39 protein-coding genes (1 of these 39 cut by a window edge) are annotated in these 42378 nt (G+C 73.4%); 24 read left to right on the plus strand and 15 right to left on the minus strand.

Annotated features, from left to right (window positions below; genetic code table 11):
• Window positions 1-543, minus strand: partial view of a prolyl oligopeptidase family serine peptidase gene (locus tag ACFYPH_RS23040; protein ID WP_387184436.1) — the 5' portion only. It extends 1602 nt beyond the left edge of the window; 543 of the gene's 2145 nt are visible here — the first part of the coding sequence; it begins with the start codon at window positions 541-543; its stop codon lies off the left edge, out of view.
• An 87-nt stretch (window positions 544-630) separates the two neighbouring features.
• Between ACFYPH_RS23040 and mshB the strand changes: the two genes are divergently transcribed.
• From mshB to ACFYPH_RS23055, 3 genes are all read left to right on the plus strand, one after another.
• Entirely contained in the window at window positions 631-1557 is a 927-nt protein-coding gene (gene mshB, locus ACFYPH_RS23045; protein WP_387184438.1) for an N-acetyl-1-D-myo-inositol-2-amino-2-deoxy-alpha-D-glucopyranoside deacetylase, read from the plus strand.
• A gap of 17 nt (window positions 1558-1574) precedes the next feature.
• Window positions 1575-2012, plus strand: a complete 438-nt coding sequence (locus ACFYPH_RS23050) for a hypothetical protein (protein ID WP_354857025.1) — start codon at window positions 1575-1577, stop codon at window positions 2010-2012.
• Between the two features lie 79 nt (window positions 2013-2091).
• Entirely contained in the window at window positions 2092-2556 is a 465-nt protein-coding gene (locus ACFYPH_RS23055; protein ID WP_355138150.1) for a hypothetical protein, read from the plus strand.
• Window positions 2557-2584: 28 nt separating this feature from the next.
• Here the strand turns inward: ACFYPH_RS23055 and ACFYPH_RS23060 are convergent, their stop codons facing one another.
• Window positions 2585-3562, minus strand: a complete 978-nt coding sequence (locus ACFYPH_RS23060; protein WP_387184442.1) for a GNAT family N-acetyltransferase — start codon at window positions 3560-3562, stop codon at window positions 2585-2587.
• 79 nt (window positions 3563-3641) lie between these two features.
• On the opposite strand from ACFYPH_RS23060, the gene fdxA reads away from it, so the two are divergent.
• From fdxA to ACFYPH_RS23085, 5 genes are read left to right on the plus strand one after another with little or no spacing between them, the layout of a single operon-like run.
• On the plus strand, window positions 3642-3968 hold the full coding sequence (fdxA, locus tag ACFYPH_RS23065) for a ferredoxin (protein WP_007464872.1): 327 nt from the start codon (window positions 3642-3644) through the stop codon (window positions 3966-3968).
• Window positions 3965-5071 (plus strand): succinyldiaminopimelate transaminase, encoded by a 1107-nt coding sequence (gene dapC, locus ACFYPH_RS23070; RefSeq protein WP_355063796.1) that lies wholly within the window; start codon window positions 3965-3967, stop codon window positions 5069-5071. Before fdxA ends, dapC begins: the two co-directional genes overlap by 4 nt.
• A 16-nt stretch (window positions 5072-5087) precedes the next feature.
• Window positions 5088-6116, plus strand: coding sequence for a prephenate dehydrogenase (locus ACFYPH_RS23075; protein WP_387184447.1), 1029 nt, complete (start codon window positions 5088-5090; stop codon window positions 6114-6116).
• A gap of 10 nt (window positions 6117-6126) precedes the next feature.
• Window positions 6127-6777 (plus strand): SIMPL domain-containing protein, encoded by a 651-nt coding sequence (locus ACFYPH_RS23080; RefSeq protein ID WP_387184450.1) that lies wholly within the window; start codon window positions 6127-6129, stop codon window positions 6775-6777.
• Window positions 6777-7424, plus strand: a complete 648-nt coding sequence (locus tag ACFYPH_RS23085; protein ID WP_387184454.1) for a nucleoside/nucleotide kinase family protein — start codon at window positions 6777-6779, stop codon at window positions 7422-7424. Before ACFYPH_RS23080 ends, ACFYPH_RS23085 begins: the two co-directional genes overlap by 1 nt.
• Window positions 7425-7539: 115 nt before the next feature.
• Here ACFYPH_RS23085 and ACFYPH_RS23090 read toward each other — a convergent pair whose 3' ends face one another.
• Window positions 7540-8127 (minus strand): sugar O-acetyltransferase, encoded by a 588-nt coding sequence (locus ACFYPH_RS23090; protein WP_363937161.1) that lies wholly within the window; start codon window positions 8125-8127, stop codon window positions 7540-7542.
• A 69-nt stretch (window positions 8128-8196) separates the two neighbouring features.
• On the opposite strand from ACFYPH_RS23090, the gene ACFYPH_RS23095 reads away from it, so the two are divergent.
• Window positions 8197-11574: a S8 family serine peptidase gene (locus ACFYPH_RS23095; protein ID WP_387184457.1), complete on the plus strand. Its 3378-nt coding sequence runs from the start codon at window positions 8197-8199 to the stop codon at window positions 11572-11574.
• Between the two features lie 51 nt (window positions 11575-11625).
• Here the strand turns inward: ACFYPH_RS23095 and dapD are convergent, their stop codons facing one another.
• On the minus strand, window positions 11626-12585 hold the full coding sequence (dapD, locus tag ACFYPH_RS23100) for a 2,3,4,5-tetrahydropyridine-2,6-dicarboxylate N-succinyltransferase (RefSeq protein ID WP_354861508.1): 960 nt from the start codon (window positions 12583-12585) through the stop codon (window positions 11626-11628).
• Window positions 12586-12663: 78 nt separating this feature from the next.
• Here dapD and dapE point away from each other — a divergent pair, with 78 nt between their 5' ends.
• Window positions 12664-13737, plus strand: coding sequence for a succinyl-diaminopimelate desuccinylase (dapE, locus tag ACFYPH_RS23105; protein ID WP_387184460.1), 1074 nt, complete (start codon window positions 12664-12666; stop codon window positions 13735-13737).
• A 62-nt stretch (window positions 13738-13799) separates the two neighbouring features.
• On the opposite strand, the gene ACFYPH_RS23110 is transcribed toward dapE, so the two are convergent.
• On the minus strand, window positions 13800-13970 hold the full coding sequence (locus ACFYPH_RS23110) for a hypothetical protein (RefSeq protein WP_387184463.1): 171 nt from the start codon (window positions 13968-13970) through the stop codon (window positions 13800-13802).
• Window positions 13971-14124: 154 nt separating this feature from the next.
• Between ACFYPH_RS23110 and ACFYPH_RS23115 the strand changes: the two genes are divergently transcribed.
• The 7 genes from ACFYPH_RS23115 (at window position 14125) to ACFYPH_RS23145 (ending at window position 25177) form a co-directional block, all read left to right on the plus strand.
• Window positions 14125-14988 carry a TIGR00730 family Rossman fold protein gene (locus ACFYPH_RS23115; RefSeq protein WP_354861504.1) on the plus strand — a complete coding sequence of 288 codons (864 nt, stop codon included), beginning with the start codon at window positions 14125-14127 and terminating at the stop codon, window positions 14986-14988.
• Window positions 14988-15533 carry a TIGR00730 family Rossman fold protein gene (locus ACFYPH_RS23120; RefSeq protein ID WP_387184466.1) on the plus strand — a complete coding sequence of 182 codons (546 nt, stop codon included), beginning with the start codon at window positions 14988-14990 and terminating at the stop codon, window positions 15531-15533. Before ACFYPH_RS23115 ends, ACFYPH_RS23120 begins: the two co-directional genes overlap by 1 nt.
• Window positions 15534-15657: 124 nt before the next feature.
• Window positions 15658-19305, plus strand: coding sequence for an ATP-dependent helicase (locus ACFYPH_RS23125; RefSeq protein ID WP_387184469.1), 3648 nt, complete (start codon window positions 15658-15660; stop codon window positions 19303-19305).
• A complete protein-coding gene (locus ACFYPH_RS23130) occupies window positions 19302-22757 on the plus strand; it encodes an ATP-dependent helicase (protein ID WP_387184471.1) in 3456 nt (1151 codons plus the stop codon). Before ACFYPH_RS23125 ends, ACFYPH_RS23130 begins: the two co-directional genes overlap by 4 nt.
• Window positions 22758-22984: 227 nt before the next feature.
• The gene (locus tag ACFYPH_RS23135) at window positions 22985-23188 is read left to right on the plus strand and encodes a cold-shock protein (protein ID WP_101369720.1); all 204 of its coding nucleotides are present in this window, start codon (window positions 22985-22987) and stop codon (window positions 23186-23188) included.
• 222 nt (window positions 23189-23410) lie between these two features.
• Window positions 23411-24724 (plus strand): DEAD/DEAH box helicase, encoded by a 1314-nt coding sequence (locus ACFYPH_RS23140; RefSeq protein WP_354861519.1) that lies wholly within the window; start codon window positions 23411-23413, stop codon window positions 24722-24724.
• A 252-nt stretch (window positions 24725-24976) separates the two neighbouring features.
• The gene (locus ACFYPH_RS23145) at window positions 24977-25177 is read left to right on the plus strand and encodes a hypothetical protein (protein ID WP_354861521.1); all 201 of its coding nucleotides are present in this window, start codon (window positions 24977-24979) and stop codon (window positions 25175-25177) included.
• A gap of 106 nt (window positions 25178-25283) precedes the next feature.
• Here the strand turns inward: ACFYPH_RS23145 and ACFYPH_RS23150 are convergent, their stop codons facing one another.
• The 4 genes from ACFYPH_RS23150 to ACFYPH_RS23165 are packed head-to-tail and all read right to left on the minus strand — an operon-like array spanning window position 25284 to window position 28458.
• Window positions 25284-25742, minus strand: a complete 459-nt coding sequence (locus ACFYPH_RS23150; RefSeq protein WP_354861522.1) for an Rrf2 family transcriptional regulator — start codon at window positions 25740-25742, stop codon at window positions 25284-25286.
• Window position 25743: 1 nt separating this feature from the next.
• Entirely contained in the window at window positions 25744-26628 is an 885-nt protein-coding gene (locus tag ACFYPH_RS23155) for an ABC transporter permease (RefSeq protein WP_355138124.1), read from the minus strand.
• Window positions 26618-27397, minus strand: coding sequence for an ABC transporter ATP-binding protein (locus tag ACFYPH_RS23160; RefSeq protein WP_387184477.1), 780 nt, complete (start codon window positions 27395-27397; stop codon window positions 26618-26620). The genes ACFYPH_RS23155 and ACFYPH_RS23160 overlap by 11 nt, the downstream gene beginning before the upstream one ends.
• Complete coding sequence (locus tag ACFYPH_RS23165; protein ID WP_363939479.1) at window positions 27394-28458, minus strand: ABC transporter substrate-binding protein; 1065 nt, start codon at window positions 28456-28458, stop codon at window positions 27394-27396. The genes ACFYPH_RS23160 and ACFYPH_RS23165 overlap by 4 nt, the downstream gene beginning before the upstream one ends.
• Before the next feature lie 308 nt (window positions 28459-28766).
• On the opposite strand from ACFYPH_RS23165, the gene ACFYPH_RS23170 reads away from it, so the two are divergent.
• Genes ACFYPH_RS23170 through nudC form a run of 3 tightly spaced genes read left to right on the plus strand, consistent with a single transcriptional unit; the run spans window position 28767 to window position 32429 of the window.
• Window positions 28767-30077 carry a pitrilysin family protein gene (locus ACFYPH_RS23170; protein WP_354861529.1) on the plus strand — a complete coding sequence of 437 codons (1311 nt, stop codon included), beginning with the start codon at window positions 28767-28769 and terminating at the stop codon, window positions 30075-30077.
• Window positions 30074-31417: a M16 family metallopeptidase gene (locus ACFYPH_RS23175; RefSeq protein ID WP_387184481.1), complete on the plus strand. Its 1344-nt coding sequence runs from the start codon at window positions 30074-30076 to the stop codon at window positions 31415-31417. The genes ACFYPH_RS23170 and ACFYPH_RS23175 overlap by 4 nt, the downstream gene beginning before the upstream one ends.
• A 52-nt stretch (window positions 31418-31469) precedes the next feature.
• The gene (nudC, locus tag ACFYPH_RS23180; protein ID WP_355063705.1) at window positions 31470-32429 is read left to right on the plus strand and encodes an NAD(+) diphosphatase; all 960 of its coding nucleotides are present in this window, start codon (window positions 31470-31472) and stop codon (window positions 32427-32429) included.
• 124 nt (window positions 32430-32553) lie between these two features.
• Here nudC and ACFYPH_RS23185 read toward each other — a convergent pair whose 3' ends face one another.
• From ACFYPH_RS23185 to ACFYPH_RS23195, 3 genes are all read right to left on the minus strand, one after another.
• A complete protein-coding gene (locus tag ACFYPH_RS23185) occupies window positions 32554-32829 on the minus strand; it encodes a hypothetical protein (RefSeq protein ID WP_354861533.1) in 276 nt (91 codons plus the stop codon).
• Between the two features lie 214 nt (window positions 32830-33043).
• Entirely contained in the window at window positions 33044-33283 is a 240-nt protein-coding gene (locus tag ACFYPH_RS23190; RefSeq protein ID WP_354861535.1) for a DUF397 domain-containing protein, read from the minus strand.
• Between the two features lie 74 nt (window positions 33284-33357).
• Window positions 33358-34338, minus strand: a complete 981-nt coding sequence (locus ACFYPH_RS23195; RefSeq protein ID WP_354861536.1) for a helix-turn-helix transcriptional regulator — start codon at window positions 34336-34338, stop codon at window positions 33358-33360.
• Window positions 34339-34553: 215 nt separating this feature from the next.
• Between ACFYPH_RS23195 and ACFYPH_RS23200 the strand changes: the two genes are divergently transcribed.
• A complete protein-coding gene (locus ACFYPH_RS23200; protein WP_355063703.1) occupies window positions 34554-35852 on the plus strand; it encodes an MFS transporter in 1299 nt (432 codons plus the stop codon).
• A 94-nt stretch (window positions 35853-35946) separates the two neighbouring features.
• Here the strand turns inward: ACFYPH_RS23200 and ACFYPH_RS23205 are convergent, their stop codons facing one another.
• Complete coding sequence (locus tag ACFYPH_RS23205) at window positions 35947-36189, minus strand: mycoredoxin (protein WP_355063701.1); 243 nt, start codon at window positions 36187-36189, stop codon at window positions 35947-35949.
• Window positions 36190-36282: 93 nt separating this feature from the next.
• Between ACFYPH_RS23205 and ACFYPH_RS23210 the strand changes: the two genes are divergently transcribed.
• The 3 genes from ACFYPH_RS23210 (at window position 36283) to ACFYPH_RS23220 (ending at window position 39317) form a co-directional block, all read left to right on the plus strand.
• Window positions 36283-38448: an ATP-dependent DNA helicase UvrD2 gene (locus tag ACFYPH_RS23210; RefSeq protein WP_355063699.1), complete on the plus strand. Its 2166-nt coding sequence runs from the start codon at window positions 36283-36285 to the stop codon at window positions 38446-38448.
• Window positions 38449-38570: 122 nt separating this feature from the next.
• Complete coding sequence (locus ACFYPH_RS23215) at window positions 38571-38822, plus strand: hypothetical protein (protein WP_354861542.1); 252 nt, start codon at window positions 38571-38573, stop codon at window positions 38820-38822.
• A gap of 129 nt (window positions 38823-38951) precedes the next feature.
• Window positions 38952-39317: a WhiB family transcriptional regulator gene (locus tag ACFYPH_RS23220; RefSeq protein ID WP_354861543.1), complete on the plus strand. Its 366-nt coding sequence runs from the start codon at window positions 38952-38954 to the stop codon at window positions 39315-39317.
• Window positions 39318-39610: 293 nt separating this feature from the next.
• On the opposite strand, the gene ACFYPH_RS23225 is transcribed toward ACFYPH_RS23220, so the two are convergent.
• Both ACFYPH_RS23225 and ACFYPH_RS23230 read right to left on the minus strand, forming a co-directional pair.
• The gene (locus ACFYPH_RS23225) at window positions 39611-40957 is read right to left on the minus strand and encodes an AarF/ABC1/UbiB kinase family protein (protein ID WP_354861544.1); all 1347 of its coding nucleotides are present in this window, start codon (window positions 40955-40957) and stop codon (window positions 39611-39613) included.
• Window positions 40954-42066 (minus strand): hypothetical protein, encoded by a 1113-nt coding sequence (locus ACFYPH_RS23230; RefSeq protein WP_354861546.1) that lies wholly within the window; start codon window positions 42064-42066, stop codon window positions 40954-40956. The genes ACFYPH_RS23225 and ACFYPH_RS23230 overlap by 4 nt, the downstream gene beginning before the upstream one ends.
• Window positions 42067-42378: the final 312 nt, after the last annotated feature.

Consider the following 42378-nt stretch of genomic DNA (forward strand, 5'->3'; position numbering starts at 1 on the left):
CAGACCCCAGCTCACCCCGGCGTCCTCGCCAGCCAGCAGGGTGTCCGTGCCATCCGCCTCGATGACGCGCAGCTCACCCCGGCGCACTCCACCGGCGGCGTCGGTCACGTACGCCAGGCGTTCCCCGGTCGGATCCGGTCGAGGATCCAGCACCGGACCGACGGCGGCCACCTCCACCACGTCACCGTGCACCAGATCGGCCCGGAACAGCCGACCGGCCAGCGCGAACACCGCCACCCGGCCGGCGGCGTCCAGCGCGTACGAGCCGATGCCGGCGGCAGTGAGGCGCAGCCGTTCACGCAGCGCCCGCTCGCCCGGGGAGAGCGCCCGCACGTCACCCTCGGTGCCCAGCAGGGTCGCCGGATCGGCCACCAGGCGTTCCTCGCCGGTCGCCACGTCCAGCAGCCAGAGCGCGTCCGCCGGATCTTCCGGGCCCGCTGAGCGCAGGAAGATCACCCGGGAGCCGTCTTCGGCCACGGAGACAGCGCGCGGCGCGCCGTGGCTGAACCGGCGGGTACGGGCGGCCAGCTCCGGAAAGTCCACAGGCCAAATCGTAGAGCCGCGCCGGGCGTGATGTGGCCGACCTGGGCGGACGCGTCGACGACCCCCGAGGGAGGACCGCCGGTTAGAGTGACCGTCGTGACGACGTTGCCCGACCGCCGCCTGCTGCTGGTCCACGCGCACCCCGACGACGAGTCGATCGGCACCGGCTCGACCATGGCCCACTACGCCGCCGCCGGCGCACACGTCACGCTGGTGACCTGCACCCTCGGCGAGGAGGGCGAGATCCACGTACCGGCGCTCGCGCAGCTCGCCGCCGCCGAGGCCGACCAGCTCGGCGGGTACCGGATCGCCGAGCTGGCCGCCGCCTGCGCCGCGCTCGGCGTCAGCGACCACCGTTTCCTCGGCGGCGCCGGCCGCTACCGCGACTCGGGAATGATGGGCCTCGCGACGAACGACCACCCCCGCGCCTTCTGGCAGGCCGACCTCGACGAGGCCGCCGGGCACCTGGTGGAGATCATGCGGGAGGTACGCCCCCAGGTGCTGATCACGTACGACCCGAACGGCTTCTACGGCCACCCCGACCACATCCAGGCGCACCGGGTGGCGATGCGCGCCGTCGAGGTGGCCGCGGCCGAGGGCTGCGCCCCGGCGAAGGTCTACTGGACGGCCATGCCGCTCAGTGTGCTGGAGGCCGGCATGGCGCACTTCGCCGAGTCCTCGGACAATCCGTTCGCTGGCATCCAGGATCTGGCCGAGCTGCCCTTCGGCACCCCGGACGACCAGATCGCCGCCCGGATCGACGGCACCGACCAGCACGCGGCCAAGGAGGCGGCGATGCGGGCGCACGCCACCCAGATCCCGGCCACCTCCTGGCTCTACTCGATCGCCGGCAACTTCGGGGGCGAGTTCATGGGCGTGGAGTTCTTCACCCTCGCGGTCGGTGCGAAGGGGCCGGGCGTCGGCCCGTACGGCTGGGAGGACGACCTCTTCGCCGGGCTGCCCGGAGAGGCCCCCGCGGACCGGTCCCCGGTCGCGGCGGCCGGTCTCCGGTGACGCTCCCCGCCGCGCCGATGTCGGTCGTGAACGACCAGGACACCCCGCCCGAGGCGGGGCCACCGCCGCGACTGCTGGACCTGGGTCTGCGGCTGACCGGCGCGGTCGTCGTGATGGTGGCGGGGGTCGTGACCGGTGTGCTGGAGCTGCTGCTCGCCACCCTCCGGGTCGGCGGGCAGCTCATCGGGGTCTCGGCGCTGCTCGCCGTCGGCGCCAACATCGTGCTGAGCTGGTTCGCGCACGAGGTGGTCGGCCGTCGCTGGGCGGTGGCGCTGCCGGCGGTGCCGTGGTTCGCCCTGATGGCGGTGGCCGCCATCCGCACCACCGAGGGCGACCTGCTGCTGGCCGGCGACAACTGGGTCGGCCTGGCGATGATCGTGGCCGGCGCGATGACGTTCGCCGTGATGGGTTTCCGGCAGATCCTCGCCCCGCCGCCCACTCTCGGCCGCTGGTGACGCCACACAGGTACGAGTGGTAGATATTCCTGCCAGGGATGCGGCCCCGCAAACGGGGCGTACGGCAGGAGGTCGTGCGATGGACAGACGGTGGCGGGCCATCGGGGTGCTCGCGGGAGGACTGTTCGCGGTCAACGTGGTCGCCCGGCTGATCACCCGGTTCGCTTTCGACGGTGACGACGCGGCGGCCGACCGGGTGTCGCTGGCGATGTTCGTGGTGATCGGGTTGACGCTGGCCGTGGTCGCCTTCCGCTGGGGACGCGTGCGGCCGCTGGCCGTGTGGGCGGGCGACGTGGCGGTCGTGGTGCTGGTGGCCATGGCCCTGACCGTGCTGGTCGGGCCACTGCTGGTGGGCCACAACCCGTTCGCCGGCGGCGCGGGCACGTTCTTCGCCCAGATCTGGCTCTACCTGCTCGCCACCGGCCTCGGGACCATGATCGGTTACCTGGTGGCGACCGCCCTCGGTCTCGACCACCGCTCGCGGCAGCTCAAGCGGTACGCCGAGGTCAAGGCGGCCAAGCCCCGCCGCGTGGTCCGCCGCTGAACGGACCGCGCCGCGGGCCTGGCGCGGGTCAGTGCGGGGCCACCCGGGTCAGGTAGGTGTGGTGGGTGGTGAAGCCGAGCGTCCGGTAGAGCGCCACCGCCGCGGCGTTGTGCTGCTCCACCTGGAGGAACGCGTGTGTCGCGCCGGCCGCGGCGCCCCACGCGACCAGCGTGTCGATCACGCGCCGGGCCAGCCCCTGCCGACGTGACGCCGGCAGGACCTCGATGAGGCTGAGCCCCAACCAACGCCCCGCACCGGTCACCGCGCCCCGCCCGATCGCCATCAGCGTGCCGTCGACGTACGCGTGGACGAAGCGGACCTGGTCCACGGCGGTGAGCACGTGGCGTGCGGCCTCCGGCAGGCCGCCCTTGCGACCGGCGGCGACGGCCAGCCACTCGTCGCTCGGCGCGGTCGTCACCTCGATGACCGCGCCCCGCGGCCCGCCGGCCTCGGCGGCCGGGACGCCGTGGGCGGGCGTCGCCAGGGGCAGCGGCGCGGTCTGTACGAGTGTCGGTGGGCGGCTGTCCCAGCCGCGCTCGTCGAGCTCGGCGCCGACCGGCGCGGCGAGCGGCAACGGCGTGTTGATCATCGCGGGCTGGCCCTGGTCGGCGTACCAGCGCTCGACCGCGTCCACCGCGGCCGCCAGCGGTCGGTCCGGATCGCCGATCGGCAGTGCCGAGTTGGCCCGGCCGGTCCACCCCTCGGCCGAGCGCAGCAGCCAGTCGCCGAGCCGGCCGCGCGTCGGCGCCGGCCAGGCCTCGTCGGCGGCCCGTTCGAGCGCCACCACCGCCGCGGCGGTCGGCCGGCGGGTCGGCGGCACCCGCTTGGCCCGGTGCACCTGTGCCACCGGTACCCGCAGCGGGCCCTGCGCCGTGGCGAGGGTGAGATGAGTCTCGCTCAACTCCACCAGCTCGCCGAGGGCATCGGAAAACAGCGGGCGGCCTTCGCGAATCCCCACAATCCGGCGGACCACGATCCGGTGTCCCACATCCTGCTGTCGGAGCACGATCGACCCCCTCCCCGGCGAGATACTAGGCTCTTACCGTCGCGGGAGATCGCGGCGCGTCTTGCGGAGGAGAAGACCGGTGACCTACATCATCGCCGAGCCGTGCGTGGATGTGCTCGACAAGGCATGCATCGAGGAATGCCCGGTCGACTGCATTTACGAGGGCAACCGGATGCTCTACATCCACCCCGACGAGTGCGTCGACTGTGGTGCCTGTGAGCCTGTCTGCCCGGTGGAGGCGATCTTCTACGAGGACGACGTCCCGGAGCAGTGGAAGGACTACACCGGCGCGAACTACGAGTTCTTCGAGGACCTGGGCTCGCCCGGGGGCGCCTCGAAGATCGGCAAGGTGGAGAAGGACGCCACCTTCGTCGCCGCGCAGCCGCCGCGCGGCGAGGGCCACTGAACCGGCCCGCGCCGGTCTCGGCACGGCTGCCCGAGTTCACCTGGGACACCCTGGACGCCGCGGCCACGCTGGCCGCGGCGCATCCGGAGGGCCTGATCAACCTCTCCATGGGCACGCCGGTCGACCCGGTTCCGGCGGTGATCCGTCAGGCGTTGGCGGACGCGTCCGACGCCCCGGGTTACCCGCTGACCGCCGGCACCCCGGCCCTGCGCGACGCGATCGCGGCGTGGGTCGCCCGGGCCTGTGGAGCTGGCGTCGACGGTCTCGGCGTCCTGCCGACCATCGGCTCCAAGGAGCTGGTCGCCTGGCTGCCCACCCTGCTCGGCATCGGCCCCGGCGACGTGGTGGTCGTGCCGTCGATCGCGTACCCGACCTACGAGGACGGGGCCCGGCTGGCCGGCGCCACCGTGGTCCGCGCCGACTCGCTCACCGCGGTCGGGCCGACCTCGCGCGTCCGGCTGGTGTGGGTCAACTCGCCCGGTAACCCGACCGGGCGGGTGCTGCCCGCGGCGCACCTGCGCAAGGTCGTCGACTGGGCCCGGGAACGCGGCGCGGTGGTCGCCAGCGACGAGTGCTACCTGCCGCTGGGCTGGTCGGCCGAGCCGGTCTCGGTGCTGTCCCCGCAGGTCTGCGGCGGCGACTACACCGGAGTGCTCGCCGTACACTCGCTCTCCAAGCGGTCCAACCTCGCCGGCTACCGGGCCGGGTTCGTGGCCGGCGATCCGGCTCTCGTCGCCGAGCTGTTGAAGGTCCGCAAGCACGCCGGCATGATCGTGCCCGCGCCGGTGCAGGCCGCGATGGTGGCCGCCCTTCAGGACGAGCGGCACGCCGCCGAGCAGCGGGAGCGCTACCGCGCCCGGCGCGAGGTGCTGACCGCCGCGTTCACCGGCGCCGGCTTCACGGTCGAGCACTCGGAGGCGGGCCTCTACCTCTGGCTCACCCGCGACGAGGACTGCTGGCAGACGGTCGACTGGCTGGCCCGGCGCGGCATCCTGGTCGCGGCCGGTGTCTTCTACGGCCCCTCCGCGCAGCGGTACGTCCGGGTGGCGCTGACCGAGTCCGACGAGCACGTCGCAGCGGTCGCCGGCCGGCTGCGGGCCTGACCCCGGGCGGCCGGCGATGACCGACGGCGGCACCGGACGGTACGCCAACGTCCGGGCGGCAGTGCTCGGCACCGGCCTGATCGGTGGTTCGCTGCTGCTGCGCCTCGCCGACGCCGGCCTCGACGTGACCGGCTGGGATCCCGACCCGGTGACGCGGGAACAGGCCCGCTCGCGCGGTGTGTCGGCGCCGGCCACGATCGAGCAGGCCGTCGTCGGCCGGGACGTGGTCTTCCTCTGCGGTCCGCTGCCCACCCTGCCCCGGACTCTGGCCCAGGTGGCCGACCTGACCGCGCCGGGTTGTGTGCTGACCGACGTCGGCAGCACCAAGGTCGAGGTGGCTGCGGCCGCCGACCGGCTGGGGCTCACCGACCGTTTCGTACCCGGGCACCCGATGGCGGGCGCGGAGTCCGCCGGCCTGACGGCGGCCTCCCCGACGCTGCTCACCGGTGCCGCCTGGGTGCTCTGCCCGGCGACGGGTGTCGCGACTGTCGCCTTCCGCTGGCTGACCGGGCTGCTGGTGGAGCTGTTCGGTGCCCGCGTGGTGCCGATGTCCGCGCCGGCGCACGACTCGGTGGCCGCGCTCGCGTCGCACGTGCCGCACCTGTTGGCTGGCGCGTTGGCCGGGGCGGTGCAGCGGTCGCCACTGCGCGACGCCGTGCTGGCGCTGGCCGCGGGCAGCTTCTCCGACGGCACCCGGGTCGCCGGCACACCTGCCGAGCGGACGGCGAACATGCTGCTCGGCAACCGCGAACGGGTCCTGCACGAGCTGGCCGAGGTCCGGGTGCTGCTGGACGAGTTGGCCGGCGCGCTGCGTGCTGGCGACGCGTCCGCGCTCGCCGCCGGGTACGCGCAGGCCGGCGCGGCGCGGTCGGCGTTGCGGGGCCGCCGGTTCGCGCCGGCGGACCGCGAGTTCCCCGCCGACGGCGACCATGCCGTCGAGGTGGCCTGGCTGCGCGGGCTGGGCGACGCCGGTGGCCACCTGACGGGATGCCGGATCGGCCCGGACGTCGTCTCCTACCCGGCGTGGCTGCCGGTGGCTGACTAGGCTGGCAGGCATGGCGACGGACGGCCCGGTTGTGCAGGTGCGCGGCGAGGCGACCCGGGAGGTGCCGCCCGAGTTGGCGCGGTTCGCGGTCACCGTGACGGCCCGCGGTCGGGATCGGGAGGCGACGCTGACGCAGCTCGCCGAGCGGGCCGCCGCCGTCCGGGTGCTGCTGGACGGCGCCGAGCCGGCGGTGGCCCGGCGGGAGGCCGGCGACCTGTGGGTCCGGCCGCAGACCAAGCGCTCGGGTGAGCGCGTCGTGGGCTGGCTCGGCAGCGTCACCACGACGGTCACCGTCACCGACTTCACCGCTCTGGGCGAGCTGATGCTCCGGCTGGCCGACCAGGACCAGGTCGAGGTGGCCGGCCCCTGGTGGGAGCTGCGCCCGGACAGCCCCGCGCACCGCGAGGCGCGGCACGCCGCGATCAGCGACGCACTGCTGCGCGCCCGGGAGTACGCCGAGGCCCTCGGCGCCCGCGTCACCGCGCTGATCGAGCTGGCCGACGCCGGTCCGGGGGACCGGCCGATGTTCGCCCGCGCTGCCTTCGACGTCGGGGGCGGCGCTGGCGGCGGGGCGCCCGAGCTGGAGCTGGACCCGCGGCCGCAGACCGTGCAGGCGGCGGTGCAGGCCCGGTTCACGATCAGCGATCCGGTGCTGGGCTGATGCCGCAGGCCCGGGTGCTGGCCGTCGAGGAGCTGGTGGCGCGGGCGCGGTCACTGGCCGACGCCGGCCCGCGGCAACTGCTCGGCATCACCGGGGCGCCCGGCGCCGGCAAGTCCACCCTGGCCGAGCGGATCGTCGCTGAGGTCGGGCCGAGTGCCCGGCTGGTGCCGATGGACGGCTTCCACCTGGCCCAGTCGCAGCTGGTCCGGTTGGGCCGCGCCGACCGCAAGGGCGCGATCGACACCTTCGACGCCAACGGGTACGTCTCACTGCTGCGCCGGTTGCGCCGGCTGGAGCCGACCTCGGTCTACGCGCCGGAGTTCCGCCGTGAGATCGAGGAGCCGGTGGCCGGGGCGATCGAGGTGCCGCCGTCGGTCCGCCTGGTGGTCACCGAGGGCAACTACCTGCTGGTGCCGGACTTCCCGTGGCAGGAGGTCCGGACGCTGCTGCACGAGGTGTGGTTCCTCGACCTGGACGTCGAGCTGCGCCAGCGCCGGTTGACCACTCGACACGAGGCGTACGGGCGGTCACCGGAGCAGGCACGGGCCTGGGCGTTGGGCAGCGACGAGGCCAATGCGGCGCGCGTCACCCCCACGGCCGACCGGGCCGACCTGGTGATCCGCCTGCCCGACCCGCCGGTGGCCTGAGCGATTCCGTCAGCCCAGATCCGGGTCGCCTCGCGAGGGGACGTACGTACTTCGGAATGCGGTTGAACCGGGTGGCGATGCCGCCGTCGAGGCGGATCGTGCCTACGCTGTTCTCCTAGTCGAGTTCGCGGACCGGTCGGGCCGGATTGCCGACCGCGACCACGTTGGCGGGTAGGTCGCGGGTCACCACCGCTCCGGCGCCGACGACTGTGTTCGCGCCGATCGTCACTCCCGCGAGCACGATCGCGCCGCCGCCGAGCCACACATTGTCGCCGATGGTGATCGGTTTGGCGGCCTCCCACTTGTCGCGGCGCGGGCAGGGTTCCACCGGGTGGGTCGGCGTGAGGAGCTGCACGTTCGGTCCGACCTGGACGTCCGCGCCGATGGTGATCGCCGCGACGTCGAGGAAGACCGCGTTGTAGTTGACGAAGCTGCGGGGCCCGATCCGGATCTGCCAGCCGTAGTCGCAGTAGAACGGTGGACGGATCCAGGTGCCGTCGCCCAGCTCGCCGAGCAGGTCGCGCAGCACCGCGAGCCGCGCCGCCGGATCCGCCGCGAGGCTGGTGTTGAAGCGTTCCATCAACCGGGCGGCCCGGTCCAGGTCGGCGATGAGCTCGGGATCGTCGGCGAGGTAGGGCTCACCCGCGAGCATCTTGTCCTTCATGGAGGTCACCCGGTCGATGATGCCCCGCTGACCTGCCATCAGTTGGCAGGTCCGTTATATTTTGGCCCTCTTTTATGCATACTCGGTATGTAATACTGGCGATGGTCAATGCGTCTCTTCTGGTTACCACGCTCCACCAAGGAGGATCCGTTGCATCGACGCAGCAGAACGATCGCCGCCATCGCCGCCGCAGCCCTCGTGCTGGGCACTCCGGTGATCGCCGCGGCCCAACCACCCGCCAGCACCACCACGGCCACCAGCGCCACCACCAGCGCCACCATCGGCGCCGCCCCGCGCGCCGCGTCCACGACCACCGTCACCCTGCTCACCGGAGACCGGGTCAGCGTCACCGACTCCGGGTCCGCCTCCGTGCGCCCCGGTCCGGGGCGTACGCACAAGCGGTTCATCACCACCCGCGACCGTGGCCACCTCACGGTGCTGCCGCAGGACGCCCTGCCCCTGGTTCGTGCCGGCCGGGTCGACAGGCGGTTGTTCGACGTGACCGGGCTGATCGCCGCCGGCTACGACGACGCGCGCCGGAACGACCTGCCGGTGCTGGTCGCCGCCGACGCGGGCGCCCGGAAACGCGTCGCGGCGCCCGCCGGCCTGACCGTCACGGCGGAGTTGCCGGCCATCGGCGGGTTCGCCGCGACCGCCGACAAGCAGCAGGCCACCACGGTCTGGGCGGCGCTCACCGGCGCCGGTGCCCGGGTCGGCACGGCGGGGGGTGCCGACCGGATCTGGCTCGACGGTCGTCGGCAGGTCACCCTCGACCACAGCGTGCCGCAGATCGGTGCCCCGGCCGCCTACGCGGCCGGCTTCACCGGCCGGGGTGTCCGCGTGGCGGTGCTGGACACCGGGATCGACGCCAGCCACCCCGACCTGAGCGGTCGGATCGCCGAGGCACGGAACTTCACCGAGGCCGCCGACACCGACGACACGGTCGGCCACGGCACGCACGTCGCCTCGATCATCGCGGGCAGTGGCGCCGCCTCCGGTGGCAAGTACCACGGTGTCGCCCCGGACGCTACGCTGCTCAACGGCAAGGTCTGCGAGGAGCAGGGCTGCATGGACTCGGCGATCCTGGCCGGGATGCAGTGGGCGGCCGTCGACCAGCACGCCGACGTGATCAACATGAGCCTGGGCGGCACCGACACACCCGACGTCGACCCGTTGGAGGCGGCGGTCGAGTCGCTGACCGCGCAGACCGGCGCGCTCTTCGTCCTCTCCGCCGGCAACGACGGCACGGACGGCTCGGTCGGCTCGCCGGGCAGCGCCGAAGCGGCGCTCACCGTCGGCGCGGTGGACCGCGACGACGCGCTGGCCGACTTCTCCAGCCGTGGCCCCCGGGTGGGCGACGGCGGACTGAAGCCGGACCTGACCGCCCCGGGGGTCGACATCGTCGCCGCCCGTGCCAAGGGCGCGCAGATCGGCGAGCCGGTGGGGGAGGGATATCTCGCGCTCTCCGGCACCTCGATGGCCGCGCCGCACGTCACCGGCGCGGTGGCGCTGCTCGCCCAGCAGCACACGGGTTGGGCGGCGGCCCAGCTCAAGGCGACCCTGATGGCCTCGGCGAAGCCGCACCCGGAGCAGACCGCCTTCCAGCAGGGCGCCGGCCGGGTCGACGTGGCCCGCGCGATCACCCAGCGGGTGACCAGCACCCCGGTCAGCGTCTCCTTCGGTCAGCCGGCCTGGCCGCACGACGACGACACCCCGGTCGCCCGGCAGGTCGACTGGCACAACGACGGCCCGGCCCCACTCACCCTTGACCTGACCCTGGAGGTGACCGGCCCGGACGGCCAACCGGCTCCGGCCGGCATGTTCTCCCTCGGGGCGGGTCAGGTCACCGTGCCCGCCGGAGGCACCGCGGGCACCACGGTCACCGTGGACACCCGGATCGGCACGGACGGCTACTGGACCGGCCGCATCGTGGCCCGCTCCGGCACCGCGGTGGCGGTCACCCCGGTCGCGGTGAACCGGGAGGTGGAGAGCTATCAGCTCACCGTCCGGCACCTCGACGACAGCGGCGCGCCCGCCGAGGGGTTCATCACCACGCTGATCCGGCTGGACACCCTCGACAGCCGCGACCTGTACGACCCGGACGGCAGCGTCGAGGTCCGCGTACCCAAGGGTCGCTACGCGGTGGCCAGCATCGTCTTCAGCGGGGACGTCGGCACGGCCCAACTGGTCCAGCCGGAGCTGGTGTTCGACGGTGACACCAGCGTCACCGTCGACGCCCGCAGGGCACGGCCGGTGCGGACGACCATCCCGGAGCGGACTGCCGTCCCGGATCTGGTGGACATCGGCGCGAACTTCATCACCGAGGACGGCGGCTCGTACGGCTTCGGTCTGCTCGGGTTGGACTTCACCGGGCTGGCCACCGGGCACCTCGGTCGGGTGGTCTCCGGCGCACGGTTCTTCGGCACGGTGAGCAGCCAGTGGCGCAAGCCGGAGGTGGCCAGCAGCCCCTACCTGTACGCGCTCAGCGAGAAGTTCCCCGGCCGCATGCCGGCCGGCTTCGACAAGACCTACCGCCCTCGGGACCTGGCCACGGTCACCCACGAGTTCCGGGGCGGCTATCCCGGCATGGTCTCCGAGCGGGTGGTCTTCCCGCGCCTCGAACCGGACCTGGGCGGCTGGGCGACGGTCCTGCCCACTGCGGTGCCCGGGCACCGCGTCGAGCACTACAACACCAACGGGCTGCGCTGGTCCTCCGAGCTGACGTTCGGCGTGCCCACGGAGGAGGGGTGGCTCGACACCAAGGCGGTGCTGGAGGCCGAACCGAAGGCGTACCGGGCGGGCCGGCACGTCAGGGAGACCTGGAACAGCGCGCCGTACGGGCCGTCCTTCCCCGCGCCGCGCTGGCCGGGCCAGGGCGTCACCCGCCTCGGTGACGAGATCCTGGTGAACCTCCCGCTGCACGGCGACGCCGACGGCCACGCCGGCCGGTCGATCACGGACGCCGGCCGAACCGCCCTGTACCGCAACGGCGTCCTGGTCGACGAGCTGACCGAGCCGGGGTACGGCCAGTTCACGGTGCCGCCCGGCGTCGCGGACTACCGGCTGGAGGTGTCGACGAAGCGCAGCTTCACCGACCTGAGCACCGAGGTCGGGGCGGCGTGGACGTTCCGGTCCGGGCACGTGCCCGGCGACGACTACCGGCCACTGCCGGTGTCGGCGATCCGGTTCACGCCTGCGCTGGACCGGAACAACGCCGCCGCGGCCGGCCGGAGCCTGGTCATCCCGGTGCAGGTGCAGCCACAGCCCGGTGCCCCCGGATCGCGCGTGACCGGGCTGCGGGTGGACGTCTCCTACGACGGCGGTCGGACCTGGCGACCCGCCCGGGTCCGGCACGGCGGCCACGGCTGGACGGCCACCGTCCGGCATCCGGCGGCACCCGGCCACGTGTCCCTGCGGGCCACCGCTCGGGACGCCGCCGGCAACACGGTGACCGAACGGATCATCCAGGCGTACCGGTTGCGCTGAGGCGTACCCCCGTCGGGTCCGCGGTCGAGCGCCGCGGACCCGGCGGGGCCGTCAGTCGTTGGCGTGCAGGGCGGCGTTCAGTTCGATGCCCCGGCCGGTGCGCGGGCGGGCCTCCAGCGCGCCCGTCACCGAGTTGCGCCAGAACAGCAGGCCGTCGACGCCGGACAGCTCCCGGGCCTTGACCACGCGGCCGTCCGGGAGGGTGATCTTCGACGCGGCGGTGATGTAGCAGCCGGCCTCGACCACGCAGTCGTCGCCGAGCGAGATCCCGACGCCGGCGTTCGCGCCGACCAGGCTGCGCTCGCCGATGCTGACCTTCTCGGTGCCGCCACCGGAGAGGGTGCCCATGATCGAGGCGCCACCGCCGATGTCGGAGCCGTCGCCGACCAGCACGCCCTGCACGATCCGCCCCTCGACCATCGAGGTGCCCGCGGTGCCGGCGTTGAAGTTGACGAAGCCCTCGTGCATCACTGTGGTGCCGGCGGCAAGGTGGGCGCCGAGCCGGACCCGGTCCGCGTCGGCGATCCGCACACCGGAGGGCACCACGTAGTCGGTCATCCGGGGGAACTTGTCCACCCCGTACACCGACAGGTGGCGACCCGCCGCCCGCTCGATCACCCGCAGCTCGTCCACCCGCTCCGGCGGGCACGGTCCGGCGGACGTCCAGGCCACGTTGGCGAGCTTGCCGAAGATGCCGTCGAGGTTGATCTGGTTGGGCCGCACCAGGCGGTGGGAGAGCAGGTGCAACCGGAGGTACGCGTCGGAGGCGTTCTTGATCGGGTCGTCCAGCGAGCCGATCACGGTGACCACCTGGACGGTACGCAGACCGGGCAGCGACCGGTCGCCCAGCGCGCCCGGCGGCAGGTCCAGCACGTCCGACTCGCCCTCGCCGGCGACCAGCGGCAGCTCACCCAGGCCCAGCTTGCCGGTCGGATACCAGGTGTCGAGCACCTGCCCGTCGGCGGTGACGGTGGCCAGGCCGATGCCCCAGGCGGAATCTGCGGACGTCACTGTTGCACCTCTCGGTCGCGGCCAGGCCGGCCTCGGCTCGCTCCTCGCGCTGACAGACCTGAAGGTACCGTGCGATCCATGGAGAACCCGCTGACCCCCGAGGTCCTCGCCGATCCGGTGCAGCTGACCCGCGTACTGGTCGACATAGAGTCCGTGTCCCTCAACGAGAAGGCGATCGCCGACTTCGTCGAGGAGGTGCTGCGGGGCGTACCGCACCTGTCCACGCACCGACACGGCAACACCGTGATGGCCCGCACCGACCTCGGCCGGTCGCAGCGCGTCGTGCTCGCCGGTCACCTGGACACCGTGCCGCTGAACAACAACTTCCCGTCGACCATGCGCGGCGACCTGATGTACGGCTGCGGAACCTCCGACATGAAGTCCGGCGTCGCGTACGCCCTGCACCTGGCCGTGACGCTGCCCGACCCGCGCTACGACGTGACGTACCTCTTCTACGAGGCCGAGGAGATCGAGTCGCGCTACAACGGGCTGAACCTGGTCGCCCAGGCGTTCCCGGAGTGGCTGGAGGCGGACTTCGCGGTGCTGCTGGAGCCGACGTACGGCATCGTCGAGGCGGGCTGCCAGGGCACCATGCGGTCGGTGGTCACCACGACCGGCGTCCGCGCCCACTCGGCGCGCTCCTGGCACGGCGTGAACGCGATCCACGCTGCCGGTGAGGTGCTGCGCCGTCTCCAGACGTACAGGGCACGCCGGGTCACCATCGACGGCTGCGACTACCGCGAGGGCATGAACGCGGTACGGATCAACGGTGGCGTGGCCGGCAACGTGGTCCCGGACCACTGCGAGATCGAGGTCAACTACCGGTTCGCCCCGGACCGCACCCCCGCCGAGGCGGAGGCGCACCTGCGTGAGGTGTTCGCCGGCTTCGAGGTGCGGGTGACCGACACCGCTGCGGGTGCCGCCCCGGGGCTGGAGGCGGCCCCGGCGAAGGAGTTCCTGGCCGCGGTCGGCGCCGCGCCGATCGGCAAGCTGGGCTGGACGGACGTGGCCCGGTTCGCGGCCATGGGGATCCCCGCGCTGAACTTCGGCCCGGGCGACCCGAACCTCGCCCACCACCCCGACGAGCACGTCGAGATCAGCAAGATCCGTGACGGCGCGGCGACGCTGCACCGCTGGCTCGCCCCGGCCTGACCTGGTCGGGCCCGTTCCGGGCTGGCCGGTCGGCCCTGTTTCCGGCGATCAAGAGGTTCGCGTCAGCCTGGCCCGTTGTCGGCGGCGCGAACCTCTTGATCGGCTCCGGATCCGGTGGCGGCGGGCGACAGGGTGGGGTCGAGGTCACGGGCGCGGCGGCGCTCGGCCACCACGTCGTGGATCCGTCGCTGCATCAGTCGACGGATCCGGATCATCTCGCTGTTGCTGATCACGCTGTCTCCTCCCCCGAAGGCGCGCGCCCGGGCATACCCGGTATGTGAATAGTAAGACGTACGGGGAAGCCAAATAGTTGCCCATGATCGCGAACTATTTCTCGGCGTCCGCGCCCCGCACACCCGGCGTGTGCGGCTCCACTACGGTTGCTTCATGAGCCAGAACAACGGGCGGGAGGCCGGCCGCGGCCCGGGGCAGGAGCGGCACCGGGGCGCCGTCACGCTGCGCCGGGGGGCGATCCCGAGCAGCACCGCCGACCAGCGGCTGCTGGACTCGCGCGGGCGCGAAGACTGGAAGACCAGGGACGCCTGGCGGGCACTGCGCATCCTCTCCGAGTTCGTCGAGGGCTTCGACACCCTCGCCGACCTGCCGCCGGCGGTCAGCGTCTTCGGTTCGGCCCGCAGCGGCCCGGACACGGCCGAGTGCCGGCTGGCCGAGGAGATGGGCGGCGCGCTCGCGCGGGCCGGTTACGCGGTGATCACCGGGGGTGGCCCGGGAGTGATGGAGGCCGCCAACCGGGGCGCCACCGAGGCCGGCGGGCTCTCCGTCGGGCTCGGCATCGAGCTGCCGTTCGAGCAGGGCATCAACGACTGGGTCGACCTGGCCATCGACTTCCGCTACTTCTTCGCCCGCAAGACCATGTTCGTCAAGTACGCGCAGGCGTTCGTGGTGCTGCCCGGCGGGTTCGGCACCATGGACGAGCTGTTCGAGGCGCTCACCCTGGTGCAGACCGGCAAGGTCACCCGGTTCCCGGTCGTGCTGATGGGGGTCGCCTACTGGCAGGGGCTGCTCGACTGGCTGCGCGACACCATGGCCGCCAGCGGCAAGATCGGCCCGGTCGACCTGGATCTGATCTGCCTCACCGACGACGTCAACGCGGCCGTCCGCCACATCGTCGAGGCCGAGGCGGCGCTCTCCGTCGAGCAGGAGGCGGTCCGCGACGAGGCGGTGGCGCGTACCGGCGCCGACCAGCAGGCCGCCGCCGAGCAGGCCCCCGACCGGCCCCGGGAGGGCTGATGGCGGCGGTCTGCGTCTTCTGCGCCTCGTCCCGCACCCTCGACCAACGCTGGCTCGACCTCGCCACGGAGACCGGCGCGGAGCTGGCCCGGCGCGGGCACACGCTGGTCAGCGGCGGTGGTTGCGTCGGCATGATGGGCGCGGTGGTCGACGGCGCGCGGGCCGCCGGCGGGCGCACCGTGGGCGTCATCCCGCAGGCGCTCGTCGATCTGGAGGTCGCCGATTTGGCCTCGGACGAACTGCTGGTGACCGACTCGATGGCCAGCCGCAAGACCCTGATGATCGACAGGTCGGACGCGTTCCTCGCCCTGCCGGGCGGGCTGGGCACACTGGACGAGCTGTTCGAGGTCTGGACCACCGCCACCCTCGCCCTGCACACCAAGCCGATGGTGCTGATCGACGCCGACGGCTTCTACCGGCCCCTGCTCGACTGGCTCACCACCCTCACCGACCAACACTTCCTCAAACCCGCCGGGCGCAACCTGCTGACCGTGGTCGCCACGGTCCCCGAAGCCCTGAAAGCACTGGAGTCCCACCTACCCTGACTCCGGGTCCCACCCGGTCGGTCATGAGGGTGGCGGCAGGGCCGTCGGCGTGTCGTGCCGCCACCTCCATGACCGGCGCGGGTGGGGTGGGGTTGGTGTCGTAGGGGGGTGATGGGATTTGGGGATGCAGGCGTACCGGTTGGTGCGGCGGCCCGGGGGGCCGGCGCGGGGGGACGGGGACGCGTCGGACGGCGGCGTCGCCGTGCCGAGTGGCGACGGTGCGGTCGCCGGTGAGGTCGAGGCCGCCGGCACACCCGGGCCGGCGAGCCTCCGCTGGCGTGTCGATCCCGTCCAGCAGGAGGTCGTCGCGCACACCGACGGGCCGATGCTGGTGCTCGGCGGTCCCGGCACCGGCAAGACCAGCACCCTCGTCGAGGCGGTCGCCGCCCGGGTCGCCGAGGGGGTCGATCCCGAGCGGATCCTGGTGCTGACCTTCGGTCGCCGCGGCGCCACCACGCTGCGCCAGCGCATCGAGGCCCGGGTCGCACAGGACGGCTACCGCGTGCTGCGCGAGCCGCTGGTGCGCACTTTCCCGGCGTACGCCTTCGGGCTGCTGCGCCGGGCCGCCGCCGAACGTGGCGAGCCGTCGCCCCGGCTACTCACCGGCCCCGAGCAGGATCTGATCATCCGCGAGCTGCTGGACGTGGTGGGCGAGGAGCCCGAGGACGACCCGGTCGGCTGGCCCACCGACCTGCGCCCGGCACTGCGGACCCGGGCCTTCGCCGGTCAGTTGCGCGACCTGCTCATGCGCGCCGCCGAGCGCGGGGTGGGTCCGGTCGACCTGGCCCGGCTGGGCGAGAAGCTCGGCCGCGCCGACTGGCCGGCCGCCGCCCGCTTTTTGCGGGAGTACGTCGCGGTGCTCGCGCTGCGCGACGTCAGCAACCGGGGCTCGATCGCGTACGACCCGGCCGAGCTGGTCCGGGCCGCCACCGGTCTGCTGCGCGACGACGAGGAGCTGCTGGCCGCCGAGCGCCGCCGCCTCGCCCACGTGTACGTCGACGAACTGGCCGACACCGACCCCGCCCAGCTCGAACTGCTCTCGGTCATCGCCGGAGGGGGCAAGTCGCTCGTCGCGTTCGCCGACCCCGACTCCTCCACGTACGCCTTCCGTGGCGCGGACCCGGCCGGCGTGACCACGTTCGGGCACCGTTTCCGGACGGCCTCCGGCGCACCGGCCGCGCAGGTGCTGCTGAGCACGTCGTACCGGGCCGGCCCGGTCCTGCTCGCCGCAATGGCCCGGCTGGGCCGCCGGCTGCGCGGTCCGATGGCGCACCGCCGGCTGCGCCCACTGCCGGACGCCCCGGCCGGTGTGGTCGAGGTGCACACGTTCCGGTCGGCGACCAGCGAGGCCGCCTGGCTGGCCCACGCGCTGCGCGCCGCGCACCTGCTCGACGGCGTCCCGTGGTCGCGGATGGCGGTGCTGGTGCGATCGACGGCGTTGCAGTTGCCCACCCTGCAACGCGCTCTGCACGCCGCCGGCGTCCCGACCGTGGTGCACGGCGAGGACCTGCCCCTGCACCTGCAACCCGCGGTGGCGCCGCTGCTGCTCCTGCTGCGCTGCGCACTGGAACCGGACCGGCTGGACGAGGAGGCGGCCGTCGCGCTGCTGCACTCGCCGCTGGGCGGGGCGGACCCGCTGGCCGAACGGCGGCTGCGTCAGGGCCTGCGCGCCCTGGCGCTGGCCGGGGGCGACCGCCGTCCGTCCGGGGAGCTGATCGTCGAGGCGCTGCGCGATCCGACGGACCTGGCCGGCATCGACCGACGGTGGGCGGAACCGGCGCAGGCGGTGGCCGGGCTGCTCGCCACCGCCCGGGACGCCGCGGCCCAACCCGGCGCGACCGCCGAGACCGTGCTCTGGGAGGTCTGGGACGCCAGCGGGCTGGCCGAGCGCTGGGCCGGCGCGATCGCCCAGGGGCGGCCGGCGGCCGGCGAGGGCGACCTGGCCCGACGCCGGCGAGCCGAAGCTGCCGACCGGGACCTCGACGCCGTGCTGGTGCTCTTCGACGCGGCGGCCCGCTTCACCGACCGGCTGCCCGGCGCCCGCACCGAGGTCTTCCTCGACCACGTGCTCGCCCAGGACCTGCCGGCGGACACCATCGCGCCGACCGCCGACCGGGGCGCGGCGGTACGACTGCTCACCGCGCACGCCGCGAAGGGCCTGGAGTGGGACCTGGTCGCGATTGCCGGTGTGCAGGAGGGCATCTGGCCGGACCTGCGCCTGCGCGGCAGCCTGCTCGGCTCCGAACGGCTGGTCGACGTGCTGGCCGGCCGGTCCGTTGGCGGCGCCCGGGCGGCGACCGTGGTGGGCCAGACCTCGGCACTGCTGGACGAGGAGCGCCGGCTCTTCCACGTCGCCATCAGCCGTGCCCGCCACCGTCTGCTGGTCAGCGCCGTGGCGTCGGCGGCGGTCGGCGGCGACGACCACGAGGAGCAGCCCAGCCGCTTCCTGCACGAACTGGGCCCGAGCACCCCGCCGAGCACGCCCGGCCCGCCGCCCGTGCCGCCGAGCACGCCCGGCCCGCGCACCGGCCCCTCGAGCGGCGGCCCCGCCGCCGGTTCACCGGACGACACCCCCTCCGCCGAGGCCGTGACAGGTGGCGGCGCGACCGGCGGCGTGACCGCTGACGGCGGGACCGGTGGCGGGACCGGTGGCGGCGTGGTCGGCAACGGCGGACCGGCTCGGGTGGCAGCCCCGGCGGCCGGGAACGACGGCGCTGAGGGCGCGGACGACGACGAGCCGGACCAGCCCGGCGCGCTGCCGGTCACCCGGCCGCCCCGGGCGCTCACCCTGCCGGCGCTGGTCGCCGAACTGCGTACCGCCATCACCGACCCGGCCGCACCGGCGGCCCGGCGGCGCGCCGCGGCGGCCGAGCTGGCGCGGCTCGCCGCCGCGGGTGTGCCCGGCGCGCACCCGGACGACTGGTGGGGGCTGCGGGCGCTCTCCGACGACCGGCCGCTGGTCGACGAGGGGGCGCCGGTGCGGGTCACCCCGTCGGCGATGGAGAGCGCGCTGCGGTGCAGCCTGCGCTGGCTCCTGGAACGGCACGGCGGCAGCGGTCCGACCAGCACCGCGCAGGGGGTGGGCAATCTGGTGCACGCCGCCGCGATGCTCGCCGAGGACGCCAGCGCCGACCGGGGCGCCCTGCTCGACTACGTGGCCGCCCGGTTCGACGCGATCGAGTTGGCCGCCCGATGGATGGCCGGCCCCGAGCGGGAGCGCGCCGAGGCGATGGTCGACAAGCTGCTGCGCTGGCTCGCCACCAACCCGCGCCGGCTGCTCGCCATCGAACACGAGTTCGCGGTCCGCCTGGACGATCCGCAGCGACCGGTCGACCTGACCGGGCGGGTCGACCGGCTGGAGGTCGACGAGGCCGGCCGGCTGGTGGTGATCGACCTCAAGACCGGCAAGTCGACCGCGGTGACCGGCTCCGAACTGGCCGAGCACCCGCAGCTCGGCGCGTACCAGGCGGCGGTGGAGGCGGGCGCGTTCGCCGAGTTCGGCGACGAGTCCGGCGGCGCGGCGCTGGTGCAGCTCGGCACGTCCGCGAAGGATGCCCGGGAGCAGAATCAGCCGGCGGCGGGCGAGGGCCCGGCGGCCGGCTGGGCGACGGCGCTGGTCCGGCGGACCGCCGATACGATGGCAGCCGCCACGTTCGCCGCGGTGGCCAACTCGAAGTGCCGGGTCTGCCCGGTGCGCACCAGCTGCCCGGTCTCCGGGCAGGGGCGCCAGGTGGTCGAGCCGCCGACCGTCCGACGTCCGGAGAACCCATGACCCAGCCCACCCTGTTCGGCGCGGGCCCCGCGCCGACGCCCCGGCTGGCGGACTCCGGGCCCCGGTACACCCCGGTGGAGCTGGCCAAACTGCTGCGGCTGCCGGCGCCCACCCGGGAACAGGCCGCGATCATCGCCGCTCCGGTGGAGCCGCTGCTGGTGGTGGCGGGGGCCGGGTCCGGCAAGACCGAGACGATGGCCGCACGGGTGGTCTGGCTGGTGGCCAACTCGTACGTGCGCCCGGAGCAGATCCTCGGGCTGACCTTCACCCGTAAGGCGGCCGGTGAGCTGGCCCACCGGGTCCGCACCCGGCTCGACCAGTTGATCCGCCGCCTCGGCCGGCAGGGTCGCGACCCGCTGGACGACCCGCTCGCCGGTGAGCCCACCGTCTCCACCTACCACTCGTACGCCGGGCGGATCGTCACCGAGCACGGTCTGCGGGCCGGCTACGAGCCGTCCACCCGACTGCTCACCGAGGCGTCCCGGTGGCAGTTGGTCGACCTGCTGGTGCGCAACTACGACGGTGACATGTCCGAGGTGGACCGGATGCCGAGCACCATCACCGACGCGGTGCTGGCGCTCGCCGGCGAGCTGGACGAGCACCTGGTCGCACCGGACCAACTGGCCGCCTGGACCGGCCGGTTCTTCGCCGAGGTGCAGTCGCGGCCGGGCCGGGTGTACGCCGACGTACGCAAGGCGCTCGCCCTGCAACAGACCCGGCTGCGCCTGCTGCCGCTGGTGCGGGCGTACGCCCGGCGCAAGCTGGACTTCGAGGCGATGGACTTCGCCGACCAGCTCGCCCGGGCGGCGCGGGTGGCCCGGGATCACCCCGGGGTTGGCGAAATCGAGCGGGACCGTTTCCGGGTGGTGCTGCTCGACGAGTACCAGGACACGAGCCACGCGCAGGTGGTGCTGCTCAACGCGCTGTTCGGTGGCGGGCACCCGGTGACGGCAGTGGGTGACCCGTGCCAGTCCATCTACGGCTGGCGGGGCGCCAGCGCGGGCACCCTGGACCGGTTCCCCACCGAGTTCGCCCGCGCCGACGGTCAGCCGGCCCCGGCGCTCGGGCTCACCACCAGCTGGCGTAACCGCCCGGAGATCCTCCGGGTGGCGAACGCCCTGTCCACGCCGTTGCGCGCGGCCGGCGCCCGGGTGCCGGAGCTGCGCTCCGCGCTGACCGTCCGCGACCCGATTCCGCACCGCAGCCCCGGCGGGGCCGCCGGTGGCACGGTGCACTGCGCGCTGCTGCCCACGTACGCCGACGAGGCGGCGTGGATCGCCGACAGTGTGCTCGCCGCCTGGCGCGGCGCGGCCCGGATGCCCGGCGCGGCACCGGAGCACATCCCGGTGGCGCAGCGGCCGACGACCGCCGTGCTGGTCCGGGTCCGCAGCCAGATCCCGGCGATCGAGTCGGCGTTGCGTGAGCGCGGTCTGCCGGTGGAGGTGGTGGGCCTCGGCGGTCTGCTGGACACTCCCGAGGTCCGCGACGTGGTGTGCACCCTGCGCGTGCTGGCCGACCCGACCGACGGGGCCGCGCTGCTGCGGCTGCTCACCGGCGCCCGCTGGCGGATCGGGCCGCGTGACCTGGTGGCGCTGCACCGGCGGGCCCGGGCCATCGCCAACGCCCGACGCCAGGTGGCCGCCGACGACACCTCGGACATCACCCCCGACCTGCTGGACGAGGCGACCCTGGTGGAGGCGCTGGCCGACCTCGGCCCGGCGCAGGCGTACTCGGCGGAGGGGTTCGCGCGGCTGCGGGCGTACGGCATGGAGTTGGCGCTGTTGCGTTACCGCCTGGACCAGGCCCTGCCGGACCTGATCGCGGACATCGAGCGGACCATCGGCCTGGACGTGGAGGTCGCGGTGCGCGCCGGCCGCGACGGCGCCGGCGACGCCGGTCTGGCCCGGGGGCACCTGGACGCCCTCGGTGACGTGGCGGCCCGCTTCAGCGGAGAGACGCGCGGCGCGACGCTGTCCGGCTTCCTGTCCTACCTGGCCGCCGCCGAGGACGAGGAGCGCGGTCTCGCCCCGGGCGAGGTCGAGGTCGTGGAGGGCGCGGTGCAGGTGGTCACCGCGCACGCCGCGAAGGGTCTGGAGTGGGACGTGGTGGCGGTGGCCGGGCTGTGCCGTGGGTCGTGGCCCGGGCCGGTGCGCAACTCCGACCACTGGCTGGGCGGGCTCGGTGTGCTGCCGTTCCCGCTGCGCGGCGACGCCGACGGGTTGCCCGAGCTGGCGCTCGACGAGGCGGCCGACCAGCGGGCCGTGGCCCGGGCGGTGGCCGACTTCACCGACGCCTGGCGGGCCCACGACGAGCGGGAGGAGCGCCGCCTGACGTACGTGGCGGTCACTCGCCCGCGTCGGCTGCTGCTGTGCTCCGGGTACTGGTGGGGGGAGGGCACGAAGCGGCCGCGGGGTCCGTCGGTCTTCCTGCGCGAGGTGTACGACGCCTGCCTGGACGGCGGCCCGGGGCACCTGGTCGACGCGTGGGCGCCGGAGCCCACTCCGGACGCCACGAACCCGACGGCCGAGGTGGTGCTGCGCGCGGAGTGGCCGGCCGACCCGCTGGGTGGCCGCCGACCCGCGCTGGCCGAGGCGGCCGGGCTGGTGCGCCGCCTGATGACCGACGGCCCGGCGGCGGCGCTCCCCGGGCCGGTGCTCCCCGGGCCGGTGCTCCCCGGGCCGGTGCTCGCCGGGTCGGGAACGCCGATCGGGTCCGAAGCCGAGCCGGTCGAGCCGGTCGAGCCCGAGGTGGATCCGGAGGTGGCGCGCTGGCAGCGCGAGGCGGACCTGTTGTTGGCGGAGCGCGCCGAGCTGACCCGGCTCTCCGGTGCGGTCGAGGTGGCTCTGCCCGGGGCGCTGAGCGTCACCCAGCTGGTGGCGTTGCGGCGTGACCCGGCCGGGCTGGCCCGTACGCTGCGCCGTCCGGTGCCGACCGAGCCCAACCCGTACGCCCGTCGCGGCACCGCGTTCCATGCCTGGTTGGAGCAGCGCTTCGGCGCCGACCGCCTGCTCGACCTGGACGAGCTGCCCGGTGCGGCGGACGCGGACGCCGCGCCGGACGAGGCGCTGGTGGAGTTGCAGGAGCGGTTCCTGGCCAGCGAGTGGGCCGACCGGTCGCCGGTGGAGGTGGAGGTGCCGTTCGCCACGGTGATCGCCGGAGTGGTGGTGCGGGGCCGGATGGACGCGGTCTTCGCCCGGCCGGGTGGCCGGTTCGACGTGGTCGACTGGAAGACCGGGGCGCAGCCCACCGGGCCGGCCGCCGAGGTGGCCGCCGTGCAGCTGGCCGTGTACCGGCTGGCCTGGGCGGAGCTGGCCGGCGTGCCGGTCGACCGGGTGGGCGCGGCGTTCCACTACGTCCGGCACGGGGTGACCGTCCGGCCCGCCGACCTGCTCGATGTGACTGGCCTCACAGCCTTGATCGCCCAGTTGCCCGAAGATTCCGCCCAAGCTTGACCATGACGGGGGAAGCTGTGGTAGCTTATCCGGGTTGCAGTTTTGGTTACCAGAGACTCTGTGTGCGCCTGGCGGGAATTGTGGCCCCAGGCGCTCTTTGTTGTGTCCGGAGTTCTCCGGGCGGGGCGACCAGAAGCGACAGGCGATTCGCGCATCCCCGCGCGGAGCGCTCCTCTTCGGGCACACAACAAGTGTGTGTCCGACGTTCCGTCAAGGAGACGAAACACATGGCTATTGGCACCGTGAAGTGGTTCAACGCTGACAAGGGCTTCGGCTTCATCACCCCGGACGGCGGCGGCGCTGACGTCTTCGCCCACTTCTCGGCGATCCAGTCCTCCGGCTACCGGAGCCTGGACGAGAACCAGCGGGTCGAGTTCGAGGTGACCCAGGGCCAGAAGGGCCCGCAGGCGGAGAACATCCGCCCGATCTGATCTTCGGATCGGTCAGCATTACCTGTCGCGCCCTCCGGGTGTGACGGTGACGGGACCGGCCCGCCCCGCCCCGCCTGCGTCCGCAGGCGGCGGCCCGGCGGCGGGCCGGCCCGTACTCCAATCGGTTCGTGCTTGTGAGTCCTGGCTGCCTTGCGCCGCCGGTTGACAGCGCCGACTTCGGCGCCCTCCCTCGACACGTTCCGCGTCGAGGAAGGCTCCTGCGTGACCACTGTTATTCCGTCTTTCGCTCTTACCGGCTTGGCGCCGGCGCTGCTCACCGCGCTGACCGCGCAGGGCATCACCGAGCCGTTCCCGATCCAGACGGCGACGCTTCCGGACTCGCTCGCAGGTCGGGACGTGCTCGGCCGGGGTCGTACCGGCTCGGGTAAGACGCTCGCCTTCGGGCTTCCCCTGCTGTCTCGCACCGCCGGCCGCAAGGCCCGGCCGGGTCGCCCGCTGGCCCTGGTGCTGGTGCCGACCCGGGAGTTGGCGCAGCAGGTGACCACCGCGCTGGCGCCGTACGCCCGGGCCGTCGGCCTGCGCTGCGCCACAGTCGTCGGCGGGTTGTCGTTGCAGCGGCAGGCGGACGCGCTGCGTGCCGGCGCCGAGGTGGTCGTGGCGACCCCCGGCCGGCTGCACGACCTGATCAACCGCGGCGACGCCCGGCTCGACCAGGTCGAGATCACCGTGCTGGACGAGGCCGACCAGATGGCCGACATGGGCTTCCTGCCGCAGGTGACCAAGCTCCTGGAGCAGGTCGCCCCGCAGGGTCAGCGGATGCTCTTCTCCGCCACCCTGGACGGCGGCGTGGACCGGCTGGTCCGCCGCTTCCTCAGCAGCCCGGTGACCCACTCGGTCGACCCGGGCACTGCCACGGTCACCGCGATGACCCACCACGTGCTGCACGTCGACGCGGTCGACAAGCCCGACGCGTTGACCCGGATCGCCGCCCGTGACGGTCGCACCATCCTCTTCATGGGCACCAAGCACCGCGCCGACCGGCTCGCGCGCCAGTTGCTCTCCAAGGGTGTACGCGCCGCTGCGCTGCACGGTGGCAAGTCCCAGCCGCAGCGCACCCGCATCCTGGAGCAGTTCCGCAACGGCCAGGTGACCGCCCTGGTCGCCACGGACGTGGCGGCCCGGGGCATCCACGTCGACGGCCTCGACATGGTCGTCAACGTGGACCCGCCGGCCGAGGCGAAGGACTACCTGCACCGCGGTGGTCGGACGGCCCGCGCCGGCGAGTCCGGCAGCGTGGTCACCCTGGTCCTGCCCGAGCAGCGCCGGGACGTGTCCCGGCTGATGGCCACCGCCGGCATCCGGCCGGAGTCGGTCCAGGTGCGCCCGGGCGACGGTTCGTTGGCCCGGGTGACCGGTGCCCGTGAGCCGTCCGGTGTGCCGGTGACCATCGTCGCGCCGCCGGTGGCTGTCAGCCGGGGACGCGTAGCCGGTGGCTCGGCCACGGACGGCGGCGCCCGCCCGGCGCACCGCGCGTCGGGCCGGTCCCGTCGCCCGCGCCGCCCGCGTACCGTCTGATCCTCCACGCACGTCACCGACCCGTCCCGCTTCGGCTGGGCGGGTCGGTTTGTGTGCGGGGTGGTCCGGGTCGCGCCCCGGATCGGCCTCCTCGACCGTCGTGGCGGTCGATGACCCGCACCGCCCGGCCGCTGGCCCGAGTCGAATATCAGCCGCGGCTTGGTCGGCTGGCCGACTGTGTCCCGGCCCGGTGTGGTCGAAGCTGGCCATCGGGGGGAGCCGGGCGGGGGGCCCGGCGCGGGAGGGGTGACCATGGCGGGCGAAGCCGGCTCGGGGGCGCTGCGCGAACTGATCCTGGTGGCCGCGGTCGGGCTCGCCGGGTTGCTGCTCGCTATGGTCGCGGCCTTCGCGCCCTGGCATGCCACCCCGGCGGACAATGCTCCCGCCGGTCTGGTGGAGCTGCGCAGTCCCGGCGATCCGGGCCCCGGCCCGACGGTCGAGCACCGGGGTTGAGCAGCGACCGGCCGACCGGTGCCGGCGGAGGGGCAGGCCCGGTCAGGATCGGTACGAGGTGTGGTCGGGTCGGCGGGGCACCGACCCGACCACGCCGCCCCGGTGGTCAGGACGTCGTGGACGCCCGGTCGGTCGGGGTGCGGCTGAGCAGATCGGCGAGGCTGGTGCTGTCGACGACGGTGGCGATCGCCCCGTGCACCGCCAGCCAGACGTCGGTGAGCCCGGCAGCCACCCCGTGGTAGCCGGCGCGTTCGGCCGGCAGTCCGCGTACGGTGGTCAGCGAGCCGCCGACCGCGCGCAGCACATCCCCGACGGTGATCTCCTCAGGTGGCCGGGTCAGCGCGTATCCGCCCTCGGCGCCCCGATGGCTGTGCAGCAGACCGGCCCGGCGCAGGTCGAGCAGGATGCCCTGCAGGAAGCTGAGCGGGATCTCCTGCACCTCGGCCAGGCTGCCGGCCTTCACCAGCTCGCCCGCGCCACCACCGCCCGCGTCGCCGCCGCGTACGGCGGCGGTGACGGCGAGCATCGCCCGGAGCGCGTAGTCGCTGCGCGCGGAGACGTACACGTCACTGACCAGCCTGGTCCAGTACGCCCCAGCGACGGCGGATCGCCTTGTCGGCCGCGCCGAACGCCGCGTCCACGACCAGGCCCAGCACCAGGATGACGATCATCGTGGAGAGCAGCCACGGCGCGTCGGACAGCTCCCGCGAGTAGGTGAGCTGGGCGCCCAGCGAGGTCTGCGAGATGCCGACGACGATCAGCTCGCCGGCCATCAGACTCCGCCAGGAGAACGCCCAACCCTGCTTGAGGCCCGCGACGATCGCCGGCAGGGCGGCCGGCGCGATCACGTACCGGTAGAGGTTGAGCCCCCGCGCGCCCAGGTTGCGACCGGCGCGCAGCAGCAGCGGTGGCACGTAGTCCACACCGGAGATCACCCCGTTGGCGATGGACGGCGCGGCGCCGAGCACCACCACGAAGAAGATCGCCTTCTCGCTCAGCTCGAACAGCAGGATGGCCAGCGGGAACCAGGCGATCGACGGCATGGTCTGCAACGCGGTGATCATCGAGCCGATGGCGGCCCGCAGCACCGTGGAGCGGGCCACCGCCAGGCCCAGCAGCAGGCCGACCGCGACCGAGAAGACATAGCCGACGGCGGCCCGCCGCAGCGTGGTGGCCAGGCCCTCCCAGAGCTGCGGACCCTGGGCCTGGGTCACCAGCTCGCGACCGACGACCAGCGGGCCGGGCAGGGAGTACGGCGGCTTCCAGCCCGACCAGACCACCACCTGCCAGGCCACGATGACGATGGCCAGCGCGGCCAGCTTGGGCCAGGTGGCCGCCCAGAGCCGGGTGCCGCGGGACACCTCCTTATCCCGACCGGCGATCTCCAGCGCGTCCAGGCCGGAGATCTCCGCGTCGCTGCGCGCCGTGCTGGTGAGGGTGTCACTGGCCATGGCGGCCCACCTCCGTACGGAGCCGTTCGGTGACCTCGGCGGCGATCGCGGCGACCTCGGGCGAGTCGATCCGCCGTGGCCGTGGGATGTCCACCTCGGTGGAGTAGATGATCCGGCCGGGGCGGCTGGAGAGCAGGATGATCCGGTCGGCCAGCCGGGCGGCCTCGCGGACGTTGTGCGTGACGAAGAGCACCGAGAGCCGGCGCTCGGACCAGATCCGTTCCAGCTCGTCGTGCAGGATGTCGCGGGTCATGGCGTCCAGCGCGCCGAACGGCTCGTCCATCAGCAGCACCGGCGTGTCCAGGGCCAGCGTGCGGGCCAGCGCGACCCGCTGACGCATGCCGCCGGACAGTTCGTGTGGCCGCTTGCGACCGAACTCGGCCAGGTGCACCGTGCGCAGCAGGTCGGCCACCCGTTCGCGGCGCTCGGCGCGGGGCAGCCCGCGCAGCTTCAGCGGCACCTCGACGTTCGCGTCGACCGTCAGCCAGGGGAAGAGCGCCGGCTCCTGGAACATCAGCCCCGGATTGGCGCCGCCGACGATGCCGATCTGCCCGCCGCTGGGCCGGTCCAGGCCGGCGACCAGGTTGAGCAGGGTGCTCTTGCCGCAGCCGGACGCGCCGACGAGGCAGACGAACTCGCCCGGCGCCACGTCCAGGGAGACCCCGTCCAGGGCCAGTACGGCGCTCGGCCCGCGTCCGTACACCTTGGTCACGCCGGAGAGCGCGACCGCGGTGGTCGCGCTCTGCGGCGTCGTCGTGGTCGACGTCATGGCTGGACGACCTCGGGCTTGCCCTGCGCCTTGAGCGCCTTGTTGAGGTACGTGAGGTCGTACAGGCCCTTGAGGTCCACCGGATCGGTCAGCTTGACCTCGACGGCGTGGTCGAGCCCGGCCTTGAGCGAGGTGGGGATCGGGTCGTTGGTGAACTCCAACGTCGGCCACGCCTGCTTGATCAGCTTGAGGTCCAGCGGCTTGCCGGTGATCTTGCCGATGGCGTCGGAGATGGCCTGCTGGGCCTCGTCCGGCTTGGTGTTGACGAACTCGTTCGCGGCCACCTGGCCGTCGACCAGCTTCTGCACCACGTCCGGGTGTGCCTTGAGGAACTTCGTGCTGACCAGCAGGTTGGTGATGACGAACTTCTTGTCCGGCCACAGGTCGCGCTCGTCGACGAGCACCTTGCCGCCGGCGTTGACCAGCCGGGAGACGAACGGCTCGGGCACCCAGGCGGCGTCGATCGCGCCGCTGTTGAAGGTCTCCACCGTCTGGGCGTTCTCCTGCGGCACGATCTTGACGTCGCCGCCACCCTCCTTGGTGGTGGTCAGCCCCTGCTGCTTGAGCCAGTAGCGGACCGCCACGTCCTGGGTGTTGCCGAGCTGCGGGGTGGCGACCTTCTTGCCCTTGAGGTCCTGCGGGCCGTTGATGCCCGGCTTGACCACCAGCGCCACGCCTCCGGAGGCGGCGCCGGAGACGACCCGGACGGCCTCGCCCTTGGACTTGGAGAACGCGTTCACGGTGGGGTTCGGGCCGATGTAGGTCGCGTCCAGCGCGCCGGAGAAGACGGCCTCGATGGCGGCCGGGCCGGCGTTGAAGGTCTTCGGTTCGAGCTTGACGTCGGCACCGAGCTTCTCGGCGAAGATGCCCTTCTCCACGCCGACGACGGCCGGCGCGTGGGTGATGTTGGGGAAGTAGCCGAGCCGCAGGGTCACCGGGCCGGAACTGTCTCCCGTGCCCTCGCTGTCGTCGCCGCACGCGGCGGTGCTGCCCAGGGTCGCCGCGCCGAGGGCGGCGAGGGTGGTCAGGGTGACCAACCGGCGCAGGGGGAGCCGTCTCATCGTCCATCCAATCCGCAGTATTCCTACTTAGTTGGTAGGAAGAGTGGGTCAGGCCGGGGTCAGCGTCAAGACCCATCCACATGCCGGGAAGGGGCGTCTCAGTTATGTCGGTATTTCCTACCGTCTTGCTAGGCCAATCGCGCGACACGGATTGTCGTACGTCGACGGGTTCGTCCGCTCCGGCTGGTCGCGCCGCGGGGAGGCCGAGCGGGTCGGCGCCGAGGTCCCGCCCCGGCTGGCCAACCCGGTGGCGGTGGCTCCGTGGAGGTCGCCGGTGGCGGGGATGCCGACGCGCTAGGGTCGATCCCGTGGCGGCGCGGAGATCCAGAATTCCAGCGACGAAGTATCCGGTCGAGCGGTTCACCCTCGACAACGGCCTGCGGGTGGTCCTGACCCCCGATCGCAGTGCCCCGGTGATCGGGGTGGCGGTGGTCTACGACGTCGGCATCCGCTCCGAGCCGGAGGGGCGTACGGGCTTCGCCCACCTCTTCGAGCACCTGATGTTCCAGGGCTCCGAGAACCTCGAGAAACTGGCCCACTTCCGACACGTGCAGGGTGCCGGCGGCACGTTCAACGGCTCCACCCACCTGGACTACACCGACTACTTCGAGACGCTGCCGAGCAACGCGCTGGAGCGCGCGCTGTTCCTGGAGGCGGACCGGATGCGCGGGCCCCGGCTGACCGAGGAGAACCTGCGCAACCAGGTCGACGTGGTCAAGGAGGAGATCCGGGTCAACGTGCTCAGCCGGCCGTACGGCGGCTTTCCCTGGCTGACCCTGCCCCCGGTCATGTTCGACACGTTCCCGAACGCGCACGACGGCTACGGCTCGTTCGACGACCTGGAGTCGGCCACCGTCGCCGACGCCGCCGACTTCTTCCGCCGCTACTACGCCAGCGGCAACGCGGTGCTCGCCGTCAGCGGCGACATCGACGTGGCCGAGGCGACCGAGCTGGTCACCCGGCACTTCGGCGACGTCCCGGCCCGTCCCGCGCCGCGGCGGCCCGACTTCACCGAGCCCGACCTGACCGCCGAGCGGCGCAGCTCGTACACCGACGCCCTGGCGCCGTTGCCGGCGGTGGCCGGCGCGTGGCGGGTGCCCGACCCGGTCGGCGACTTCGCCAACTACCTGCCGTACGTGGTGCTGGCCGAGGTGCTCACCGACGGCGACGCGTCCCGGCTGGTCGAACGACTGGTCCAGCGCGACCGCACGGTGACCAGCCTCGGCGGCTACCTCGGCTTCATGGGCGACCCGTTCGACGTCCGCGACCCCACCGCGCTGCTGCTCCAGGCGCATCTGCCACCGGGCGGCGACGTGGACAAGGTGCTGCGCACCGTCGACGAGGAACTGGACCGGCTGGCCACCGACGGGCTGACCGACGGCGAGCTGGCCCGCACCCAGGCCCGGATGGCCACCCACCTGCTGCGCGACACCGACGCGGTGCTCGGCCGGGCGCTGCGGATGGCGGTCCTGGAACAGCAACGCGGCGAGCCGGGCCTGCTCAACGACCTGCCCCGACTGGTCGGCGACGTCACCGAGGAGCAGGTCCGGGCCGCCGCGGCCACCCTGCGCCCGGAGCGCCGCGCCGCGGTCGAGGTCATCCCCGGAGGTGCCCGATGACCACCACCGCCACCGCCGGGCCGCGTACGCTGCCCCCGCTCGGCCCCACCCACAAGCTCAAGGTGCCCAAGCAGGCCGAGCGCACGCTGCGCAACGGGCTCACCGTGATCGCCGTACGCCGGCCGGCGGTGCCCCTGGTCGAGCTGCGGCTCTGGGTACCGTTCGGCCGCGCCCACCTCGCGCGCGGCGCGATGCTCTCGCAGACCATGCTCTCCGGCACCGAGTCGATGACCAGCGTGCAGTTGGCCGCCGAGCTGCAGAAGGTGGGCGGCGGGCTGTCCGCGGGCGTCGACCCGGACCGGCTGATGCTCTCCGGCGCCGGCCTGGTCACCGGCCTGGACCGGATGCTGGAGCTGCTGGCCGAGGTGCTGACCGGCGCCAGCTACCCCAGCGACGAGGTGGCCGCCGAGCGGGACCGGCTGATCGACCGGATCCAGGTTGCCCAGAGCCAGCCGGCGCACCTGGCCCGGGAGGCGCTGCTGAAGCGGATCTACGGGCGACACCCGTACGCCACGCAGACCCCGGAGCCGGGCCAGATCCGTGCCGTCCGACCGGCGGCCCTGCGCAGCCTGCACGCCGAGCGGGTGCACCCCGCCGGGGCGCAGCTGGTGGTGGTCGGCGACGTGCAGCCGGAGAAGGCCCTGGACGCGGTCGAGCGGGCGCTCGGTGGGTGGGCCGGCGCCGGGCGTACGGCCACCCTGCCGGCCACCCCGCCGCTGGAGCCAGGGCCGCTGCTGCTTGTCGACCGACCCGGCTCGGTGCAGTCCTCGCTGCGGGTCGCGCTGCCCGCCGTGCCGCGCACCGACCCCGACCACGCGCCGCTGCAACTGGCCAACCTGATCTTCGGGGGCTACTTCTCGTCCCGCTGGGTGGAGAACATCCGCGAGGACAAGGGCTACACGTACGGCCCGCACTCGGTGATCGAGCACTCGGTGGCCGGGTCGGTTCTGGTCGCCGGCGCCGAGGTGGCCACCGAGGTCACCGGCCCGGCGCTGCTGGAGACCACGTACGAGCTGGGCCGGCTGGCGTCGCTGCCGCCGAAGCCGGAGGAGTTGGAGCAGGCCCGCCAGTACGCCCTGGGCACCCTCCAGCTCGGCATGTCCACCCAGGCCGGTCTGGCCGCGCTGACCAGCGCGTACGCCGGGAACGGGCTGCGGCTGGAGTTCCTCGCGGAGTACGCGGCCCGCCTGGCGCAGGCGACCGTCGACGACGTGGCGCGGGCTGCCGCCCACTACCTCGCGCCCGCCCGGGCGGCGGTGGTCGTGCTCGGCGACGCCGAGCGGATCACCCCCGGGCTGGCCGCGCTGACGCCGGTCCGCACCGAACCGGTGCAGCCGTGAGGCACCGCCACGGCCCGTCGGTCCGGGTGTCCGCCAGCGGCGGAGCGCTGACGTGAGCGGGGAGACGGCGCCGCCGCTGGCGCGGTCCACGCTGGATCGCGCCGCGCATCGGCGGGGCGACGCGCAGTGGCTGACCGAGGCGTGGCTGCGCGGCCGGATCCTGCTGCTCGACTCGACCAACGACGGGCGGACGCTCGCCCGTACCGACGTGTCGCCTCCCGCGCTGGTGCTGTTCGGCGCGGCCGACGTGCCGGCCGGCGCCGAGTCGACGGCGATGTTCCTCGGTGTCGAGCCGGACGGGGTGCCGGTCTTCGCGCTCGACACGCCGCTGCCGACGGTGCCGGGCACCCGGGCGGTCAACCTGCGGGAGGTGGGCCACCTGCTCGGGGATCGGGAGGCCGGCATCTTCACCACGGCGCTCGCGCTGCTCAACTGGCACACCCGGCACGGCTACTCGACGGCGACCGGCGCGCCGACCGTGATGGACGAGGCCGGCTGGTCCCGGGTGGATCGCAACGGTGCGCGGATCTGGCCGCGTACCGACCCGGCGATGATCGTGCTGGTGCACGACGGCGTCGACGGTCCCGAGGGCCGCTGCCTGCTCGGCAACAACGCCGGCTGGCCGGGCACCCCGGGTGGTCGGCGCTACTCCTGCCTGGCCGGATACGTCGAGCCGGGGGAGTCCGCGGAGGCCGCCGTGCTGCGCGAGGTCCGCGAGGAGGTGGGCATCTCCGTCGAGCGGATCAGGTACGTCGGCAGCCAGGCCTGGCCGTTCCCGGGCTCGCTGATGCTGGGCTTCCTGGCCACCGCCGACCCGGCGGATCCGGTGCAGGTCGACCCGTCCGAGATCGCGTACGCCAGGTGGTTCAGCCGCGAGGAGATCGGGGCCGCGTGTGCGGGAAGGGCCGTGGACGTGGGGGACGGGGCTCGGCTGATCCTGCCGCCGCCGTCGTCGATCGCGTTGTTCCTCATCCATCGCTGGCTGGACGGCTGGGTGGACGCCGACCACTGAGCACGGTCCCGGCCCGTGGCCGCCGTTGCCGCGGCGGTCACGGGCCGGGAACACGGGCCGTCGTGGTCGGTGGGAGCGATGGACGCGGCGGGGGAGCCGAGCCGACCACGACGGACGTCTGGGGTCAGGTGCCGGTGCGGCCGGGTCTGCGCCGGAAGACGGGCAGCGGCTCGCCGAGTGGCAGGACCTTGACCCGTTGCTTGCCGGCTCGCACCGCGCCGACCGTCGACAGGGCCCGGGCCAGCAGCAGCGCGGCGTCCCGGTCCTCGGCGTGCACGGTCTGCCGGCGCGGTTCCGGCGTGGTCGTCTCGTCGCGGAGGCCATGGCCGTCCGCCCAGGCGGCGGCGATGTCCCCGTCGGCGACGGTGCGGATGTCGGTGCGAACGATCAGGAACCGCATAAGGGTCTCCGGATGAACCGCGACGAATGAGCCAGTGTGGAAGTTCCACGTTCTCGTGGGTCATGTTACGCCCCGTGTTCATCCCAGCAAGTGAAACGCGCCTATTGTTTCCGAGCCTCGTCCGATCGGCGGATGCCTGGTCAGCGGGGTTGCCGCCGAACATGGCGACGGGGCCGCCGGCACCATGCCAACGGCCCCGCCCCGGTCAGGAGGATCAGTTCAGATCGAACTGGCCCGTCTTGGCCCCGGCGATGAAACCGAGCCACCCGGCCCGGTTGAACAGCAGCACCGGGCCGCCCCGGTCCTTGCTGTCGCGCAGCGCGACAGCCGACGGGCCGGTGCCCAGGGGGGCGACCTCCACGCAGTTGGAGGTCTGGCTGCGGGTGCTGGTACGCCACGGGGCGTCCGCCAACGAGCTGGCGGAGACGGACGGCGTGTTGTGGATGTCGTTCATGGCTCTGCTCCTGATGTGAACCGATCCGATGGGACGAGTGGTGCCGCACGCCCCGACGGAGGGTCCCCCGTGGATCACCGATCCGTCAGTCGCCCCGAGGCCCGGCGGCGTTGGGTCGGCGCCGTTGCCGGCCCGAACGCCACTGTGGATGGGGGCGTCGCCCCGGTCAGCCGTCCCGTCGCCTCGATCAGCCAGGAGAGGGTGTCCGAGGCGTCTAGTGCCGCCGTGCATAGCCACTCGAACACCACTTTATAGCGATTTAGCGTGATTGCCTCGGTCGACATGACGTCGGTGAACCCCCCTTCGATGGCCAATGTCTCCGGATCGAGCGGATCGGCGAACCGATAGAGGGAGAAGGCGGTCGGCGGAAGGTACCAATCGCCGATCTGGGTGTCCCGCAGAAGCAGGTGCAGAGTCACGTTGGGCAGCAGGGCAAGCTCGCACAGCTGGTGCAGCTGCTCGTGCAGCACCTCGGGCGGGCCGGCCCGGCGGCCGAGGGCCGCCTCCTCCAGCACCGCGGTGTAGCTCGGCGCGTGCGGCTCGCGGGTCAGCAGCAACTGGCGGGCCAACCGGGCCTGCACCTCGGTCTCCGGCTCGTCGGTCGGCTCCGGTTCGCCGGCGCCCTCGCTCACCTGGCGGGCCGAGACGATCCGGACCTTCGCGTACCCGGCGGTCTGCAGCAGACCCGGCACCAGAACCGGGTTGTACTCGGAGATCTCCGCGCAGCCCGCCTCCAGCTCGGCCCAACTGCGCTGCTGCTGCGTCATCACCGGAAAGTTCTTCAACCAGCCGCGCATGTCGCCGGCCTCACCGGCAATGGCGAGCAACTCCTCGCGCGACGCGGTGTCGGCCCCGTAGAGGTCGAGCAGAACGCCGACATCCTGCGGGTCCGGTCGGCTGCGGCCGTTCTCCATGCGGGACAGTTTGGACGCGGACGCCCAACCGATCCGTTCGATAACCTGGTCACCGGTGAGGCCCGCGGCTTCGCGCAGGCTGCGCAGTTCGATGCCCAACCGTCGGCGACGCATGATCGGGCTGGGTGCGGCAGGAGGCACAGTGTCCTCTTTCCCGTCGACCGCCGCAGACGCGACGGTAACTGTATGAAATTCGCCCCCCACGGTCAGTATGGACGGCGCGACCGGCGTCGGAGGTTCCGGCGGGGGCGTGTCTTGTCGAAAAATGGACCACGGATACGCCGGACGACGACGGACCCCGGGTCCCAGCCCCGTCGACCGCCCAGCCGGGCACGCCATCCCGCCGGAGGGAACCCATGCGCACCGTCCTGCGCCGACCCGACTTCCGCCTGCTGTTCGGCGGCCTGCTGGCCAGCATGACCGCCGAGTCGATCCTGCTGCTCGCGCTCGCCATCTGGGTCAAGGACCTGACCGGCTCCAACGGGCTCGCCGGCGGCATCATCTTCGCCGTCATCGCCCCGATGACGTTGGCGCCGCTGGTCGGTTGGTTCGTCGACCGGTACCCGCGCCGGCCCTTCTTCGTGACCGCGAACGTGGTCACCGCGCTGCTGCTCGCTCCGTTGTTCACCGTCCGCGACGCGGGCGACGTCTGGCTCGTCTACCTGGTGGCGGCCCTCTACGGCCTGTCGTCCATCACGCTCGGCGCGGCGCTCAGCGGGTTGATCCGGCAGTTGGTGCCGGTGGAGCTGCTCGCGGAGGCGAACGGCGTGCTGCAGACCGTACGCCAGGGGCTGCGGCTGGTCGGCCCGCTGGCCGGCGCGGCGCTCTACGCGGCGCTCGGCGGGTGGGCGCTGGCCGGGATCGGCATGGTCGGCTTCGTGACCGCGGCCGCGGTGGTGACCGCGGTGCCGAGCCCGGCGCTCACGCCGCCGACCGTGCGGCTGCGGTGGCCCGCCGAGCTGGGCGCCGGCCTGCGGCATCTGACCGGTGAGCCGGCGCTGCGCCGGGCCCTGCTCGGCTACGGGCTCGGATCGCTGGTGATGGGTTTCAGCGAATCGCTCATCTTCGCCTACGTCGACCAGGGGTTGGATCGGGACGCCGCCTTCGTGGGCGTGCTGGTCATGGTGCAGGGCGTCGGCGGGCTGTTCGGTGGGCTCTGCTCACCGGCGCTGGTCCGCCGACTCGGTGAGATCGGCACGCTGGCCGCCGGGGTGGCCTTCTTCTCGCCGGCCGCGCTCGCGCTCGCGTACCCCGATCTGCGGCTCGGGATCGTGGCGGTGCTGCTGGCCGGCGTCTCGCTGCCGTTGACGATGGTGGGCCTGCACACGCTGATCCAGCGACGTACGCCGCCCGGGCTGGTCGGACGGGTCGCGGCGGCCACCCAGGCGCTGGTCAGCGGCCCGCAGGCGCTCTCCATCGGCGCCGGTGCCCTGCTGGTCGGCGTCCTGGACTACCGGGCTTTGTTCCTGCTGGTCGGGGTGGCCACGCTGGCCGCCGGCGTCTACCTCTGGCGGGGCCGGCACCTGAGCGCGCCGGCCGGCGGCCGTGGGCCCACACCGCCGACCCGCCCGACCCTCCCCTCCCCGCGCCGCCCGGTCGACGCCGACATCGACGCGCCGGTGGCCACCGGACCCCGGCGACCGCCCCGGCGGTGACGAAGGTCGGACACGACGAACGGTGACGGATGTCGGACACGACGAACGGCCGCCCGGATCCGGGCGGCCGTTCGTCGAGAGGTGACCCGGCCGGTCAGGCGCTGAGGGTCGCCAGGTGCTGCTTGACCTGCGTGATCGAGGGGTTGGTCAGGGCGCTGCCGTCGGCGAAGCGCAGCGTCGGCACCGTCTGGTTGCCGCCGTTGACGCTCATCACGAACTCCGCGGCCTCCGGATCCCGCTCGATGTCGACCACCTCGTACCCGATGCCCTCCCGGTCGAGCTGCGACTTCAGCCGGTGGCAGTAGCCGCACCAGGGGGTGGAATACATCGTCAGCATGGTCGGATCCTCCAACTCCTCTGACCGCCGGCTTGCGGATCAAGCCGAGGCTGTCCGCTACAACGTCCGGCGGAGCTGAGATGATTCCTGGTTGTGGTGGTTCACTCAGCGTCGGAAGGCGTACTTGCCGGGCTGGACCCGGAGCAGCGCTCCGCGGTGACCGCACCCGCCGGCCCGGTCTGCATCCTCGCCGGCGCCGGCACCGGCAAGACCCGCGCGATCACCTCCCGGATCGCCCACCGGGCGCTCTCCGGGGAGATCTCCCCCCGGCACGTGCTCGCCGTCACCTTCACCGCCCGAGCCGCCGCCGAGATGCGACACCGTCTCACTCTGCTCGGGGCGCACGGGGTCCAGGCGCGGACATTCCACTCCGCCGCGCTGCGGCAGGTGCGCTACTTCGCTCCCCGACTGCTGGCCGGCCGGGCCATGCCCGAGCTGCTGGACAGCAAGGTGCGGCTGGTCACCCTCGCCGCCGCCCGGGTCGGCCTGCGTACCGACCGGGCCGCCGCGCGGGACCTGGCCGGCGAGATCGAGTGGGCCAAGTCGTCGCTGGTCGAGCCGGGGGACTACGTGGTGTCGGCGGCCCGGGCACTGCGGGACACACCGCACGAACCGGCGAAGGTGGCCGAGGTGTTCACCGCGTACGAGCAGCTCAAGCGCTCCAACGGGGTGATCGACTTCGAGGACATGCTGCGCGCCGCGGTGTGGGGCATCGAGGAGCACCGGGACGTCGCCGAGCAGGTCCGCGGTCAGTACCGGCACTTCGTGGTCGACGAGTACCAGGACGTCAACCCGCTCCAGCAGCGGTTGCTGGACGCCTGGCTGGGCGGCCGGGACGACCTGACCGTGGTCGGCGACGCCAGCCAGACGATCTACTCGTTCACCGGGGCGACCTCGTCGTACCTGGTCGACTTTCCGCGCCGGCACCGCAACGCCACAGTGGTCCGGCTGGTCCGCGACTACCGCTCCACCCCGCAGGTCGTCGGGCTGGCCAACGCGGTGATCTCCCAGGCCCGCGGCGCCGAGGCGCGGCTGCGGTTGGAGTTGAGCGGGCAGCGCCCCCCGGGACCGGAACCCGACCTGCGGATCTTCACCGACGAGCCGGCCGAGGCGAACGCGGTGGCCGCGCGCTGCCGGTCACTGATCGACGCGGGCACCCCGGCGAAGGAGATCGCCGTGCTGTTCCGCGTCAACGCGCAGTCCGAAGCGTACGAGAAGGCGCTCACCGAGGCCGCCGTGCCGTACGTGGTGCAGGGCGCGGAGCGGTTCTTCGAGCGGACCGAGGTGCGCCAGGCGATGGTCGCCCTGCGGTCGGCCACCCGCTCGATCCCCGGGGAGACCCCGTTGCCGACCGCCGTGGTCGAGGCGCTCACCGCGGTCGGCTGGGCCCCGGACGCGCCCCCGGCCGGTGGCGCCGCCCGCGAGCGCTGGGAGGCCCTGTCCGCGCTGGTCCAGCTCGCCGAGGAGTACGCGGCCACCCCCGAGGTGGTGCCGATCGGCGAGGCGGCGTCGGTGGAGCGCCCGGTCACCCTCACCGACTTCACCGAGGAACTGGCCCGCCGGGCCGCCCAGCAGCACGTGCCGACGGTGGACGGGGTCACGCTGGCGTCGCTGCACTCGGCCAAGGGGCTGGAGTGGGACGCGGTCTTCCTGGTCGGCCTCGCCGAGGGCACCCTGCCCACCACGTACGCCAAGACCGTCGAGCAGGTCGAGGAGGAGCGCCGGCTGCTCTACGTCGGCATCACCCGCGCGCGGCAGTGGCTCTGGCTGTCGTACGCCGCCGCGCGCTCGTCGGGCGGCCGTGCCCGGCGGCCGTCGCGGTTCCTGCCCCAGCTGGACCGCTCCGGCGGCACCGAGCGGGCGGGCGCCTCCACCGGTCCCGCGCGCCGCCCCGAACGGCGCCGGACGCAGATCGTGTCCTGTCGGATCTGCGGCGCGACCCTGCTCGCCGGCCCCGACCGCAAACTGGGTCGGTGCCCCACCTGTCCCTCCGACATCGACGATGAGCTGCACGAACGCCTGCGCGAGTGGCGGCAGCGGGTGGCCGGCGCGCAGAAGGTCCCGGCGTACGTGGTGTTCACCGACGCCACGTTGACCGCGCTGGCCGAGCGGCGTCCCGGCCGGCCGGAAGAGTTGATCGCCATCGCCGGCATCGGGCCCCGCAAACTGGGCCTCTACGGGGAGTCGGTGCTGGCGCTCGTGCAGGGCGCGGGGGTGGACGACGTCTGCCCGGAGAAAACTTTCGAAATCTCGTCGTAAATTCGTTTGCCCTCGCCCCCGGGCGAGGAATAGCCTCAGAACACACCACGCGAGCGGCGCCATTCCGGCTGCTCACGGGGGTTGGTCCAGTCGATTCGAGGAACGTGAGGGAGGTGGCCACCGTGGAGATCTTCACCTATGAGCGTCTGACGGCGATGCCGTCTGTCCCCGCTCCGCTGTCGGCTGTCTGGGTGGCCCTTGCGGCCGCACGACCGTCGGTTCCGCAGGTGCACCAGGTTCAGGCCGAGCTGAACTTGACCGTTGCGCCGATCGCCGGAGTCGAGGGGACCAGTGGCTTCACGGGCATGGGCATCGATGGCGCCAAGAAGCGCACGGATGTCCGCGGCGTTCCACCTCGAGGTAGACCGGTCTGATCCTCAGACACCGGCTCACCTCGAGGCCGCGGAACCCGCTACCGGGATCCGCGGCCTCAGTTTTTTGCCCCGCCGAAGTACGTCGGAATGCGATCCACGAGATCGAAGTGAGAGAGAGGTGACCGGGAGATGAGTCTGGCGTTGGCCCCCCTCGATGTGAGCGTCGAGCTGGAGGCGAACCTGCCCTGCCGGAAGTTCGACCCCGACCTGTGGTTCTCCGACTCGCCTGCCGAGCTCGAGCTGGCCAAGTCGCTCTGCGGGGACTGCCCGCTGCGCGTCGAGTGCCTGGCCGGGGCGGTGGAGCGAGCGGAGCCGTGGGGCGTCTGGGGCGGCGAGATCTTCGAGCGTGGCGCGGTCGTCCCGCGCAAGCGGCCCCGTGGCCGTCCGCGCAAGGAGGACGTCGCTCGTGACGCGGAGCTCCGGGTCGAGGCCGAGGCGCGCCTGGCAGCCACTGGGCTGTCCGAGGTGCGTGGCGCGGTCCGGCTGGCAGCCTGACATGTTCCCGACCCGTACCAACTACGCCGGTGGCACACCGGCAGTGAGTGAGAAAACGATGTTGAACGTTCCGAGTGGAGCCTTCGAGATGCAACTACTCCACGAAGCGTTGACCAGGGCTCGAATGCGCCGGCCTCAGGCCGGTCGTACCACCACGAGCACTGAGGCAACCCGATCCGCCCGTACCGTCGCCATGAACGGCCGCAACCAGTCGGCGCGCGACCTGGGCGTTCTCTAGTACCACCCCACGCAGAAGGGCGGGTGCCGACCGGCACCCGCCCTTCCTCACATCCTCAGGCGACCGGCGCGAAGCCCGGCAGCCAGCGCTCCAGGATGCTGCGGTACGGCGCCTTCGCCTCCAACTGGCAGAGCACCCCGATCGAGCCGAGCGTCACCCGGTGGATGAGCAGGTACGACGGGGGCAGGTTGAGCTTCCTGCTCAGCTGGTAGGTGGGGGAGCGAGGGCTGGCCAGCCGGGCCGCCTCGGCCCGTAGCCAGGCCCGGGTGAAGCGGAACCCGTCGGCCGCGATCGGCTCCAGCATCGGGCGGAGGAAGTCGAGGACACCCTCGGCGTCGATCTCGTCGGTGGAACCGATGAACCCCTCGTCCCGCAGTCCCGCCACCACCCCGTCCGCGTCGCCGCGCAGGGCCCGCCCGGCGATGCGGCCGATCGGCTCCGGCGTGCCCTCGGGCATCCGGGCCACCGCACCGAAGTCGATCACCCCGAGCCGGCCGTCAGCCAGCAGCCGGAAGTTTCCCGGGTGCGGGTCGGCGTGCAGAAGACCGGCCCGCTGGGGCGCGGAGAGGTGCAACGTGGCCATGAGCCGGCCGGCCTCGTCCCGCTGCTCCTCGGTGCCGTCGAAGATGATGTCTGCCAGCGGGGTGCCGGTCACCCATTCGGTGACCAGCACCCGGGGCGACGCGGAGACCACCTCCGGGATGAAGATCTCCGGATCGTCGGCGTACGCGGCGGCGAAGGTGCGCTGCGACTCGGCCTCGAGCTCGTAGTCCAGCTCCTCGGTGATCCGCTCACGCAGCTCGACGAGGAGCGGCTTGACGTCGAGGCCGGGCTGGATCGCCCGGAACATCCCGCCCAGCCGGGAGAGCTGCTTGAGGTCGGTGAGGAGCGCGTCACCGGCCCCCGGGTACTGGATCTTGACCGCCACGTCGCGGCTGTTCGGCTCGCCGGACGGGCCGTAACCCGGCTCGCGCCACCGAGCCCGGTGCACCTGCCCGATGCTGGCCGCCGCCGCCGGGGTGTCGTTGAACTCGACGAACCGGTCGCGCCAGTCGGGGCCGAGCTGCTCGGCGAGCACCTTCTGCACGCTCGCGGCCGGCAGCGGCGGCGCGGCCTCCTGAAGTTTGGTCAGTGCCTGCCGGTACGGTGCGGCGATCTCCTCCGGCAGGGCCGCCTCGAAGACCGACAACGCCTGGCCGAACTTCATCGCCCCGCCCTTGAGCTGGCCCAACACGCTGAACAACTGCTCGGCGGTGCGCTGCTGGATCTCCGCGGAGATCACGTCGGAGGCGAGCCCGGTGACACGCTTACCCATGCCGAGGACGGTCCGGCCGGCGAAGCCGAGCGGCAGAGCGGCGAGCTTGGCGGTCCGGGACACGGCCCGGCGCGGGATGTCGGTCACTTCGCCATTGTTACCGACCGGAGGGCTCCGCTGCTGCTGTGCGGCCGGGCTGGTGCATACACCCGAGTCGGCGAACACCCGCACGCCGGGTGCGGCGGCCAACCTCGGCGGCGGAACCGGCCCGCTCCGGTGATCTCCATGGCGCCGCCCAGTGTCTCGGGGTGGCCGCCGTCGAGGTGCGCCAGGGCCTCCGCCACCGCGTACCCGATGGCCGCGAGCAGGGTGCCGGTCGCGCCGGCGGCCACCGGCTCGGCCGTGGCGAGCTGGGCGGCGAGCCCCGGCCAGGCCGGGTCGCGGTCGGCGCGATGCAGCTCGACGCAGCGCAGACAGGGCCCGGCGGGTGGACGGACCAACGGCCCGATGACCGGTACGCCTTCGCGCAGGGTCACCAGCAGGTGCGGCTGACGGCGCTGGGCGAGACCGGCGGCGAGCAGCGCGGGCGGACGGTCCGTGCCGAGCTGGATCAGCAGATCCACCCGGACGGCCCGGACCGGGTGGGTGCCGGTGCCCGGCGCGACACGGTCGACCGCCGCCCGGATCGCCGGGGCCAGCGGCCGGCCCAGCTCGGTGGCGGGGATGCCCGTCCCGACCAGGTCGATCGGCCGCACCGAGCCGGTGACGTGCGGAATCACCTGTCCGACGCCGGCCTGGGCCAGCGCCACCGCCAGTGGCCCGCCGAGCGCACCGGCGCCGGTGAGCAGCACCCGGGCCGCCCGCCGGCGACGCAGAACCTGGGCGGGAGTGCCGGGCAGCCGAGCCGCGCCCAGGGCCAACGCTCCGGCCTCGGCGGCGAGCCGGGCCCGGACCGGCCCGGCCAGGTCGCGGGGGAGCAGGCTGTGCGCCGGCACCAGCAGACCCGCCGCGCGCAGGGCGTCCAGCAGCGTACGCGCGTCGTCGGTGGAGACCTGGGCCGCGAGCGCCTGGGTCAGCACGTCCCGTTCGCTGCGGGTGCCGTCCAGCAGATCGAGCAGGGCAGCGGTACGCGGGTTGGCCAGCTCCACCAGCACGGCGGGCCCCGGGCCGACACCGATCTGGAGGGTGTGCCGATCCCGCCAGAGCCGGCTGAGGCCGGGAAGGAGCGTGGGGCGGGGCAGCGCGGTACGACTCATGGTGACGAATCGTGACCGCTTCCCTGCGCTCGGTCGATCGTTGTCCACAGGTGGCCGGGGCTGTATCCAGCCTTGTCCACAGGATCTGGCGGGTTATCCACAGGCCACTGGGCGTTGTTGTCGGTCACCCGACAGCCTGGCCGACGTTCGCGGGGGCCCTTCTCCAGGACCGCGACGGGGGGGGGGGGGGGGGGGGGCCCCCCCCCCCCCCCCCCCCCCCCCCCCCCCCCCCCCACACACCCCAACCCCCCCCCACCCCCCCAACCCCCCCCCCACCCCCCCCCACCCCCCCCCCCCCCCCCCCCCACACGC

This window comes from Micromonospora sp. NPDC005252 (assembly GCF_042872475.1).
Taxonomy (GTDB): Bacteria; Actinomycetota; Actinomycetes; order Mycobacteriales; family Micromonosporaceae; genus Micromonospora.

What these genes read in the sequence shown, in the direction of transcription:
- ACFYPH_RS23135 (WP_101369720.1), top strand. Translation starts at nt 22,985, where the DNA reads ATGGCTATTGGCACCGTGAAGTGGTTCAACGCTGACAAGGGCTTCGGC.
- ACFYPH_RS23130 (WP_387184471.1), top strand. Translation starts at nt 19,302, where the DNA reads ATGACCCAGCCCACCCTGTTCGGCGCGGGCCCCGCGCCGACGCCCCGG.
- dapE (WP_387184460.1), top strand. Translation starts at nt 12,664, where the DNA reads ATGGAGAACCCGCTGACCCCCGAGGTCCTCGCCGATCCGGTGCAGCTG.
- ACFYPH_RS23090 (WP_363937161.1), bottom strand. Translation starts at nt 8,127, where the DNA reads ATGGCAGGTCAGCGGGGCATCATCGACCGGGTGACCTCCATGAAGGAC.
- ACFYPH_RS23095 (WP_387184457.1), top strand. Translation starts at nt 8,197, where the DNA reads ATGCGTCTCTTCTGGTTACCACGCTCCACCAAGGAGGATCCGTTGCAT.
- ACFYPH_RS23085 (WP_387184454.1), top strand. Translation starts at nt 6,777, where the DNA reads ATGCCGCAGGCCCGGGTGCTGGCCGTCGAGGAGCTGGTGGCGCGGGCG.
- ACFYPH_RS23080 (WP_387184450.1), top strand. Translation starts at nt 6,127, where the DNA reads ATGGCGACGGACGGCCCGGTTGTGCAGGTGCGCGGCGAGGCGACCCGG.
- ACFYPH_RS23200 (WP_355063703.1), top strand. Translation starts at nt 34,554, where the DNA reads ATGCGCACCGTCCTGCGCCGACCCGACTTCCGCCTGCTGTTCGGCGGC.
- ACFYPH_RS23165 (WP_363939479.1), bottom strand. Translation starts at nt 28,458, where the DNA reads ATGAGACGGCTCCCCCTGCGCCGGTTGGTCACCCTGACCACCCTCGCC.
- ACFYPH_RS23185 (WP_354861533.1), bottom strand. Translation starts at nt 32,829, where the DNA reads ATGCGGTTCCTGATCGTTCGCACCGACATCCGCACCGTCGCCGACGGG.
- ACFYPH_RS23220 (WP_354861543.1), top strand. Translation starts at nt 38,952, where the DNA reads ATGAGTCTGGCGTTGGCCCCCCTCGATGTGAGCGTCGAGCTGGAGGCG.
- ACFYPH_RS23055 (WP_355138150.1), top strand. Translation starts at nt 2,092, where the DNA reads ATGGACAGACGGTGGCGGGCCATCGGGGTGCTCGCGGGAGGACTGTTC.
- ACFYPH_RS23175 (WP_387184481.1), top strand. Translation starts at nt 30,074, where the DNA reads ATGACCACCACCGCCACCGCCGGGCCGCGTACGCTGCCCCCGCTCGGC.
- ACFYPH_RS23230 (WP_354861546.1), bottom strand. Translation starts at nt 42,066, where the DNA reads ATGAGTCGTACCGCGCTGCCCCGCCCCACGCTCCTTCCCGGCCTCAGC.
- ACFYPH_RS23120 (WP_387184466.1), top strand. Translation starts at nt 14,988, where the DNA reads ATGGCGGCGGTCTGCGTCTTCTGCGCCTCGTCCCGCACCCTCGACCAA.
- ACFYPH_RS23125 (WP_387184469.1), top strand. Translation starts at nt 15,658, where the DNA reads ATGCAGGCGTACCGGTTGGTGCGGCGGCCCGGGGGGCCGGCGCGGGGG.
- ACFYPH_RS23160 (WP_387184477.1), bottom strand. Translation starts at nt 27,397, where the DNA reads ATGACGTCGACCACGACGACGCCGCAGAGCGCGACCACCGCGGTCGCG.
- ACFYPH_RS23050 (WP_354857025.1), top strand. Translation starts at nt 1,575, where the DNA reads ATGTCGGTCGTGAACGACCAGGACACCCCGCCCGAGGCGGGGCCACCG.
- ACFYPH_RS23155 (WP_355138124.1), bottom strand. Translation starts at nt 26,628, where the DNA reads ATGGCCAGTGACACCCTCACCAGCACGGCGCGCAGCGACGCGGAGATC.
- ACFYPH_RS23115 (WP_354861504.1), top strand. Translation starts at nt 14,125, where the DNA reads ATGAGCCAGAACAACGGGCGGGAGGCCGGCCGCGGCCCGGGGCAGGAG.
- ACFYPH_RS23075 (WP_387184447.1), top strand. Translation starts at nt 5,088, where the DNA reads ATGACCGACGGCGGCACCGGACGGTACGCCAACGTCCGGGCGGCAGTG.
- ACFYPH_RS23145 (WP_354861521.1), top strand. Translation starts at nt 24,977, where the DNA reads ATGGCGGGCGAAGCCGGCTCGGGGGCGCTGCGCGAACTGATCCTGGTG.
- ACFYPH_RS23205 (WP_355063701.1), bottom strand. Translation starts at nt 36,189, where the DNA reads ATGCTGACGATGTATTCCACCCCCTGGTGCGGCTACTGCCACCGGCTG.
- ACFYPH_RS23190 (WP_354861535.1), bottom strand. Translation starts at nt 33,283, where the DNA reads ATGAACGACATCCACAACACGCCGTCCGTCTCCGCCAGCTCGTTGGCG.